This is a genomic window from Leifsonia sp. HAY1-4F, assembly GCF_056755275.1.
On record NZ_JBNDHX010000004.1, the window covers coordinates 1 to 57,671 of the forward strand.

The window sequence follows — 57,671 nt, forward strand, 5'->3', positions numbered from 1 at the left end:
GTCGGCGGCATCGACCTCGCACTGGACTACCTCAATGCGCACCTCCTGGAGAGCACGCGCACGGCGCAGTCCTGATCAGCTCGCTTCTTTGCCGGCGGCGGTGTCGTCGAGCAGGTGGGCGTCGAGCAGGTGGGCGTCGAGGTAGTCCATCGCCACGTCGATCCCTCCGTCGACCTCGCCGGCGCCGTCCTGGTGATCACGCCGATCGTCATCCTCTTCCTCGCCCTCCCGCGCTACTTCACGCAGAGCATCGCCACCGCCGGCGTCAAATAGGATCGAGTCCGGGGTTAACTCACGACGTGAGTTGAGAGGCCGGCGGATTCCATAGCCGCGCAGCCCGGGCGGACGGCGCCTGTGGCGCCCGAACCACCGATCACGGTCGCGTTGCCCAGGCCGGGACCGGGCGATGCCGCCGCCGGAGCACCGACACGGACGAGCCCTCAGAGGTCGTCGCCGCCAGGTGCGCGGTGAAGGCCGCAACCCACCGCTCCACGTCGTCCTCCGTCGGACGGCGACGCACACTGGCCATCGTCGACGCAACCACCAATGCCTCACGATGCGCCCGACGTCGCGCCGCAAGATAGTCCACCGAAGTCATCACGTCTAAGAGATGGCCTCCGGGCGGAATTATGACGCAAAATGCCGACAATTTCTTGTCGGCCGGCTCCCGGGGGTCAGTCCCGTTCCACGCGAAGGCTGAAGCGCCCGAGTTCGATGGTCGCGCTCGCCTCGATGCGATGGCGATCGCCGGCGGCGAGCGTCGTCACCCTGTCGTCATCGGTCACGACCACCACGCCGTTCGTGGAATGCAGGTCGACGACGACGAGGTCGGCGCCGTCGACGAAGAGCACGGCGTGCGTCTTCGACACGGACCGCTCGGGGTCGTCGAGGGGCAGTTCGGTGGCAGCCTGCCACTCACCGGTCGCCTGCGGTTTGCGGCCGAGAACGATGCTCGACGGCACCGTCAGCCGCGAACCGTCCGCGAGGATCAGCCGCCACCTTCCCACCTCAGGGGACGCGCCGCTGTCGGCGGGCACGTCGACGACAGGAGTCTCGGCCGTCGCCGGGGCCGCCGGAGTCTCGGCCGTCGCCGGGGCCGGTGCGGCCGTCGCCGGGGGCGGCGATGCCGGGGGCGGCGATGCCGGAGCCGGTGCCGCCTGCCCTGGAGCCGTCGGCACGAACACGGGAAGGCTCGGCCGCGGTGGGGCTGTCCGACGGGTGTCCGGCACGGTCTCGGGCGCCGCCGGGATCAGCCCGGGCGGCGGGACGATGAAACCTGGCTTGTCCACGGCTCAACTATAGGTTGGCGCCCGAAACCACGGGAACGGGATTTGGTGCGGACCGTTTCCCGGCCACTCGCCGCGACGGCTCCCGCGTGCCCCGGTGGAACCGGAACGCGGCGAGCCGGCGTCGCAGCCGGCCCGCACGCGACGCGACCTCGCCGACAATCGAATCGGAGTGCTCCCATGCTTCGGCGACCTGCTCGTCGGCGACGCTGGACCCGGAGAACACGGCCGCGTCGACCAGGCGTGCGACCGCGTCGACCTGGCCCGGCGGACAGTCGAGGCCCTGCGCTCGAATCTGCCGTTCGACCTCCGTCGCCGCCTGCCGTCGCGTCGACCGGGCCGGTGTGTGGAACCCGAGCTCTGCGAGGCGATCGATGAGCTCGCTCCACGCACCCGCTGCCCGGCGGTCCGGAGGCCCGGCGGTCTTCCGCCGTCGCCGGCGGCGGCGTTTGAGCCAGGCCACCGCAGCGAGCGGGATGACATACAGCAGAACGGGCACGCCGATCACCCAGCCGAGGAGGTACACCCATCCCGGCAACGAGAACTGCTTCTTGTCGGTGGGGTCGTCGTTCTTGGTCTTCACCGGCGTGAGCAGCGCATCCGACTGCGAATTCGAGTTCGGCGGCTGCCGCACCTGCGGCTGCGGCTCCAGTTTCGGCTTCGTCGTCTGGTCCTGGGGAGCGTCGGTCTTGGTGGGCGTGGGGAAGAACGGCACCCAGCCGACCCCGTCGAACGCCACCTCCGCCCACGCGGTGACGTCGCCACCGACGACCGTGGTCTGGCCGCCGGTCACCTTGGGCTTGAATCCCATCACCACGCGGCTCGGGTACCCGAGATGCCGCGCCATCAGGGCGAACGCCGACGCGTACTGCTCCTCGTCGCCCACCATCGGCCGTCGGGAGAAGAGTTCGGCCATCCGGTCGGCGCCCTCGCCGGCACGGGAGGGCACCGGATCGGAGGCGCGGCCGTGGCTGAGGTAGCCGAGTGTCTTGAGCGAACGTTCGATGTTGCGCAGCTTCTGGATCGCCGTGGTGGCGGAGCCCGCATACTCTTGCGCCTTCGCGGCCAGCACATCCGGGATGTTCGTCACCGGCGGCATCTGGATGCGCGCGGGCGGGACCTTCTGCAGGGCCTTCTCGCTGGGGATCCTCTGCGACGTCACGTCGAGCGTGTAACCGAGGCCTCGCCGGACGCCGGTGGTCACGGCGGAGGTGCCCGTCATGGCGTTCACGCGCACCATCGTGGTCGGGTCGGCACCGTTGTGGGCAGTGAAGGCGAGCCGGTCGACGTACCCGGGCGCAGGCAGCCAGACGTCGTCATAGCCGTCGATGCTCACCCGCACGGTCGAATGGGCGCCCGGCGTGAAGATGTACGGTGCGGGGATGCGCTGCCCCAGCAGCTCGAAGCTCCCCGATCCCGCAGTCTGGTCGCGTGGTCCGGTGACATTCCAGACGACGCCGTCGTAGCTGTCCATGGTCGCGAGCCGGATGAGCTGCCCATCCTGCAGCCCGGTCACCGAGAACAGGTCCGTCTTCTCGAGCTTCTTCGTGTAGGTACGGAATCCAGCCAGTGGGCTGGGGTATTCGAGCGGATCGAACGGTGGCGTGACCTCCTGCCGCAGAACGTAGCGCGAGGCGGCGGCCGGCGTCATGATGCCACCCAGCACAGCACCCACGACCACGGCACTGAGGACGATCGCGGCCGTGCCGACGATCTTGCGTCGTACGGCGCTCGGGTCCACCGCCGCCACTCCCGCGCCGGTGCGGCCGCGCCGCCGCCACCCCAGCCAGAGCAGCGCGATCGCGGCGAAGGCCACGCCGCGGATTCCTGCGAAGAACGCGTCCTCGGTCCCGATCAGGATCGCGGCGAGGAACAGCACGAGCGGCCCAGCGAGAAGCACGCCGGCCCGCGGCGCTGTGCGGGGGCGCCGAGGAAGCCAGCGCAGGGCCAGAGTGATCGTGACAAGCGCGACGACCCACGACGCGACGTAGGGGTCCACCGCGACGTACGGAGGCTGCTGGACGGGCGCGCGCAGGGTGATCGCGTCCGACCACCCGAAGACCGCACCCACGACCAGGGAGGTGAGGCTGTCGACCGACGGCAGGACCACACCGATGCCTTGCGCGGGAACGGCCAACGGCGTTCCGAGCAGGAAGTACGCGGCGATGGCGACAGCCACGGTCTGCAGTACGCTCCACCGGCGAACGGCGCCGACGACGGCGACACCGCCTCCGATCAGCAGCCCGCCGACGGCGGACACGAGAAACCAGTACTGCCCGAACGCCGGCTCGAATCCGGAGACGGCTAGGAGACAGAGCACCGCGATGACGACGAGATCGCTCCAGGACGACGCCGACAGGACGACGGGAGTCTGCGGGATCTTCCGCGCCTCCGCGCTCATCGGCCCACCCGATCGAGGAGTCCAGCGATGTCGCCCAGACGGCCGACGGTCATGACCATGACGTCGCCCACCTTCGCCAGGCGGGGATCGGCGCCGTCCTCCACCCGCACGGCGAGCGTCGTCGTATCCGGCCCGTACAGCGTGGAGACGGACCGGATCGCACCGAGCTCGGCCAGCGACCCGACGACCAGGATCACCAGGCTCGGCGTCCCGATCCGGCGGCCGGCACTGCGTGCGAACTCCCGGAGCGTGGGATGGATGCTCTTGCTGGGCTCGATCCGGCAGCAGTCGTCGAGCAGGGCCGTGGGGGTGCGGGTGCGGGGGGTGCCTCCGTCCCAGGCCACGTCGATATCGGTCTGCTCGCGGATGACCTGCACACCGATCGACGCCATGACGGAGACGCCCAGTTCGAACTCGTCCTCGCCGGCATAGTGGGCGGACTCCGTGCTCTGCAGCAGCAGCAGCTGCGAGCGCCGGGTCTCCTGGAACTGCCGCACCATCAGCTGGCCGGTTCGCGCCGACGTGCGCCAATGGACGTTGCGGATGTCGTCGCCGGACTCGTAGGGCCGCAGCGCGTGGAACGCGAGATCGCTGTCGGTGATCGTCGCGGTGGTCTGGCCTTCCAGATCGCGGACGAGACCGCGGGCGGTCGCGGCGAGCCGAGCGGTCTTCGGATGCACGAACAGGTCGACGCGATCGGTCCAGGCCACGCTCCGCCGCAGCAGCCCGAGCTGGTCGCCGCGTACGGAGATGGCCGGCCCAGCGACGATCAGCGCTCGCCGGTTCGTCGGAATGGCGAAGAGCTCTTCGTGCTCGGCCGATGGCGTCAGCCGCGGGATCAGGAACTCGGCGGTCCCCGAGCCGACCGGGAGCTCCATCCGGGTCGGCCAGAGAGGCCGCGCTCCCGAGTTGGTCACGGCCAGCCTGCCCATCGCCCGCGCGCCGGCGACGACCCGGCGCGGCTCCAGCTCCACCGTGACCGCGTAGGTGGCGCGGCCGACGACGAAGCCGGCGGCGATCGCCAACGCCGCGAGCAAGGTCGCTCCGACGAAGCCGAACTCGGCCCATCCCAACAGAGACCACAGCGCGAACGAGACCAGAGCCGAACCGGCGACCAGCCACCCCAGCGCGGTGATCGGCCGGACCACCGGTGCGATGAACCGTCCGGTCCCCGATCCCGCTCTCCGCGCGGCGGCCCAGAGCCTGCCTGCCAGGGCCGCCCCCGAGCGGCGCGACTCGGCGAGCACGAACCGCAGCGGGGAGCTCTTCACAGACGAGGCGGCCGGCATCGTCACGCGGCCCGGTACGCGGGCGGATCCACCTCGGCGATCGACCGCACGACGATGTCCTCCGCCGTCACCCCGGCGAACTCCGACTCCGGGTCGACGATGACGCGGTGGGCGAGCACGGGTACGGCGAGCTCCCGGATATCGTCGGGCGTCACATAGGTGCGGCCTGCGGCGAGCGCCCACGTCTTCGCGGCGCGCGCCAGAGCGAGGGCGCCGCGGATGCTGACGCCGAGCGCGGAGTCCTTGTCGGCGCGGGTCGCCGTCACGATCTCGCTCAGGTACCCCATGACAGCCGGGTCGACGTACACCTCGGACGCCAGCTGCGACATGGTGACGATCGACTCCGAGGCGATGATGGGCTGGATGGACGAGGCACGGGCGCGATTCGAGGAGTCGAGCAGCAGGCTGACCGTCGTCGCATGGTCGGGATACCCGAGCGCCGTCTTGATCAGGAAGCGGTCGAGCTGCGCCTCCGGCAATGCGAACGTGCCCGCCTGTTCGATCGGGTTCTGGGTCGCGATGACCAGGAAGGGCGCACCGACGGGATGGCCGACGCCGTCGATCGTGACCACTCCCTCCTCCATCACCTCGAGCAGCGCGCTCTGGGTCTTGGGGCTGGCCCGGTTGATCTCGTCCGCGAGCACCACCGAAGCGAAGATCGGTCCGCGGTGGAACTCGAAGCGTCCGTTGCTCTGGTCGTAGATCGAGACGCCGGTGACATCGGAGGGCAGCAGGTCGGGCGTGAACTGGATGCGCGACTGGGTGCCGTCGACCGTGTTGGCGAGGGCTTTGGCGAGCACCGTCTTGCCGGTGCCCGGCACATCCTCCAGGAGCACGTGCCCGTTCGAGAGCATGGCGGCGACGACGAGACGGATCGCCTCCTCCTTGCCGAGGATCGCCCTGTCGATGTTGGCGACGAGCTGCCGGAACGCGTCGGCGAACCAGTCGGCCTGCTCTTGTGTCACTGCCATGTTGTCTCTCCCGATGCTGACGTACGTGGGCTAGTAGTGGTTGCTGGTGACCGGCAACGCATCCCAGTTGTTCGTGGTGCCGGTGAAGGTCTTGGGGCCGCTGAAGCGCATCTGGATGGTGTCTCCGTTGCGCTTTCCGAGCCAGGCGTCCAGGCAGACCGTTCCCGAGTTGCTGATCGACACCGTCCGGCTGGTGCCGTTCGCCCACGTGGAGGACCCGTTGAGGAGTCCCGTGACGGTGTACGTTCCGGCGGGGGCGTTGGCGTAGCTCCCGCACAGGTAGTGCATCCCCTGGACCGGCGCACCCTTGACCACCGCCGCGGACGGCGCCGGCGGAGGCGGATCAGTGATGGTGCGACTGGCGGAGTTCGCTTGCGGCCCCGTTTGGCCGCTGCCGCGGTTGACCGCGCGAACCGAGAAACTGTAGGTTCCCGCTGCGCGCTTGCCGGTCGTCACGGTGGTTCTGCCGCCGACGTTCGTCCAGGGTGAGCCGTCGAACGTGTACTCGTAGTCCACCGCTCCACCACCGGTCGCCTGTCCCGTCAGCGCGTCCCAGCTCAGGGTGAACGTGGACGGGGCGTAAGTGCTGTCGTTTGCGATCGTGAGGCCTGTGGGCCGGGCCGGGGTCCCGTACGGGGTGACGGTGTTGCTGACCGGGGACTCCGCGCTCCAGCCGTCGGCGTTCTCGGCCTGCACGACGAACGAATAGCCGGTGCCATTGGTCAGCCCCGAGAGCTGGTGCTTTCCCGCACTCGTGAAGGTCCACGGGCCGCCACCGCCGCTCTTGGCCGTGACCTTGTACTGAGTGATCACCTTCCCGTTGTTCGTCGGCGGCGAGAACGACACCTTGACCGACGAGTCGGACGTGTCCGATTGGAGCGCCCCCGGCGCCGCCATCGTGGCCGGCACATCGTGGATCGTCACCTGGTACTGGCCGATCGTGCTCGCCGTGCGGTTCGGATCCTTCGTGGCGTCCTGCAGGTCATACACGACGTTGACCGACCCGATCGATGCGCCGGAGGTGGCCGTCACCGTGATCGAGTTCGCCGTGTGTCCGACGGTGACGCCGGCCGGCGCGCTCGATGCCTTCGCATCGGTGATGACGAGGGGCGTTCCCGGGAACGGGTTGACCCAGTACTGGTCTCCCGAGGCGCCGGCGAGCGTGTAGCTGGTGCCACGTTTGAGGTCGGACGTCTGCGGGGGGTTCTTCTGGGTCGCCAGCGGTCGTGTCGAACTGACGACCTTCACGTTGACGGAGCCCGGGATCGAGAGTGCGCCCGAGTTGACGGTGAAGCGGATGACGGCTGTGGTGCCGGGCTGCGCGCCGAGCGGCGCCGCGACCGACAGCGTCGATCCACTCGGTGCGGCGGTGATGGCCGAGGTCGAGCCGCTGAAGCCGGAGTAGGTGAGCCTGCTCAGAACGGCCGGGTTGGGGTGGTAGCTGGATGCCCGGAGGTCGACCGCGACCGGCGCCTCTCCCGGTTGCACCGTCACGTTCGGCGGGGTGAACGTGGGGGGCACGTCCGTCTGGTCGGGATCGCCGACGGTGATCGGCAGTACGAGCGCCGTCACCCTGTCCTTGCTCTGTCCGGGATCGCGGCCGTCGTTCACCTCGAACGTGACCGACGCCGGTCCGCGGTAACCCGCTTTCGGGGTGAACTGGATGGTGTGGCTGTCGACGTACCCGGGGACGGAGGCGTTCGTCGCGGTGACTCCGGCGGCTCCGGTGATCTTGATCGGCCGCCCCGACGGCACGTCCACGATGTCGGAGAGATTCCAGGACTTGGTCGCGCCCGTCGCGACGATCTGCTCCGGCAGGCCGTTCTTGAGGTGCGGAGGCGCCGAGGCGTCCCCCTTCGGCGGGACCACGATGAACGCCTCGCCCGCCAAGCCCGTCGAAGGGTCGGTGAGCGTGTAGGAGATCGCCATCCGCGCGCTTGTCGGCCGCACGGTGACCGTACCGTCGGATCCGACCGTCGCCGCATCGGCGTGCGGGCCGGCGAGCCCGATCTTCAGGTCCGTCGCCACGCCCGACGGATTCACCGCGCCATCGAGTACCGCGACCTTCACGTCCGACTTTCCCGCGACGGCGAACGGCTCAACGACCTGGTCGACCGCGGTGGGATAGACCGGCTTGGCGTCGGGGGTCACGATGACCTGGATGTACGCGGTCGCGACACCGCCCTGGCCGTTGCCGATCTGGTAGCGCACGAGGTACGCGCCCTGCCGGCTGGGAGCGTCCACGAGCACCAGCTGCCCGGCGACCCGCGCCTTCAGCGGCGCCTCGACGCTCACGAGCTTCTTCGCCAGCGCGATGGTGTAGCCGTTCGGATCGGAGTCGTTCGCGAGCACCGGGACGGAGGCGACCTTTCCGGGCTTCACCTCGACGGTGTCGTTCACCGCGATCGGCGGCTGGACCGCATCCGGCCGCTTGACGACGCCGATGCGGACGGTGCCGGTCGCCGTCTTGCCATAGGTGTCGACGACTTTGTAGGTGAACGAATCGGTTCCGGCCGAACCCGGATAGGCGTCGTAGGTGAAGGAGGTGCTGCTCGTCGCCGAGATGCGCCCGAGCGTCGGCTGCGAGGCGATGCCGACCAGGCTCACCGAATCGCCGTCGGGGTCGATTCCGTCCAGCGGGACGTCGATGGTCACGAAGGATCCGGCGAACGCACGCCCGGTGAGCGCTTGCGGCTCCGGAGGCCGGTCGTTCGCGCCGCCCCTCGCGAGCACGACGAACGTGACCGTCGCGGTCGAGGTCTGTTTGAACTTGTCGGTGATGCCGTAGGTGACCGAGTACTGGCCGGGCTGGTCGGGCGCCTGGTAGCGCACGTTCTTGCCGCTGACGAATGCCGCGGCTCCGTTGCCCATGTCGGCCGACTTCACCAGCGCCGGATCGAGCGTGAACGGCTCCTTGTCGGGCGAGTAGTCGTTCGCGAGCACGGGCACCGTCGCGATGTCGCCGGCGCGGACGGTCGCCACGTCGTCGACCGCGATCGGCGGCTGGTGGACCACGAGCGGCGGGATGGGCACGACCGTGATCCCCGCCGAGGCCGTGTGGTAGCCGTCGGAGACGGTGTAGCTGAGTTGCGCCTGGGCCGGGAGAACGGTGGGCGACGTGATCCGCACGATCGAGTTCGCCAGGACTTCGATGTTGAGACCGCTGGCCGGGTCGGCCGGCTTCACCGACTGCAGCACCAGGACGCGGCCGACCGGCGACACGTCGTTGTCGAGCACGGGAACGTCCACCGGTTCGCCGGGCCGGAGATAGGCCACATCCTTGACCGCGATCGGCGGCGCGTCGCCCGCGGCGCCGGACGAGACGTCGACCCGGATGAGTCCCTTGGTGGACTTCGCACCGGCGCCGAGCGTGTAGGTGGCGTAGTACGTCCCCTCCGTGGCGGCGACGAGACCGACGGTCTGCCGTGTGGCATCGGCCGTGGCGGTGAGTCCGGATCCCGCGTCCGTGGCGATGCCGACCAGCGTGAGCGGATCACCCGAGGGCGACACGTCGTTGGCCAGGGGTTTGATCGTGACCGGCTGGCCGACGAAGGTCGTCGCCGAGTCCGGCACGGCGATCGGATCGAGGCTGCCGGACGGTTTGACGGTCACCAGGAGGCTTCCCGTCGCGCTCGCCCGGCCGTCCGAGACGGTGAAGGTGACCTCTTTCGAGCCCGTCTGGCCCGTGGTGCTCAGGAACGTGATCGTCCCGTCCGGGCTGAACTGCACGCTGTCCCCGGAGGTCGAAGCGGCCCCCACCAGGTAGATATCGTCGCCGTCGGGGTCGATCCAGTCGTTCAGGACGTTGTACGAGATCGACTGCCCGAGCTCGACCTGCGTGTTGCTGGTGCGGGTCGAGACGGGCGCCACATTCAGGTCGATCGGGCGGATCGTGGCGTCCACCTGCGCGGAGGCGGTTCCCCCGCGGCCGTCGCTGATCGAGTACCGGAAGGAGATCGTTCCGTTGCTGCCGTCGGCCGGAGTGAACTGGATGGAGCGGTCGCCCTCGACGAGGTCGAGCCGGCCTTGGGCAGGAGGCAGCGTCGGGATATCGGTGATCGTCAGGATGTCGCCATCCGGATCGGAGTCGTTGGCGAGCACGGGAAGCAGCGTGGTGCGCCCCGGCCGCACGCCGAATTGGTCGTTGACCGCGACCGGCGGCCGGTTGTTCGCGGACCGCTGCGCGAGGGTGTCGGCGTAGGACTGCTGCACCGGCTTCTCCTGGCCGACCGTTCCCTGCACCGTCGTGTCATTGGGTTTCACCTGGGCCCAGTTCTGCACCAGGCGCATGTCGGAGGACACGACCCACGCGTTGCCGTTACGCAGGTTGTTGAGGGCGATGACTCCGTGGTTCACGCGGAATTCGAGCGCGTCGCCTGTCACCGACTGGTCGATCTGCACCGAGACCGGCTTCCGCCCGTCGCAGGCATACAAGTACCGGCCGGTCGAGGACCACGCCCCGTACGAACAGGTTCCCAGCCGGACCGGCGCCGACACCGCTGTCGACGCCGACGAAGACGCCGACCCGGACGCATCCTGTGCGCCCTTCGCCCCGCTCGCCTGCTCCGTGACGTCGCCGCCGGCCAGCGGCACCGTCATCAGACCGGCCGCACCGGCGACCACCACCGACGAGCCCCCGTCGCTCGGCTGCTGGAGGCGCACCCCCTTGGCCGGAAGCGCAACGGTCGAGCCGTCCGCCTTCACGACGTCGTTCGCCTTGGTGTCCAGCACGACCGGCTGATCTCCGACCGCGGTGAGCTGAAACGCCTCCGGGGCAGGGAACGACGACTTCGCCGGGGCCGCGCCCGGGTGGTCGACCGTGTAGAGAGCCTTCTTCTCCGGCGAGACGGCGAACGTCTTGCCGGATTTGCTCACCGCGATCCGCGCGCCCCTGCCGAGCGCCGCTGTCGGCTTAGTCTTCGTCTTGTCGAAGTCGAGGCGGCCGCCCGCATCCAGAACCCAGAGTCTTCCATCGGGCGAGAGGACGCTGAGGGTGTTCGCACCGTAACCGAACTGCGAGTTCTCCGGCACTTGGATCTTGTCGACCAGCGACACGAAGGCCGGGTCGATCCGATTCACCGTGCCCTGGGCCGGGTCGGTCAGAAAATAGGCCCCGCCGTCCTGCAGAACGTCGAGCTTCGGCGACGAGCCTGCCACGGCCGCGTCCAGTTCGTCGATCTGATGGTTGAGGCGACCTCCGAGCAGCTTCTCGCCGTTGGTCACCCACACGTCACGTGTGTCGAGGTTGACGGCGCTGACCGGGAACCCCTTGTGCAGCACAGCGATCGTCAGGGGGATTCCGGCGATCAACGCGATGGCAGCGATGGAGGCGACGGTCTTGCGGCCCTGCACCCAGGACGAAACCCCACCCACGTCTCAGAACCCCCGCTGAACCTGAACAGGCGAATACCGCCACGAACTCCCCCACGCTAACATGCGAGTTCTTTGGGGTCACGCTTCCGTGGATGCCGCGGGCGCCGTATCCAGCAGCGGAAGGTCCTCCGCAGAGACCAGATGGGTGGCCACCGCATACTCCACCAGCCGGCCGCGTCGATTGGTCGCGAGCTTCCCGCGACCACCGCGCAGCCCGGCCACCCCGATCTTGTCCAGCTTGTCGCAGACGTTGTCGAGCTTGCGATTGAACGTCGTCATGCTCCAGCCCAGTCGCGCCGCGGCCTCGGCCGATGTCGGAATGGTTCCGCGCCCGGGCACCGACTGCGTGAGCACGTGCTCGGCGAGAGCGACGATGAGCTGACGCTGACTGGTCGTGAGACTCACGGGGAGGATCGTGGTCGACCCGGCCGACGCGTTCAGCGGAAGCGAGGTGTTGAAGAAGTCCTCCTCGCTCCGGATCGTGAAGTCGTACGTCGTGGAGCCCGCGCTGAAGATCACGTACATGGTCTGGAAGACGATCGGGAGCTTCGCTCCGGGGGCGAGCCACGCCTGCACCGTCCCGGTCGCGTCGGTCACCGTCGCGGTCAGCAGCGTGCCGACGTTCGCCAGCCACCACATCCCGAAGTCGCTGTAGATGCTGAGGAATCTGCGGTGCAGGTAGGGGTTGTCGTCGATCGTCAGATCGGATTCGCGTCCGATGCCGAACTCGCGCTCCCCGTCGACGGTGTGGAGCTCGCCGCAGAAGTCGATGGTCAGGGGCCTCACGGGGAACACGCCCTCAGCGGGTTCGCGGACGTGCGCCCGTCGCGGATCACGGTCACGTCGATGCAGACCCGGGCTCCGGGCGAGAGACCGGTGACCGTCGCCTGCGGGCGGGCGGTGACGGCCGGTGGGTCGGTGGTGCCCTCTTGCACCCACTTGTACTGATCACCGGGCTTGGGTTTCGGGTTCTTCCATACGAAGGCCACACTCGTTCCGTCGGGCGATGCCTTCGCGGACACCAGCTCGGCGTCGGGCACGACCGACACGTCGATGCTCCCGCCACCGGAGCCGGGACCACCCGTGGATGCGGTCGGGGCCACCGCCGGCGTCGGCAGCACCGTGGAGATGAGCGCGCCGGCACCCACGACGACGGCGAGGACGACGACGCCTGCGACGCCGAGAAGTACCGGCCGACGCGAACGCCCCGCCGCGGAAGCCGGAGCCGCAGCCGGAGCGGGCTCACCGGGCGCTTGCACCGCGGCGACGGCCTCCGGCCGTGCGATCGTCCGTTCCTCGTGCGGGGTGGCGTGAAAGACCACCGGCGCCGGAGTCCGCCGCTGGGTGACGTCGAGGTCTTTCGGGGGCAGCGGGGGGACCTCGATGCGATCCGGCTGCGGCTTCTGCGCCTCCACCGTGACGACCGAGCGCGCACGGGTCTCATCCTCCGGCTCGTCGTCGGTGCGAGGCTGCGCCGCGACCGCGAGATGGGGCACATCGATGGCCGTCGGCGCATAGCCCAGTTCCAGTTCGACGCGCTGCAGCGCCCGAGCGAAGTCGACGGCCGAACCGAACCTGCTCCCGGGATCCGTCGCCATCCCCTTCTGCAACACCGCGACGAGAGTCGGGGGCACGTCCGCCCGATCCAGCCGCGTGATCGCGCCGCGCTCGATGCGTCCGATGAGGTCGAGGCTTCCGTTCGACCGCCCCGGGATCTCGAACGGTGTGCGCCCCGCGAGGAGGGTGTAGATCGTCGCCGCGAGGGAGAACACATCGGAACGGACATCGGGCCGCGGCTCGTCCTCGAACATCTCCGGCGGCGACCACGGAACGCTCAGGCCGACCGCCCGGCTGCCGCTGCTCTCCACCTCGCGCGCCTCGCGCTGGAGCTCCCGGAGCGAGGTCGTATGCACCGGCAACTCGTCCTCGAGCGCCGAGGAGATCCCGAAATCGGTGAGGGCGGGCCAGCCGTAGTCGTTGGTCAGCACGTTGGCCGGCTTGATGTCGCGGTGCAGGATGCCCACGCTGTGGGCGGTGGCGATGGCACTCGACAGGCGCACGCCGGTGCGCAGAGCATCCTCCACGCTGAAGACTTCCCGCTTGTAGCGGTCCGCCAGGGAGGGGCCGGAGCAGTACTCCATCACGAAGTACGGTCGGTCGTCGGCCGCCACATCCGCGTGATGGATCGTCACGATGAAGGGGTGCGTCGACAGTTGCGCCATCACATTGGCCTCGGTCACGAACTGCGCGCGCGTCGACTCGTCGAGGTTCTCCGCCAGCAGCACCTTCACCGCGACCTTGCGCCGCGGAAGCTGCTGGTCGTAGAGGAACACGTCGGAGAAACCGCCCGAGCCGAGGAGCCGCACGAAGCGGTAGCCGGGCAGTTCAGGGGCGACCGACGGGGAGCGCTTCACGACTCACTGCCCACCGTCATGACGACGCCGTCTCCCAGGTCGATCGCCGAACCGACGATCAGCGCGGTCGGTTCGCCCCGTCGCAGCTTCTGCGGCTGCGCGCCGGGGTTGACGACGACCGTGCCGTTCCGCGAGTGCAGGTCGGTGACGACGACGGTGTCTCCCTCGACCGCGACCAGCACGTGGCTGCGCGAGATGTCCTGCTCGGCGCTCGGGACGACGACCAGGCGAGGATGCGCTGCCCGGGAGGCCGAATCGGCGCTCGGCGCCCGGCCCACCACGATGGGGACGGCGAGGTCCTCGCGCCGCCCGTCGGCCAGCTCCACGAAGTAGCGGGGCGAGGCCTTCATCGGCGGCCGAAGGTCGGCGGCCGGCGGCGCGACGCTGCGACGTCCGCTGAGCTCGCTCGACATGATGGTGAGCCCATCGTGGTCACCCGGTTCTGCCGGCTCGACCGACTCGGCCGGTTCGGACGGTTCGGCGTCGTCGTGGCTCTCCGCGCCGCGCAACAACGTCACGTCGGGGGCGTCGAGGACAGCGGGGTCGGCGATCGTCGCTTCGGCGAGCTGCGCGGGGGCCTCTGCTACGACGGCCGGGGCCGCAGGGACGACCGGGACGGCTGGAGTCTGCGAGCGCACTCGCGGCGCCACCACCACCGTCGCATCCTCGATCGAGGCATCCACCGTGCCGGCTTCGACCGCCCAGGCCGCTCCCTCGACGAGCGGGAGGGCGCCGACGCCATCCGCGACGGCACCGATGACCGAGACGCGGAAGGAGGTCACTCCGGCGATCGTCGTCTCGAGCCAGGTCGAGACGTGCTCGGCACGCAGCTCGCGCAACCCCTCAGCGGTCGTCACCCGCAAGAGGACCGGCCCGCGGAGCACACACCGCACGGTCGACCCGGCATCCCGATCGACCAACCCGAAGGCCGGTGTCCCCGCCAGCCCCTGAGCGGTCAGCCTCTCGATCGTGCGCTCGAAGGCGTCGGCGCCGCGCAGCGTGTCCAGCAGGCCGGCCACCGTCTCGGTGGTCGCGGACTCGCCCACTTCAGCGAGCAGGACCCGGTCCTGAACCGCCACGACCACCCATCCCCCGGCGGTCGACTGTCTCACTTCGACCACAACGCTCTTTTCCTATCTCCGTGGTCTGGTGTCCTCAAGGAAAGCGTCCTCCCCCGGACGATCGGCTGTCTCGAGCGATGCTTGCTCCGCATCGCCCGACACCGATTCAACCACGATCGCCGTCACGTTGTCCCGGGCGCCCGCCAGAACCGCAGCCTCGACGAGCACGTCGGCGAGCGCACCGACCGGCGAATCGGCGAGGATCCGGGCGATCTTCTCATCCGGAAGCTCTTTCGTCACGCCGTCCGAGCAGATGAGGAAGGACTGACGGCCGATGACCGGCACCAGCAGCGTATCGACCTCGACCGAGTCGGCTGCGCCCAGCGCTCGCGTGATCACATTGCGCTCGGGATGGTGTGCCGCTTCGGCGGGCGAGATCATTCCCGAGTCCACGAGGTCCTGCACCGCCGAGTGGTCGTGACTGAGCTGACGCAACGCGCGTCCGTCCCAGGAATACACCCGCGAGTCGCCCACGTTGACGACAAGCCAGCCCGATTCACCGGTGCTGGGGATCCGCACGGCCACGACACCGCTCAAGGTGGTTCCGGCGACCGCTTCTCCGGAGGCGCCCACCTGCGAGAGGGCGCGAACCTCGCGGTTGGCGCTCCTGATCGCATCGAGGACGTCATCGGGAGTGGGCGTCGAGGACGCCGGGAGCAGCCGCGCGATCGTGGCCGCCGCCGTCTGGCTCGCTGCATCGCCGCGCGCGTGTCCACCCATGCCGTCCGCGACCAGGTAGAGCGGGTGGCGCGCCACCAGACTGTCTTCGTTGACCCGGCGCACCGCTCCCACATCGGTGCGGGCGCTGACATCGATCACCGCATTCATCCGTCCGCTCCCGGCCTGCTACCGCTGCGCGCTCGTGCTCGCCCGGACGCGACGCGATGCGTAACGACTGTTCAGCACTACGAGAACGACGATCGCCACCAGGCAGATCACGACCATCGCGGACGCCGGCAGGTCGCCCCGGAGCGTCACCAGGGCGCCGAGCTGCTCCAGCATCCGCAACCGGGTGCCGAACGCGCCGCCCGTGACCTCGGGCGCCACCGCGTACATCGAGACGCCGAAGCCGGCGACCGCGAACAGCAGCAGCCCGCCGGTCACCAGTTCGCCACGCGAGATGGCCGCAGCGGGCCTCCCCGGCGCGGGCGCGCGCTCGGGCAGCGCTCCGGCGATGATCCACATCACCGGAAGCACGACCAGGCCGAACACCGCGAACCCTCCCAGGAGGCAGGCCGCCAGACTCAAGCCCGACAGCAAGAAGATCACCTGATAGATCGACATCGACGGGTCGAACGCCGCCGCCGGGGTGGACGGCGGCGTGACGATCAGCAGACCGATGGCGAACAGGATCGGCACACCCCAGAACACGACACCCGACCCCGAGCCCGATTGCGAGAACGATTGGAGCGACGCGCGCTCCCGGAACGTTCCCGATGCACGCACGAACGTGAACATCGCCGCCTGCAACAGCGAGCCGACGATGCTCGCGCCGAAGAAGATCCAGGCGAAGGCGGTGAAGTCCTGCGGCTGCGCCACCACGTAGGTCAGCCAGCTCCACAGGCCGACGGCCACCGTCAGAGCGAGGATGAGCAGCTCGGCCGGCCCCGTCCTGTCCACGAACCGGAGAAAGCGGGAGCGCGTCGGCGCCGGTGGGTGTTTCTTCGTCCGATTCGGTGAACTCACGGGGCACAGCCTAACCAGCACCGCTCGCAATGCACGAAGTGGGCGAACCGACCATCCGGTTCACCCACTCCGCTCGCGCGATGCGCGAAGCGATCAGCTGTGCGCGTTCTGCGCATCCCAGTCCTCGGCGGACTGCGCCATGTTGCGCAGAGCACCCGTCATCTGGGTGATGCCGTCAACGGCCTGGCCCATGCTGGAGTTGAGCTTGCTGTAGCCCTCTCCGAAGGCGGGCGACGCCTTCTGCGTGACGAAGTTGCTGCCGAGCAGGCTGTTGACCTCTCCCTGGAGACGAGCCAGGAGAGCCTTGATCTCCCCCTGGCCGCCATCGAGCTTGCTTGCCGTGCCACGCATGGACTCCGGTGTCAGGCTGATGTCGTTCATCGTGATGCGACCTTTCTTCTTGCTTCGAGGCTTCCCCAGTGCGGGTCTGCATGTCCAACTGTGACCAAGCTATCGAAGGCCCAGGCACGGGTCGATGGGGAGGACTCCCCACCCGCCCGGCCGCAGCTCAGGCGCTCAGGTCGGGCGCGTCCCCGAACCGGAACGTCTCCAGCAGCGCCGTGAAGTCGTCGGCGGCGGCCGTCCCGTGCCCGAGGTCGTTCGTGTACGCGTCGATGCGCACGAGGACGTCTTCGTATCGCCCGGCAGCGCTCAGGTGCATCAGCAGCCGGTCGCGCTGCTCGTCCTTGGTGAAGCTCAGGACCCGCGCCACCGAGCCGAAGACGCCCGACTCGAGCGTGTCCACGATCGGCGGCCGCGCCGGTTCGGCTTCGTACGCGCCCGCGAGTTCGGTCAGCGCGATGCCTTCGAGCCCGGTGCCCGGCGCGACGTAGACGTTGACGAGCAGCGGCATCGTGCCGATGGCCGGGCGGTACCAGAGCAGCTCGAAGAGGCCGAGCCGTGGAGCGACCGGAAGCGCGCTCGCGATGGCGAACAGACCGGCCTTGACCTCGTCCGGGTCGTCCCGTCCGTCGGAATACGCCTCCGCGAGCCCGAGTGCCCAATCGGCCTGGGTCGCGTACGGCCCCACCGGGTACTCCAGGGGCACCTCGGCCCACACCTCGGGGTCCTGGTCGATCGTGATCGTCTTCACGCTACCTCCAGATCAGCGACTGCATCATCGCGTCGAAGATGAGAATCAGGATCTCGCGATACTCATCGGGAACGTCGTCCGAGCGCAGGATGCTGAAGGTGAACATCAGCCCGGTCGGCTTCTTCGCCCCCGGCACGGCGAACAGGTAGTGCACGTTGCTCGTCTCGACACCCGCCAGGTCGCCCGTGCCGCTGGTGGGCGTCTCCCAGCGATACGCCGTCCCCACCGGCACCTCGACGGCGTCGGGCTCCTTCCCCCGCGTGATCCTGTGCAGGGCGGTCTCGAGCCCGCGATCGCCCAGGCTCACCACGTTCGACGTGAGAGAAGCGGGGACGAGGGTGCCGTCCGGGCGGCGCTCCGGCAGGAAGATGTCGACGCCGCCGCGCTCCTGCAGGTCGCGCATGCTCTTGTGGATCGCTCCGCGCAGCTGAGCCATCAGCTCGCGGTTGCCGGTGGGCTCCAGAACCTGGCGCACGTGTGCGTAGAGCTCCTCGGCGATTCCGCGTCGAACGGGATGCTGCTTCCACCCCGGCGGCAGCACGATCTCGTACGACTCGGCTGCTCCCTCAGCGACCTGGTCCACGCGTCAATCCTAGGTGCGGGCCTGCGGGCCTTGTCGGAGCGCTCATTTGTACGGATCGGCGATCGGTGCTGCCGGAACCGCCAGCGGCGGCGTCAGGATGCGCGATTTCAGGTCGGAAGCCGACGGATCGTGGCTGAAGAGGTTGACGACCTGATTGACGGTCCAGTCGCCTCCCGTCGCCACACCGTGTCCCTGCCAGCCGGCGCCGGCCGCAAGCAGAACGGAGGCGTTCGTCCCTGTCGCGAGGCTCGGCTTGCCGCCGATCGACTCGAGCGCTGTCTCGATGGCCTCGCGCGCAGGGCCGTTGCGACCCGGGAGGTTCTCGAGCACGTCCGCCATCTGGGCGAAGTGAGCCGATCCGCCCGCCTGCATGGACTTCCAGGCGTTGTACCAGGGCGCGTTCTCACTCGACGCATCCACGATCCTGCTGGCGTTGTCGGCCCAGCTCTGCCAGAGCCGGCCGCTCCGGCTCAGTGCGTTCCTGGAGACGGCGGCGTCCAGGAGGGCCGGGAGGCGGGAGACATCGCGGAACTTCTGCACGACGTTCGCGTTCTCGAGGATGCCCTTGCCGACGTTGCCGAACCGATCGGCGATCGACAGTCCGCGGCCGAAGAACTTGCCGAACGGGATCAGGCCGATCGCGTCGAACGCCACGTCGGCCCAGGTCCCCTTGCCGGTGGCGGCGAGCGCGGTGTGAGCGATCAGGTTGACGAGAGTGATCGCGGTCGCGATCGCCAGGAACGCGAGGGCGAGCGGTCCGGTGAGGAAGATCGCGACGATGGTGAGCACCAGCGCCACCCAGCCCAGGATGCTCGTGAGGGCCGAGAGGAAGCTCGCGAAGTCGTCCCACCAGCTGTCCTTCGCCGGGTTCTTGTCGATGGCCGAGCGGATGCGCCCCCGGGCCGTCTCGGCGGCCGTGTCGAGGTCGTCTTTGGCGGTGTCCCACTGCTTCGCGTAGCCGAGCAGGGTCGCCTGCTTGCCGGCGAGGTCGTTGGTCGCCGTCGTCAGCTCGTTCGCCGCATTCTGCACCTTCGTGGTGTGCGCGGCGGTCTGCTCCGGGGTCATCGGCGTCGTGTCCGTCGAAGCGGTGGCGGACACCTGCGCGTTCGCCGTGACGGCCGCACTGTGGGCGTGCTCGGCCGCGTTCACGTGCGGGAGGATGGCGACCGCGTTGTCGTACGCGGTCTTGGCGTTCGTGACGCTCGTCGCCAGTTGCTTGCGGTAGTCGTCGAGCGCCCAGCCGGTGTTGTTGTAGATCTCCTTCGCTTTGGCCAGAGCGTCCTTGGCCTGACCCGCGGCATCCCGGATCTGGTCGACCTTCTGGCTCTGCGAGGTCTTGCTCGAGTGCACGCGGTCGAGCATCCCGGTCAGCTTCTCGATGGTGGATGCGACGTTCTTCATGCGGGTCACTTCACCCGCAAGCGTGTCGGGGTCGCCACTGAGGGGATGCATCTCGCGTCCCTTGGGCGTCTGCAAGCTGGCCATCAGTTGGCTCCTCCGGACGTGCTCGAAGCCGGCGCGCCCTGGCTCGAGAGCTTGTTGGCTGTGTCCGTGTCCCATTGGGTCCAGTCGTCGATGACCTTCTGGGTGCCGTCGGCCATCTTCTTGGCCGCGTCGAGGATGTCTTTGCGGTTGTCGTCCCAGGAACTCTGAAAACTGTTCACGGCGCCTTTGAGGTCGGGCTCCGGGTCTCCGATGAGGCCTTCGATGTTCTTGGCGATGTCGGTGATGTTCGACATCTCCTCGTAGACGAAGTCGAGACCGGACTTGATGTCCTTGAGCTCTTCGAGGTCGATGATGATCGTGCGGTAACCCATGAGCGGAATCCACCCCTTTCCTGACGAGTTGTAACCTACCGGCGCTGGGTGCCGGGGCCATATGGGGAGGACTCCCCACCGTGCGACGCTGGCGCGGCTGAGGCGGTCATTCCGCCAGCGGCACCTGCACCTTCTGAACCTGGGCGCCGTTCACGTAGAACCCACGGCCGACAGGCGACTCGTTGCGCGCGATCCTCGGGAACGGCACCTTGAAGACGGCATCGCCGTCGAAGGTGTCCGGCATGAGGACGATGCCGCGGCGAGCGGCCTTCACCTCGCCGATCAGCCCCCAGCCCGCGGAGAGGGTCGAGACGTCTCCGTCGGTGAGCAGCAGATGGTCGCTGCGGTTGACGAGCTTCACCAGCTCGGTCATGGGCGCGTCCGCGACGCCGCCCTGGAAGTCGGCGACATTGTCGATCACGATCACCAGGTGGTTGGTGACCTCGTCATCCACGACGAGCTTCGCGAGCTCGCCGGCCAGTTCCGCCGCGGAATCCGGGTTCGTCGCGCTCTCCAGCCACGGAAGGGCGTCCTTGATCGGCGACCGTTTCGTGCCCATGAAGAAGAGCCGGGCGTCCGGCCGCCACCGCTGAGTCGACTGCGCCAGGGCGACGAGCGTGTTCGACTTGCCGCTCGACGGCGGACCCGCGACGAGGAACGAGCCGTACGGCTCGAAACCGGTGGGCTGGAGAGTCGCATCCTGAACACCCAGCACCGGCCGGTCGGCGACCGCGGCCGGCAGCTCGGCGAACCGGAGCTCGCGCGGGAGCTGGCCGACCTTCGGCGCCGGCGCGCGTCCGAAGGCCGCGAGCTGCGCGGCGACGCGCTCGACCGCCTTGGACTGCTCCGCCACGTTCGGGGAGCCCCCGGCGACCGCGATCTGCGCTTCGTAGCCGTCGACGATCGCCCGTCCGGGAGGGGAGCCCGCATCCAGGACGTCCTTGGGGACATCGAACATGAAGTACGAGTTCTCGTCCGCCAAGCGCAGGACGACGCGGCGCTGGATGTTCGAGGACACAGCGGTCGGCACCGCGGTGGCGCGATCGGCGGTGAAGACGACGTGCATGCCGAGGGGCCGGCCCTCGGTCAGCAGCTGGAGGAACATGTTGTAGTAGGCCGACCGCCCGAGACCCGTGTCGTATTCGTCCTTGAAGGCCGGGAACCCGTCGAGGAGCAGCAGCACCCGGGGTTCGTCCGGCCGCCCCGCCAGGCGGCGGTACTCGACGATGTCGCCGGCGTTCACCTCGCTGTAGCGGCGGGACCGCGCGTCGAGCATGTCCTTCACGGTGCGCAGCAGCCGGGTCACCCGCTCGTGGTCGTCTCCGCTGACCACCGAGCCGACGTGCGGGAGCGCTTCGAGCATCCGGAGCGTACCCGTGCCGAAGTCCAGCCCGTAGACGTGGACCGGGCCGCCGGCGGGGGTGAGGCCTGCGGCGACGCCGAGCGTGCGAAGCACGACGCTCTTGCCCGCGCCGGAGGTGCCGAACACCGCCATGTGGCCGTCGCGATCGGGGAAGAAGGACGCCGGGGTCTGCAACTGCTGCTCCGGCCGGTCGATCATGGCCATCATCAGTTCGGTGTCCGTCGACTGCGGAAGAGCGAGCAGATCGACGATCGCCGGCAGCTCGTCGAGCCACGGCCGTCGAGGCGCGGGGACCTCGGCCGTCCCGGCGGCGGCGATCAGGTTCTCGACCAGGCGGACCTGATCGTTGGGTCCCAGGTCCGTCACCTGCAGGTTCGGGTCGGCGATCTGCTCCGGTTCCCACTGCACCTCGGCGCCGAACCGCAACTCGGAGATCTTCACGACCGTCGGGTCCGGCTCGCCGCTCGTCCAGCCGCCGGCGTAGCCCGACTGGAACGGGATGAGCCTCCCGGGCCCCGTCTTCGCGATGCCGCGACCCGGGATGGAGGGATCGAACGACGCGGCCACCCTGTCGCCGACCACATCCACACTGTCGTTCTCGTCGGCCACCCGCAGTGCAACGCGCAGGTTCGTGTTCGCACGCAGATTGTCCTTGATCACACCGGCCGGCCGCTGGGTCGCCATGATCAGGTGGATGCCGAGGGAGCGACCGCGCTGAGCGATGTCGACCACCCCGTCCACGAACTCCGGCACCTCTCCGACGAGCGCGGCGAACTCGTCGATCACCAGGATGAGCGCAGGAGGGCATTCCGGGTCGCCCCGCTTCTCCAGCTCGATCAGGTCTTTCGCCTTCTTGCGGTTGAGCAGGTGCTCGCGATGGCGCAGCTCCGCCCGGAGGCTCGTCAGCGCACGCCGCACCAGGTGCGGGCTGAGGTCGGTGACCAGTCCGACGCAGTGCGGGAGGCGCACGCACTCGGCGAAGGCCGAGCCGCCCTTGTAGTCCACGAACAGGAAGGTGACCCGGTCCGGGCTGTATTCGGCCGCCATCCCGAGCACCCACGCCTGCAGGAACTCCGACTTGCCCGAGCCGGTCGTGCCACCGACCAGCGCGTGCGGACCCTGCGTCCGGAGGTCGAGATGCATGGCGTCCGGCGACCCCTGCCCGACGATCGCGCGCAGCGTTCCTGCGCGTTTCCGCGCGACCGGCGGCGCGCCGCTGCGGTCGTGGATGGAGTTGTTCTGGGTCCAGCGTTCGACCGCGGCATGAGGATCCGCGGCGAGGTCCGCGTCGACGAGGGTGAGCATCGACACACTCCTCGGCAGATCGCTCGAGTCGGCGACCACCGCGCTCGCGTCGACCACGGGAGCCAGCCGGCGAGCCAGGATGCGCGCGTATTCGGCCGACACGCCCTCGACGCGGACGTCGGCGACGGTCATCCCGAGCCGGACGAACCCGACCGAGGCTGCGTCCAGGCCGGCGGAGACGTCGACGAAGGTCCGGCACGCCGCGGGCAGCGCCTCGACGGTGTGCGCCATCCAGATCGGGTAGACGTTCGCATCCGCCGCGTACTCGAGAACCTGGGCGAGCCGTGCCCGGTCGACAGGCGCCTCGTTGTCGATCACGACGACGAGGGACGCGACGAGCGGATTGATCGAACCGGTGGTGTTCCCCGATCCGACAGCGGCGCCGCGGTGCACCGCGGCCGCCCCTTCGTCGTGGGCGCCGCGCGCGCTGTCCGCTCTGCGTTTGACGTCGATCCGGGTCTCGATGAGCTCCTCGAGGGCGTTCAGGATCGAGGTGGCGGTGGAGGTGCTGTCCGCGAGGTGCACGCCGGCGAGCGAGCTCTGCGGCGACGAGGTGTGCGGCAGCCACTTGAGCCACTCGAACTCGGCGGTCGAGCGCGCACCGAGGATCGCGGCGATCGTCAGTTCTGCGGGTGAGTGCAGGCCGGCGTACTGCACGATCAGGGCGCGCACGGTATCCGCCACGCTGGTGCCCGGTCCGCACACACCGAGTGCCCCCGCGAGTTGCAGGTTCTCGACCAGCGGCACGTCCGACACGAGCTCGGCGCGCGCCTTCAGCTCTTCGACGGCGCGCGTGTACGCCGGCAGCCCCTTGCCGAAGTCGTCCGACGTGACGGTGTTGCGGCTCGGCATCGTGCCGAGGCCCAGTCGCACGTCGAGGAAGTTCCAGTGCTCCGGCCGCCGCGTCCAGAGCATCGGACCGAGCTGCAGGGCGTCGGCATAGATCTCGGCCACCGAGGGGCTCTCGCGCCGGCGGGCCTCCTGCTCGCGCGGAACCTCCGCCAGGACACGGGCTTCGAGGTCCTCCAGCTGCAGTTCGAACTTCTCGGTGGAGATCTTGAGCTTGCGTTTGACACCGCTCGACTGGGCGACGTAGCTGCCGAGCATCATCATCGGTGCAAGCGCGATGAACGCGAGGGAGAGGGGGTTGCGCGTGACGGCGAACATCACCGCACCCATCACCGCAGGCGCGACCATCATCACCCAGGGGAAGACCTGAGGCTCCGACTCCCCGGGAATCTCGGGCGAGGGGTACTTCTGACCCGGGTAACGGCCCTCCACCCTCGGTGATCGGTTGAATCGCAGAACCCCGCCGCGCTCGAGCACCTGCTGGGTCGTCTCGGCTGCGGCCGGCGCTTCTGCGGTGAACCGGATCTCCGAGTCGCCCAGGATCACGCTCTGCCCGCTGCTCAGGCGAACCCGCGAGACGAGCCCTCCGTCGACGAGGATGCCGTTCGCCGAGTTCAGATCGATCACTTCCACGCCGCCGGGGCCGACCTCCACCCGGGCATGGCGCTTGGAGACGAGTGGATCCTCGAGCACCACGTCGTTTCCGGCCACGCGGCCGATCGTGCTGTTCCCGGCCGGGAGCAGGAACTCCGCCCCGCGCGCCGGGCCCGTCATCACGCGCACCGTGGCCGCAGCGGCGCCGCGCTGCGGCGAACCCGCTGGGGACGCCTCCGTGCCGCACCGGACGACGACCGCGTTGAAGCCGGATCCGATCGCCGCCTCGCCGATCGGCGTCTCGGGCACGAGTTCGACGAAGGCGTCGGACTCGGGCGGGGAGACCATCAGCGTGAGCCGATCGGCCGGATCCGGCGAGGCCCGGAGGGCGGGATCGGAGTCGACGATCGCCCACGCGACGTCTCCCACCGTCGCGGTCGCATCGGCGGTGACCACGATGTCGACGGCGTCCGCGTTGCCGCGACGGAGACCGAGCTTGACCCTCATTCGTCTGCTTCCTGGTCGATCCCGAGCACGACGAACGAGCGCTCGCCGAGCATCACCGTCTGCCCCTCGCCGACCCGCGTCGGCGAGTGCGTGGGGACGCGCACGAACTCCTCGCCGACGCGCAGCGACGTCCCGTTGCGGGAGGCGCGGTCGACGATCCAGAATCCCCGGTCGTCGAACCCGAAGGCGGCGTGGGTCTTGGAGACCGACCAGCTTTCGTCGGCGATGGGAACCAGCATCCCGACCGCCTCCTGCGCGCGCGGTTCCGGATTGCGGCCGATCAGCCCGCTCCCGGACACACGGATGCGGGTGCCGTCGTCGAAGAGCAGGAGGGCCTCGGTCAGGGGGCGACGCGCAGCCGGTGCCGAGTGCGCTCCGGGGAGGGGCTGCACGGTCGGGAGGGGCTCTACCCGAGGGAGCGGTTGCGCCTGCGCCTGCGGCGCGGGTTGCTCCGGCGACGCCGGGAGCGGTTGCTGCACCACCCCGACGATGGCGGACTCGAGCCGCGTCGCCGGAACGAACGGAATCGGCTCGATCGCGGAACCGGTGAACACGGTCGCCAGCGAAGGGAGGCCCGTCGGCGCCGGTTCGGCCGCCGGCTCCAGCGCCCGTTTCGCCAACCGGAGAGCCTTGGCATCGTACGGATCGAGGCCCTGCGCGATGTCGATCAGCCAGTTGCCGCCCGCACGATCGAGCCAGCCGCGTCCTCGCCTCCCGGGATCCCACAGCGGCGAGAGGAGCAGGACGACGGCGAGTGGCGAGACCCACAGGCTCACCTGAAGGATCAGCGCACGCCCGAGCATGCGCCAGAATCCCGGCTTTCCGAGGGTCGCGGCCCGCACCGACCGGATGCCGAAGATCGCCTTCCCCACGGTGACGCCCTTCAGCCCGTGGAGAACGACCTGCGTCAGAACGAAGGCATAGCCGACGAAGAGGCTCGACAGCAGCAGGATCACCGAGACGAGCGAACCGGCCGTCCCGCTCGCAGCAGCCGCCACCAGCTGACTCATGCCGATGACCCCCGGCACGGCCACGACCGCGACGATCGCCACCTCGACCCCGAACGCGAGAGCGCGCCTGCCGATCGGGGCGGGCCGCAGGCCGAGCGCGAGCGCGTACTCGAAGTCCGGATGCGCGCCGAGGTCGCTGCCCGGCTCCGTCAGCCCCGTCGCAGCGGGCCCACTGCTCACTCGGTCTCCCCTTCGATCTCGTCCTCGATCGCGTGCCGAGGCTCCCCCAAGACAACCGGCCCGAGCATCCCCTGTCGATGGGGAGGCCTCACCATGCCCGTCGAGAAGCCACCCTACCGATTGCCGGCGACCTGCGTCCCGGCTGCTGCCGCGCCGCCGGTACTCCTGAGCCACTCATCGACGCCGCCGACGAGCACTCGGGTGTTCCCGAAGCCGGCGCCGCGGACGATCTCAGCGGCGAGCTCGGCCCGTGGTCCGGCCTTGCAGAGAAGCACGATGTCCGTCTCACGGCGCAGCCCGGCCGGCACACCGCGGGTGCGGAGGATGCTGAGCGGCCACGACCGGGATCCCGGCAGGTGCACGGCGGCGTACTCCTCCGGCTCGCGGACGTCGATGAGTTCGGGACGCCGCGATGACTCGGGTCGTGCCGACGCGAGAATCGCGCGGAGTTCCTCGACGGTGACCGTCCTCCGGGCCTCGACGCCGACGCCGACCTCTGCGCCGACCATCGCGGGCGCACAGCTCTCCGCGGACTGCGCGATGTTCCGCACCGGTCGCCGGCGGACGGCGGGGGCAGGGATCGTCAGCTCGCGCCAGGTGGCCTCGCCGATGTCGAAGAGCGCCAGCCGGCCGAGCAGCGACCTGCCCGTACCGGTGATGAGCTTGACCGCCTCGGCGGCCATGACCGATCCGGCCGCGCCGCAGAGCATCCCGAGCACGCCGGCCTCGCCGCACGACGGCGCCGACTCGGGCGGCGGAGAGTCCGGGTAGAGGTCGCGGTAGGTCGGGCCGTGCCCGGTCCAGAAAACGCTGACCTGCGCGCCGAACTGCAGGATCGAACCCCAGACGCAGGGCTTCCCGGCGAACTCGGCCGCGTCGGAGACGAGGTAGCGGGTGGCGAAGTTGTCGGCGCCGTCCACCACGAGGTCATAGCGCTCGATCAGCCCGACCGCGTTCTCGGCCATCAAACGGTAGGGATGCGTCTCCACGCGCACGAGCGGATTGACCGACTCGAGTGTGTCCCGTGCCGAGTCGACCTTGAGCCGGCCCACGTCACCGGTGCCGTGGATGACCTGCCGCTGGAGGTTGCTCGTCTCCACGCGGTCGTCGTCGACGATGCCGAGGGTTCCGACACCGGCGGCGGCGAGATAGAGGAGTACCGGAGATCCGAGGCCGCCGGCGCCGACCACGAGCACCCGGGCGTTCTTCAGCCGCCGTTGTGCGTCACCCCCGAACCCGGGGAGCAGCAGGTGACGCGAGTAGCGGTCCGCCTCCGCGGGACCGAGCGAGCCGGCCGCGTCGACCAGCGGGCCTGCGGCGGAGCGCGCCTCCCTTGCGCTCACAGGTCGGGCCGCCCGTCCATCGGCGACGACGCGAGCGAGACGGTCCGCCGGGGGATGCGGCCCGAGCGCGCGGCGAGGCGCCCCGCTATCACGGCGTGCCGGAAGGCCGCGGCCATGCCCACGGGATCCTGGGCGCGGGTGACGGCGGTGGCGAGCAGGACGGCGTCGCAGCCCAGCTCCATGGCGAGCGCCGCGTCGGAGGCCGTGCCGATCCCGGCGTCCAGGACGACCGGAACGCTCGCCCGCTCAGCGATCAGCGCGATGTTGTGCGGGTTGAGGATGCCGAGTCCCGTGCCGATCGGCGCGCCGAGCGGCATGACGGCCGCCGCGCCGAGGTCCTCGAGCCGGCGGGCGAGCGCCGGATCGTCGTTGGTGTAGGCGAAGACGACGAATCCGCGCGACACGAGCTGCTCGGTTGCGACCGCGAGCTCGGCACCGTCCGGGAGGAGGGTGTCCTCGTCGGCGATCACCTCCAGCTTGATCCAGTTCGTTCCGAGCGCCTCGCGCGCCAGCTCGGCGGTGAGCACGGCCTCCCGGGCGGTCAGGCATCCGGCCGTGTTGGGCAGCAGGCGGATGCCCGCGTCGGCGATCAGCCGGAACAGCGATCCCTCCGACGACGGATCGTGGCGGCGCATGGCGACGGTCGTGAGCTCCGTCCCGGAGGCGGCCAGGGCGGCGCCGAGCCCGGCCAGGCTCGGGGCGCCTCCCGTCCCCATGATCAGGCGGGACCCGAGCTCGACGCCGTCGATGGTCAGCGGGTCCGCGGCGGTCGTCCCGGCGGGCGCGTCCAGCGCGTCCATCGCAATCGGTGCGTCGGTGCGCATGGTCAACCTCCCTGGGTGGCGCTGACGATCTCGACCACGTCGCCGTCCGCGAGTTCCTCCGCAGTCCAGCCGGCGCGGGGCACGACGACGGAGTTCACGGCGACGGCCGTACCGAGGGCTCCTCCGTCCGGGATGGCGCCGGCCGCGTCGACCCGGATCCCGGTGAGGTCGGCGACGAGGTCGGCGACCGAGAACGCGGCCTCCGCGCTCCGGCTCTGTCCATTGACGGTGATCGTGATCATCGGATGGTGTTCCTCTCCGCCGCGGCGAGCGCGGCGTCCTGTGGTGCGAACCGGTGGGGGCGGAACCGGTTCCAGCGCTCGTCGTCCGGCAGCCCCTCCATGAGTCCGAGGCAGACCTCCGCGGCGATGGGGGCGAGCAGCACGCCGTGCCGGAAGAAGCCGGTCGCCACGATCAGGCCCGGCACGTCGCCGTCGCCGCTTCGCACGCGGCCGAGAAGGGGAGCGTTGTCGGGCGTCGCCGGGCGTGCGCGTGCCGTCGCCTCCAGAAGCTCCAGCTCGGCGACGGCCGGGAGGACGTCCTGCGCGTCCCGCAGCAGCCGATGGACGCCGGCCGCGGACACGCCGGCGAGCCCGTCCTCGCGCTGGGTCGCGCCGATGACGAGGGTGCCGTCCGCCCGCGGGACGAGGTAGACGCTCTCGCCGCGGACGAAGGCGCGGACCGTCGCGGTGAGCAGCGGCCGGAGCCGGTCGGGCACGCGCAGCCGCAGGATGTCGCCGAACACCGGGCGCAGCGGCAGCACCAGCCCGTCGGGCAGGTCGCCGATACTGCTCGCACCGAGACCGTTCGCGAGGACGACCTCTGTCGCTGTCACGGTCGTCCCGCGCTCCCCGCGGACGCCGGTCACCCGCGAGCCGGCGTCCGCCGGATCGCTGTGCAGCAGCGTCACGACCCGCTCGGGGACGATGCCGGCGACCGGTGCGCTCTCCAGTTCCGCCAGTAACCGCTTCGCCAGCAGGCGGGGATCGACCTGATGGTCGCCGTGGACACGGTACCCGGACGTCACCCGGGGGCCGAGGCAGGGCTCGAGCGTCCGGAGGTCGGCGAGGGAGATCGGGTCGGCCACGAGCCTCCGGGCGCGATGCGCCGCGTGGAGGTCCGCCAGGGCCCGCCGGTCCCCCTGGTCGACTCCGACCAGGAGGGTCTCGGTCGGCAGGTACCCGGTGGCGGTGCCGTCCGCCGCGAGCGCCTCGACGAAGTCGGGGTACCGTTCCGCCGACGCGACCATGAGCTCCAGGAGGGCGTCCTCCTGGTAGTGGTACTCGCTCACCGGCGCGAGCATCCCAGCGGCGGCGAAGGTGGCGCCACGGGCCGGAGCCGGATCGAACACCCGGACCGACCGGCCGGTCCGGGCGACCGTCCAGGCGATGGCCAGACCGATGATCCCGCCACCGACGACCACGACGTCCACGGCCTCGACGGCCTCGGACCCGGACACTCCCCCGGCCGCGGCTACCCTGGCCTCATGTCCCTCGCCGCCGCGCAACTCTATCTCTGCACCGATGCCCGAACCCGTCAGGGCGACTTCGCCGACTTCGCCGACGCGGCCTTCTCCGGTGGAGTCGACATCATCCAGCTGCGCGACAAGACCCTCGAAGGCGGCGAAGAGCTCGACGTCCTCGCGGTCCTTGCCGACGTCGCCGCCCGGCACGGCAAGCTCTGGGCGGTCAATGACCGCGCCGACATCGCCCGCGTCTCCGGGGCCCCTGTGCTGCACCTCGGGCAGAAGGATCTGCCGGCGCCGGTCGCCCGGACGGTCGTCGGGGCGGGCACGGCGATCGGGCTCTCCACTCACAGCGCCGAGCAGATCGACGCCGCGATCTCCGCCGACGGGCTGGACTACTTCTGCGTCGGCCCGGTCTGGCCGACGCCCACGAAGCCCGGCCGCGCCGGTGTGGGCCTCGGGCTCGTCGGCTACGCGGCCGCCCGCGCCGCGACGCGGCCGTGGTTCGCGATCGGCGGCATCGACGAGACCACCATCGGAGAGGTCGTGGCGGCGGGCGCCGAGCGCGTGGTCGTCGTGCGGGCGATCACCGAGTCGGATGACCCCGCCGGAAGCGCCGGGCGGTTGCGCGCGGCGCTCCCGGTCCTCGCGCACCACGGCTAGGGGCGGCCGGTGGTGGGCGCGGGAAGGTAGACCTTCCCGCCGGACTCGGCGAACTCGGCCGATTTGGCCGCCATCCCGGCGACCCGCTGCTGCTCGGTGACACCGCCGAACTGGTCGCGGATGTCCTGCGAGATGCGCATCGAGCAGAACTTCGGCCCGCACATCGAGCAGAAGTGCGCCGTCTTCGCCGGTTCGGCCGGCAGGGTCTCGTCGTGGAACTCCTGCGCGGTGACCGGGTCCAGCGACAGGGCGAACTGGTCGCGCCAGCGGAACTCGAACCGGGCCTTCGAGAGCGCGTCGTCCCGTGCCTGCGCGCCCGGGTGGCCCTTGGCGACGTCGGCCGCGTGGGCGGCGATCTTGTATGTGATGACCCCGGTCTTCACATCGTCCCGGTCCGGCAGGCCCAGGTGCTCCTTCGGCGTCACGTAGCAGAGCATCGCCGTGCCGTAGCGGGCGATCTCGGTCGCCCCGATCGCCGAGGTGATGTGGTCGTAGCCCGGAGCGATGTCGGTCACCAGCGGGCCGAGCGTGTAAAAGGGGGCGCCGTCGCAGAGCTCCTGCTGTCGCTCGACGTTCTCCCGGACCAGGTGGAACGGGACGTGTCCGGGGCCCTCGACCATGACCTGCACGTCGTACGTCCAGGCACGCTTGGTCAGCTCGGCGAGGGTGTCCAGCTCGGCGAACTGGGCGGCGTCGTTCGCGTCGGCGATGGACCCCGGCCGCAGCCCGTCGCCGAGGGAGAACGCGACGTCGTACTGCGCGAAGATCTCGCAGAGTTCGTCGAAGTGCGTGTAGAGGAAGTTCTCCTGGTGGTGCGCCAGGCACCAGCCGGCCATGATCGAGCCGCCACGCGAGACGATCCCGGTCACCCGCTCCGCCGTCAACGGCACGTACCGCAGCAGTACGCCCGCGTGGACGGTCATGTAGTCCACGCCCTGCTCGCACTGCTCGATGACTGTGTCCCGGTACACCTCCCAGGTGAGCGCGGACGCATCCCCGTTCACCTTCTCCAGCGCCTGGTAGATCGGGACGGTTCCGATCGGCACCGGCGAGTTGCGGATGATCCACTCACGGGTCGTGTGGATGTCGTCGCCGGTGGAGAGGTCCATCACCGTGTCCGCGCCCCAGGTCGTCGCCCACTGCAGCTTGGATACCTCCTCGGCGATCGAGCTGGTCACCGCGGAGTTGCCGATGTTGGCGTTGATCTTCACCAGGAACGCCTTGCCGATGATCATCGGCTCCGACTCCGGGTGGTTGACGTTGTTCGGGATGATCGCCCGGCCGGCCGCCAGCTCCGAACGCACCAGCTCGACGTCGCAGCCCTCCCGCAGCGCCACGAACCGCATCTCGGGAGTGATCACTCCTTCGCGGGCGTAGCGCATCTGCGTGATCGTGCGTCCGGGGAGCGCCCGGCGCACCGGCGGCTTGGCGCCGCGCCACTCCGCCGACGCCTCGCCACGGCGGATCGCCGAACGGCCGTCATCCTGCAGGTTGCGCTCCCGGCCCGGGTACACCTCCGTGTCGGCGCGGCCGGCGATCCACTTCTCGCGGAGCGGCGGCAGACCGACGACCGGGTCACTGCCCGGTCCCTCGGTCCGGTACACCGTCACCGGCGGGTTGGCCGTGCCGTCCGGCGAGGGGTCCAGACCGATCCGATCGACCGGCACGTGGAGGTCGTGCTCCGTGTCGTGCAGAAAGGCCAGAGCGCGTGCAGTTACGACAGAATCCATCGAGGAGACTCCTACTTCCTTCGCCGGAATTACCCGGACAGGTTCGAACGGTCGCAGGCCGCGTCAGCCCGATCTCAGCCCTTGCGAGGGCTCCCGTGTGGATGCACCGACCATAGCGCACGATCCGGAGGGGCGTCGAACCGACCTGCTAGGGTCGCGCCATGAGCCCCCGCGAGCACAGCATCCCGCGCGTGCTCAGCATCGCCGGCACGGACCCCACCGGCGGTGCGGGCATCCACGCCGACCTCAAGAGCATCGCCGCCAACGGCGGGTACGGCATGGCCGTCGTCACCGCCCTCGTCGCGCAGAACACCACCGAGGTCCGCACCATCCACACCCCTCCGCCCTCCTTCCTCGCCGAACAGCTCGCCGCCGTCAGCGACGACGTCACGATCGATGCCGTGAAGATCGGGATGCTCGCCACCGCCGACAACGCCGCGGTCCTCGGCGCATGGCTCGCCGAGACCACCCCGCCGATCGTGGTGCTCGATCCTGTGCTGAAAGCCAGCACCGGCGACGCGCTGGGACGCGACGACCTGCTGCAGGCGCTCCGCGGCCTCCTGCCGCTGTGCAGCGTGGTCACACCCAACCTGGACGAGCTCGCAGCGCTAGCCGACGAACCGCCTGCGTCGTCCTGGGACGCGGCGATCGCGCAGGCCCAGCGGCTCTCCGAGGCCTACGAGGTCGCTGTGCTCGTCACGGGTGGGCACCTCGGCGGTGCGACCTCCCCCGACGCCGTGATCGATCCACGGGACACGCTCGGCACCGGCCGGGCCGTCTCTTCGCTGATGGCGCCACGAGTGGCGACGGCGAACACCCATGGCACGGGCTGTTCACTGTCGGCCGGGCTGGCCACGAATCGCGCACGGTCGGGAGACTGGCTGGACGCTCTCCGGGTGACGAAGACGTGGCTGACCGGCGCACTCGCATCAGCCGATCGCCTCGACGTCGGCCGTGGTCCGGGCCCGCTCGACCATTTCCACCACCTGTGGCCGGAGGGGGACGGGTCGGCGGTCGCCGAGCAGGATCCGGTGGCGTGAGGTCAGGCGACCTCCTCGGCGAAGGGGCGGAGCCGGAGCCATTCCTCGCGGTCGAGGCGGAGGATCGTGCCGTGCTTGGTCCCCGGCGCGATCCGCACGCGGTCGGCGGGGACCGGACTCCAGTCGCCGCTGACGGGATCGGTGCTTTCCAGGGCGAAGTAGCCCTGCGGGCTCGTGCTGTACTGATCGAGGAAGAGATACCACCGGGACTCGTGGGGGTCCTTCAGGACGATCGGCGCTTCGACGCCGGCGAACAGGTCCGCTCCGATCAGCGTGCCGACCGTGACGAAGTCGTCGGCGAAGAGTCCGGAGCCGACCTCCTGGTGGATTCCGGACCTGCCCGGCCCATGGCTCTCGTCCTTGCTGAACCGGTGGACGCGGCCGTTCTCCTGCAGGAGTGCCGTGTCGATGATGTCGAGGCCGCTGTCGATGAGCGTCTCCGCAGGGGTGAACCGCACGAAGTCGCGCGTCCGGGAGTACAGGATGCGGCTGTAGGTCTCGCCCGTGTGGTCGCCATCGGACTCGTCGAAGAGGCACGACGACCAGAAGACGAGGTGCTCGCCGGTGTCCGGGTCGACCGTCGTCTCCGGGGCCCACGCCATCCCGGCGGTCGCCGGAGCGACCTCCACTGCGCGCGGGCCCGTCCACTCGACCAGGTCGTCGGAGTCCCAGACGATGAGCGAGCGGCTGCCACGCCGTCGCCAGGCGTCCCAGCCGGCGTCGTCTCCGCCCCAGACCCGGAGGTCCGTGCACAGCACGTGGAACCGTCCCGCCGCATCCTTCACGATCGCGGGGTCGCGGACGCCCGTCGTGCCGAGAGTGGAGGTCAGCCGCGGCTCACCGTTCCAGAGCGGAAGCCACCGCAACGGGGAGTCGCCCTCGCTCAGCGAGAAGTGGATGCGCTCCGCATAGCCGTCCGGTTCCTCCCGGAAGTGGGCGAACAGGTAGCCGTACTCGCTGCCCATCAGCAGGTGCCGAGATCCGTCCACGGGCCGTTGGCGTCCCCGGGAGTCTGATTCCTGGTCGACCACTTCGCCTGCCAGCGGTGACCGGCCTGCACCGCGATGTCGCCCTCGTTGTACTGCCAGCTCGCCGTCCAGGTGCGGCTCCAGCCGGCCTGGCACTGCGTCCGCTGACCGACCTGCGCCCAGGCACTCCACGGGGAGGCCCCGGGCACCTGGCCCTGCGTCCACCATTGGGCGATGAAGTTGTTGCCGTCGTACGTGACCTGGTCGCCCTTCGTGTAGACCTGGGCCGCGCTCCAGGCGGTTCCCAACGGCTGGAGTCCGGCGATCGCATCCGCGATCCCCTGCGCCGCGGCGTCGACCTCGGCCTGGGTGGGCGAGTCGCCCGCGAGCGTCGCCTTCCCCGACGCGACCGCCTGGTTCAGGGAGTCGATGGAGGCAGCGGTCCAGATCTCCGGGTCCGCCGCCGTTTCGCCGGCGGAGATCCGTGCCGTGAGCAGCGTCGTGTCGACGACGCGCTCCTTGAACTGCAGTTCGGCGACGTTCGCGTATCCCGTGGATGTGAAGTACCGCAGGTAGCGGTAGGCGATCCCCGAGGTCACGGGCAGGTCGTACCACTGCACGGCGGACACGCCGCTCACGGTGGCGAGGGTGTCCCACGTCGCTGCGTCGTTCGAGCCCTGGAAGACACCGCCGTTCATCCGGGCGAAGTTCCCGACGCGCGGCAGGAACCGGACGCTGCCGACGGTGCGGGCGTTGCCCGCGCCGAGGTCGACCTGCACCCAGCCCGCCGCGGTCTTGGTGTCGGTGGCCGTCGCCGGATCGCCGTCGAACGCACGCCAGCCATTGTCGGCGGCGTTCGCCGTGCCGTCCCAGGAGGCGGAGGAGGCGACCACCTGCGAACGCGCGACGGAGATCGTCGGGAACAGCGACGATTCGGGGACCAGGATCGACTTCGCGGCGGCGAGCCGCTTCAGCACGCTGGTGCGGTCCGCCCCTGGCGCGTTCCACTGGGTGCGCAGGGCGGCCACCTTCTGGGCGTACGCATCGGCGCTCGCACGGGTCGACGTGGAGGTGTCGGCCACCTGGGTGTCGAAGTAGCCGTCGGCGTAGGTCAGGCTGCCGTAGAGCTGGACCTCTGCGAGGTCGCCGCTCCACGCCGTCTGGTTGATCAGGCGGAGGTAGCGGTAGGACTGGCCTCCCGCGGCGACCGCTCCGGCGTCCGACCACGTGCCTTCCGCGGCGCCGGAGAGCGCTGTGGTCAGATCCTTCCAGGTCGTCCCGTCGTCGGAGGCCTGGACCACAGTGCCGTTCGCCCTGGTCGCCTTGGTCGCCCTCGGCAGGAGGAAGACCTGGTCGAGCGCGATCTTCGCGTCGGCGCCGAAGTCGATCACGTAGTACGAACCGGTGGCCGTGTTGAGATCGCCTGCGGTGTCCGCCCTGCCGTCGAAGAGCAGGTATCCCACCTGGTCCGCGCTCAGTCCGTTGCCGGGCCACTGCTTGTCCGAGGCGGTCACCTTCGCGTCGTTCGCGACGTCGACCAGCTTGCTCCCGTCGCCGCCGACGAACAAGGCGGACCCGTCCGTGGTGCCGTAGAGCGTCGGCCCAGCCGTGCCGCGGGCATCCGTTTCGTCGATGGCCAGCGTCACCGGACCGGACGCCGTCGCGGCGACCGGCGCTGTCACGGTCCAATGGACGCCGTCGGAGGAGGCGGCGGCGACCTTCGTCCCTTGGATCGTCGCCGACACGGAGCCCACGGCGGTCTTCGTGACCACCGAGACCGTCACCGGGTCGCCGGAGGAGATCTTGCCCGCGATGGCCTTCGGCGAGCTGATCGTGGCCTGAGCGACCTCGTTTCCGATCTCGTGGCGGTCACCGAAGACGTGGAACTCCGTCAGCTCCATCAGGTTCACGATGGTGTTGTGGAGCACGTCCGGCTGGGGATCCAGCATCTTGATCCGGAAGTAGCGGAACTGCTGGCCGGCCAGGTCGGGCGACACTGCGAGTGTCTGGAAGTCCTGCGTCATCGTGGTCAGACCGGGCGTCAATCGCGTCCAGTTGGTGGCGTCGTTCGAGCCGAACACCGCCGAGCCCGCGATCCGGTCGGCGAAGATGTTCGACTCCAGGCCGAACGATGACGCCGACACGCGGAAGTCCGGCCCGAAGTCGAACGTGTGGGTGAGGTTCACCGCCTGCGGATAGCTCGATCCCGTCAGGTTGCTCGAGTCGTCGAGCTTGCCGACGTCGGCGCCCATCGTCGAACTGGTCAGCAGGGCCGGGTAGTTCAGACTTCCGTCCGCGATCCGCGGCGACACCAGCCGGAGACCGGCGGTCGCCGCGACGACCTTCTGCACGGCGGCGAGGTAGTCGGCGTCCGAACCGTGGTGGGAGAGCGTGGTCGCGTCGGCGACCGCAGCGGTGTAGGCGGCCGAGGTCGCGCTTTCGTAGATCGCGTTCGAGTCGAAGCCCTGTTTCGCAAGCGTCAGGGCGCCGTCGCGCGATGTCGCGGAGTCCAGTTCGATATGGCGTGCGGCCACAGTCGTCCCGTCATCCACCGAGACCACGACGTCCGCGGAGCCCGCTGCAGCAGGAGCCCAGGTGAGCGCGCCGGACCCGGAGTCCAGCGATGCCCCGGAGGGGAGGCCGGCAGCCGTGTACGTGAGGGTCTCCCCCGTACCCGGATCCGTCGCCGCGAACGCCGTGACGGAGGACGCGCCGGCGTAGCCCACGAGGCGGCTGGGAACCGTGGTCGGGAGAACAGGAGGAGTCGAATGGGAGGCGATCGCGGTGTCGATGCTGTCGATATCGACGTGGCCGCCGGTGCCGTTCGCCTGGAGGTAGATCAGATCGCCGATCGACTCTCCGGTGGCGAGCTTCACCAGGACGTTCCGCCACTGCGACCCGGTGTCCGGGATGGTCACCGTCTCGTCGAGCCCCGAGGTGAGCCGTAGGTCGACTGGTGCGTCGGTGCGAACGCGCAGTCCGATGGTCTTCGCGGCCGTCGAACCCTCCAGGAACGCGATCTTCGATCCGGCCGTCGTCGCGCCGAGCCGGACATAGCCGGTGGTGCCGTCCGTGCCGGACTCGACCTGCCCGGAGATGTCGGTGTAGCGGTCCTCGACCTCCAGCGTCGTGCCGCTCGTCTCCTTCTTCGGGACCGAGCTGCCAGCGGCCGCGGCCGGCATGTAGAGCCAGAAGTCGCCGCCGCCGTCGACGCCGTCCCAGGCGTTCTGCGCAGACCCGCCGTAGTAGTACGTCAGCGGCAGCCGCTTGGTGAACGCTTCGTAGAAGTGCGGCGCGACGGTCTTCAGATCGAGGCCCCGGTCATACGTGTAGTAGTAGTACAGGTCCCAGAAGCTGGCCGTGTTGAATCGGCCGCGGTAGCCCGAGGAGATGTGGTTGTACGTGTCGCGGATCGTCCCGTCCGGAGAGATCGCGTACGCCACAGGGGTCCACGCAGTGTCGTAGCCGAGCATGTACTGCCAGAAGTAGTCCGCGGCCGAGAGGATGCGGTCGCCGAGGAACTCGTAGGGACCGACGGCGTTCGCTGCTGTGGAGATCGTGCCGGCGGTCGGGTCGACCTTCGTCCCCTGAGCCAGCATCATCCGCGCCAGGTAGTACGCGTTGGTGATGTCGCCGCCGCCGTGCGCCTGGTCGCGCCCCATCTCGACGTGCTGGACGTGCGGGTCGGCGATCGCCTGGCCGGTCGAGTCGTCCTTCGTGACCATCCGGAACAGTCGCGAGATGGAGCCGTTGAAGCCCTGGTCCGTGGCCGTGGCGTTGACGGTGAACCACTCGACCGCTTCGGCGTAACGGGGAGCGTTGTCGGTGAAGATGTATCCGGCCATCGCACCCATCAGCGGGTACGTGTGCTGGTTCATGAAGTAGTTGTTGTCGTGCTGGAAGGTCTCGATGACCGGCGTGATCAGGTTCTTCGTGAAGGCGGCCGTGTCGGCGTCGGTCCACGGCGTCTCCTCGTTCGCGCAGGAGCTGTAGCGGAGGATCTCGGCGGCGGTCACCATGCGGTTCATCGGGATGCCGGTGTGGATGTGCGCGTCGGTGTAGTAGGCGTACTGGCTGGGGTCCATCTGCTCCCAGATCCGGATGATGTTCATCGCGTTCTTGCGGTAGACCTCCGATCCGGTGAACACGTACATCAGGGTCTGCGTGTACGCCTTGAGGCCGTCCGCGATGAACCTGCCTTCCACCCCCTGGCTGTTGAAGGCCACCGTGCCGGGCTTGGTCGGGTCGGCGCTGCTCGCGTTCGACGACGAGGCCGTGGTGCTGGCGGCGGAGGATTGCGTCATCGACGCGTAGTAGCTCGACCACGGCTCGGCGCCTGTCGCGATCTGGGTCCTGGCGTTCTCGAGCACGGGAGCGGTCAGTCCGACTCCAGGATGGACGAAGCCCTGGCTGCTGACCGTCGGATGGAACTCGACGGTGCAGGTGGTGGCCGTCACGGCCGATGCGACCGGCACGGCCGCGGCCACCGGCGCGGCGGTCGCCGGGCTTGCGGCGAGCTGCAGAGTGGCTGCCGCGAGCACGACCGCGATCAGTCCGCTGAGGAATGCGAGTCGGCCCCGCGGGCGGGGTGAGGGAACACTGCGCTGTTGCACGATCGGTACCTTCTTCGTTGACGGTTGGAGCTGATCGGAATGAGAGTGGATAGCGTTTTCCATGATGTGACGCGCGGTCAGGCCATGCGAGCGAGCTCGGCGAACTCGACCGCATGGCGCAAGGGCTGGCCGCGCGCGTGCCTGCGGACCTCCGCGACGGCGGACTCCCCGATCCTGCGCAGCTCGTTCCCGGCCGCGCCGGCCAGGTGCGGCGTCAGATGGACGTTGGGGAGGCTGTAGAGGATGTGCCCCTTCGGCAGGACTTCGGGGTCGGTCACATCGAGGACAGCGCGCAGCCGCCCCGACCGGAGTTCTGCGATGAGCGCATCCTGGTCGACGATGTCGGCCCGAGCCGTGTTGACGATGGTCGCGCCGTCCGGCAGAGCCGCCAGCACCTCCCGTGAGATCATCCCCCACGTCTCCGGGCGGCTGGGCGCGTGAATGGAGAGGACGCTGCTGCGCCGCGCGAGCTCGGAGAGGTCGGAGACCAGTTCGGCGCCGAGGAGACGCGCCTGCTCCTGCGTGCAGAACGGGTCGAAGACGAGCACCCGCAGGTCGTAGGCCTGCAGCAGGCGGATCACCCGCGACCCGATGCGTGAGGCGCCCACGATCCCGACGGTGCGGCCGAAGTTGCCGATGGCAGGCAGCTCCGCCTCCCGGTGGATCTCGCGCTGCTCGGCGGCGTACGTCCGAGCGACCCAGAAGGCGTCCTTCCCGGCGAGCACGATCATCGCGACGGTGAACTCCGCGACGGGGACGGCGTTGGCCCACGCGCCGGACGACACGACGATGCCGCGGTGCCAGGCGTCGGGATCCACGAACCGGACGGTGCCGGCGGCATGGACGATCGCGCGCAGGCCGGGCAGCTGATCGAGCTCGTCCCGCGTGAGCTCCGGGCCACCCCACCCGGTGATCAGGGTGTCGATCGCCGGGCGTTCGGCCGGATCGAGGTCCGCGACCGAAGCGATGGCGCGAGCCGGGTCGATCTCGACGTACTCCTGCAGCTCGGCGATGTCGTCGGGCGAGAAGAGGAACGGGATCAGGTGCTGCCCCATCCCGAAGACGGCTTTCATCATGATCTCCGTGTGCTCGTGGTGAGGGTGAAGCGGCTGAAGGTCGCGGTGAACGCCTCATCGACGAGGTCGAAGGCGTTGACCGCGGCGAATGTGCCGGTGAAGCGCAGAAGCGGCCCGAAGTCGTCCGACAGGAAGGATGCGTCGACCTCCGGCCCGAACGGTTCGAGGGCGCTTCCGTCGTCGCGGCCGGCGGCGAAGCGCGCGGTGCCGTGATCGAGCTCGGCGCGCAGCCGCCAGGGTCCGGCATCGGCCGCGCTCCGCGCGAGCTCCACGGATCCGTCGACGCTCCGGGCGGTGAGCACGAGGACGATCCCGCCCCCGCCCTCCTCGAATTGCTGGCCGCGCTGTGGCTCGCCCTCGGGCTCGGCCCAGGTGAGCTGCAGCGAGATGTACGCGGAGGAGTTGTACCAGAGCACCAGACCGGCGGAGTGCGCGAACGTGGCCGGGTGCGCCTCCATGGTCACCTCGGCGACGGCGTGGTGCTCGGTGAGGCGCTGGCCGACGAGGCTGTTCGCGCGCCAGGACTCGATTCCCTGGCGTCCGCGCAGCCGGAACGAATGCTCGTCGACGACGTCCACCCACTCGCTCGTGGCGGGAGCGCGAAGAGTGCTCCACGGCCAGTCGAGCACTGCGCTCCCCCGGGCCGGCCCGGTCGCCGCCCGCTCCGGGGCGGGAACCGCCGGGACGGCGACCTCGACAGCAGGATGCCAGCCTCCCTGCGCAAGGCGGGGCCAGCCGTCGTCGTCCCAGACGATGGCCTGCACGGCGGTCTCCCGGCCGAGCGGGCTCTGCACTCCACTCGGGGTCCGGATGGGCCGGGAGACGAGGTGCACGAGGTACCAGGAACCATCGGGCGCCTGCACGAACTCACCGTGCCCGGCCTTCTGCAGGGGCCACTCCGGGTCGTCGCGCGTGGTCAGCAGCGGCTGCCGGTCGATCTCGTACGGCCCGGTGACGTCGCGGCTTCGCGCGACGAGCACGCCGTGCTCGACACCGGTGCCTCCCTCGGCCAGCGAGAGGTAGAACCAGCCGTCCTTGAACAGCAGCTTCGGACCCTCGATGAGCGTGTCGCGCTGCAGGAGCAGCTGCGTCCCGCCGACCGTGCGGAATGTCCCGTCCGTGCGCTCCAGCTCGGTGAGGACGATGCCGGAGAACCGGTCGCCGTCCGGACGATGGTCGTTCTGCAGGTTGGCGAGCCAGGTCCGCCCGTCGTGGTGGAACAGGGACGGATCGAAGCCGTGCGAGGGCACCCGCACCGGGACGTCCCAGTCCGAGAGCGCGCCCTCCGCGACGGCGGCGGTCGTGATGTACGTGGACAGGTTGAAGTACGGCTTCTGGAGGGATTCCACGATCGAGTAGGTCACCCAGAGCCTGCCCGCGGCGACACTCAGCGCCGGCGCCCAGATGCCGGCCGAGTCCGCATACCCGGCGAGCGATCCCTCCGGGACGGCGCTCGCGACGTGACCCGCGTACTCCCAGTCGATCAGATCGCGCGACCGGTGGATCGGGATGGTCGGGAACCACTCGAACGAGCTCACGGCGACGAAGTACCACTCGCCGAGCCGGACGATGGACGGATCCGGGGCGAAGCCGCGGATGACCGGGTTCGTCAACAGCCCCTGTTGCGTCGTCGTACCCGTCACCGGACCGGCCTCCCGGTCGATGCGCGGACGATGAGCTCCGGCAGGAGGTCGGCGTGCCTCGGCGCTCCGGCCGCCTGCGCCTGCGCGAACACGTCGATCGCGGCGACGCCGACGCGCCGGTAGTCCTGGCGGATCGTCGTCAGGGCCGGCGTGAAGAACGCCGCCCCCGGCTCGTCGTCGTACCCGACCACGCTGATGCCGTCCGGGGCGGGACGCCCGGCACGGGCATAGGCGTGCATGACCCCCAGCGCCACCTGATCGCTCGCGCAGAAGACGGCCGACGCCGTGGATGCGAGCAACCGTTCACCCGCGGCGAAGCCGGATGCCGCCGACCAGTCGCCCGGGACCACATCCACGGGCTCGAGCCCTGCCTCCTCGAGCGTGTCGAGGAAGCCCTGCGTTCTGGCCTGTGCGTGCACCAGGTTCGCGGGGCCGGCGACGTGCGCCAGCTCGGCGTGCCCGAGCGCGAGGAGGTGCCGGGTCGCCTGCACCGCACCGTTGTACGAGTCGATCGTGACCGACGAGGCGGTCTCGTGCTCCGCCAGGGCGACGACGACCGGCAGACGCCGGGCGAGGACGGCCGCCACCTTAGAGAAGATGTCCGCGGTCGCGACGAGGATCGCACCCGAGGCGCCCTCCTCGATCTTGCGGCCGACGACCTCCAGCAATGAGCTCTCCAGGTGATCCGCGGGTGCGATAACGTCCGCCTGGGTGACGAGGAGACCGCGTCGGCGGCCCTCGGACGTGACACCGTCGAGGACGCCGTGCAGGATCGTCGGGTTGATCCCGTGCATGGCGATCAGTGCGATCTGCGTCGTCCCCGCAGGGGCGCCGTGCGCCGGGACGATGTACCCGAGCTCGCGCATCGCCCGCTCCACCCGGTCCTGGGTGGACGCGCTGACGACCGCCGAGCCCTGGATGACCCGGGTCACGGTACGTGAGCTCACGCCGGCCGTCTGGGCGACGTCGAGGATGGTCGGCCGGTACTCCAGAGTCATGCGCGCGGGACCTCGAGCCTCCACTCGTCGGCCCAGCTGATCCGCGCACGGCCGCCGGAGATCTCCATCGGGAGCCACACCGCCGGGGAGTTCGCCAGATCGTCGCTGAGCCACCGGTCGCCGACGTAGACGAAGGCCGGCCGCGCGCCGTCGCCGACAGGGACGACCGCGCTCACCTGCGAGTCGAAGGTCGCGGATCCCGGGGGCGCGATGTCCTCCCAGGTGGACCAGGGCCCGCTCAGGTCGGCCGCCGTCGCCACTTTGTTGTCGTTGGTCGACCACCCGGTGAGATCGGACCCGAACAGGTAGTAGAGGCCGTCGTGACGGACCAGCGCGGGCGACTCGTACCCGCCCGACTGATCGTCCTTGCGCGTCGTCGCCACGATCGCCTCCACCGACAGGTGATCGGGAGCCAGCCGGTAGATGTGCAGGCCGTTGTCGCGGTCCTCGGAGAGCAGGTACCCGACTCCGTCCTCCTGGTAGACGCCGATATCGCGGCTGACGTTGCCCAGTGGGCGCTCGCTCCCCACATACCGGAACGGCCCCACCGGGTTGTCGCCGATCGCGTAGCCGACGCGGGCGAAGCGGTAGTCGGCGGTGTCGACGTGCAGGAACATCACGTACGCGCCGTCCGGACGGCGGAGCACCTTCGGACGCTCGATGATCCGGTCGGGACCGAGGTCTCCCTCGCCCGCGACCAGCGAGTTCCCCTCGAAGCGCCACTCGGCGAGATCCAGGGACGAGTAGCAGGCGACCGCCGTGAACACCGATCCGGCGCGCTTGTCCTCGCCCCAGGCGTAGAAGCGGTCGCCGAAGCGCTGGATCCCGACGCCGTGCAGCTGGGCGATCTCGCCGGTGTCGTCGATGAATGCGGTGCCGGGGCGGATGTCGGCGGGACGGGTGGATTCGAAGGTCATTTGATGCTCCCCATGGTCACGCCGGATTTCCAGTACCGCTGCATCGCGATCATCAGAAGGACCATCGGGATCGTCGCGACGAGCGAGCCGGTGATCACCAGGCTCGTCAGATCGACCGTGGAGTCGACCCCGCGTTGCAGCCACGAGTACAGCCCGAGCATCACGGGCCACTTGTCGGAGTCGCGCAGGAACACCAGCGGCCCGAAGAAGCCGTTCCAGGATCCGACGAAGTGGAGCAGGAAGATGGTCGCTCCCGCCGTGGTCAGCAGTCGCAGCCCGATCCGGAAGAAGATCCGGTACTCCCCCGCACCGTCGATGCGTGCGGCCTCCATCAGCTCGGCCGGCATCGCCCCCTCGGTGTAGACCTTCGCCAAGTACACCGCGAACGGGCTGAAGAACGCCGGGACGATCATCGCCCAGATCGTGTTGTAGATGCCGAGCTGCACGTACAGCAGATACGAGGGGATGGTGAGCAGCGTGCTCGGGATGAGGAAGGAGGCGATGATGAAGGCCACGGTCGCGCCGCGTCCCTTGAACCGGTACATCGCCAGTCCGTAGCCCGCGGCGAGCGCCACAAAGGTCTGCCCGAGCGAGCCCAGCACCGCGTACACCGTCGAGTTCCACAGCCACAGCGAGAAGATGCCGTCCTGGTAGGAGAACAGCGAGGCGAGGTTCTCGAAGAGGTTGAAGTGGGAGAACCAGAGACCGCTCGTCGTGAAGAGGTCCTGCTTCGACTTGGTGGCGGAGACGATCAGCCACCAGGCGGGCCCGATCGAGTAGAGCGCGAACGCGACCAGCCCGATGATGACCACCCACTTGGCGCCGCCGCGCCGGCCGGCCATCTCGCCCGCGTCATGCTCCACGGCCCGGCGCCGCCGTCCGGATCCACGCGGGGAGGCGCTGCCGGCGTCCAGCAGGTCCGGGCCGGCGATCTGTGTGTCGATGAGGCTCATTTGTCCACCCTGTTCGCGAGACGGTAGATCACTGCCGAGGCGATCCCCACGACCAGGGCGAGGATGATGGAGAGGGCAGCGGCGTAGTTGAGGTTCCCGACCTGGAAGGCCTGGTTGTAGATGACCATCGTCGGAGTGAAGTCCTTGGTGATGGTCTCCGGGGAGACCGTCCGGAAGAGCGTCGGCTCGGCGAAGATCTGCAGCGTGCCGATGATGGAGAGCAGACCCGTGAGCACCAGGGTGCCGCGCACGTAGGGCACCTTGATGGAGAAGGCGATGCGCACTTCGGAGGCGCCGTCGACCCGCGCGGCTTCGAAGACATCCCGTGGGACGGCCTGCAGCGATCCGTACAGGATCAGCATGTTGAACCCGATGGTGCCCCAGACGACCAGGTTGCCGATCCCGACCCAGACCATGTTGCCCGCGAAGAAGTTCACGTCGAGCCCGACGAGCGCCAGGACCGGGCGGATCGGGCCGACGTTCGGGCTGTACAGGTAGAGCCAGATCATGGTCGCCACGATCCCCGGGATCATGTACGGGATGAGCAGCAGGAGCCGGAACCGGTTGGCCACGCGCCGGCGGACGGCATCGAGGAGGAGGGCCATCGTCAGGCTCACCATCATCGTGACGGGCACCATGACGGCGGCGTAGATGGCCACCCGGATCATCGACGCCCAGAACGTCTCATCGCCCAGTGCGCGCACGAAGTTGTCGAATCCCGTGAACGACGTCTGCGCTGCGCTGAACCCGAGCCCGGAGCTCTTCACCGTGAAGAAGCTCTGCCCGAGCCCGAGGAGGACGGGCAGCACGGTGAAGACGGCGAAGCCGGCGACGAAGGGCCAGGTGAAGGATGCTCCCTTCAGCGACTGCACGTGCCGCCACGACATCCGTCGTCTCGGCCGCCGACCGGCGCTCGGGAGCGGAGTGCTCCGGGTGGCGCTGCGCGCGGGCCCGGCTTCGCTCGTCTTTGTGGCCGAAGACATCGCCGTCTCCTTTCCGGGAGGGGTGCGCCGCTCGGGCGCACCCCTCACCTGTGTTACTTCGCGACCGTGTAGTTGATGCCCTTGGTCTTCAGGTCCTGGACCACGAACGCCTGAACGTTCTCCAGTGCCTGCTTGACCGTGATCTGCTTGGCCATCGCCTTGCCCCACTGGTCCTGGAGCTCAGGGAACCAGGCGTCGTAGTCCGGGCCTTCATTGAAGGAGCCGATGGCGGCGGACTGCGCCTTGGAGATCACAGCGCCCACCTGATCCTTGCTCTGCGCCGGGTCGATGAGCTTGTCGGGCACGATAGCCGCGGTGTACTTCGACACGTCCTTCAGAGACGTCGGCAGGCTGATGGCGTCGGTCTTCGTACTCTTCGACGCCGCGATTCCCGCGGCGGAGGTCGCCACCCAGGTCTGGTACTCGACCGCGGCGGCCGGGTCCTTGCAGCCGACCGGCACGATGCCGGGGTTGGCGATGCCGGGCGTCTTGAAGGGTCCCGAGTCGCTCAGCTGCGGGAAGTCCACAGCCTTCCAGGTCCCGAGGGAGGCCTTGAGGTTGGTCTGGTAGCCGAACAGCGACCACCACGCCAGAGGAACGGTCGCGAGCTTGCCGCTGTCGAAGTACGCGTAGAGCGAGGGCCGGTCCTGGTACGTCTGGTGCGACGCGAGGTCGTTGTCCACGATCTGCTGGATCACGTCGGCGCCCTTCAGCGAGTTCGCGTCGGTGAAGTTCACCTTCCAGCGGTCGCCGTCGATCGTGAACCACTTGGCGCCGGCGAGCTGCTCGATCTGGATGAGCGTCGAGGGGTCCTCACCCGCGAGGTTGATGACCGTGATGCCCTTCGGCTTGAGCTGCTTGCCCGCGGCGATCAGGTCGTCCCACGTCTTCGGCACGGCGATGCCGTTGTCGCTGTAGACCTTCTCGTTGACCAGCGCGAACGTCGCATCCGGGCCGCTGGGGAACCCGTAGTACTTGCCGTCCAGCTTGGCGCCGGCGAGCGCTCCCGCGGAGAACTTGCTCTCGATCGGCTTGATGTACTTCGTGATGTCCTGCGCCCAGCCGTTGACGACCGCTGTCGTCACCGGGCCGGTGGCGGGCACCCAGCAGGGGATGCCCTTCTTGGACTTCATGACGTTGCGGAAGTTGGTCACCGTCGCCGGGTTGCTCGCCTGCAGGACGTAGTTGACCTGGACATCCGTGTGGCTGGCGTTGAACGCCTTGACGATGTTCGGGGTCATCTCGGCGTCCCAACCCCACACGTCGATGACGGCGGGCTTCTTCGAGGTCGCGGACGCCGATGGGCTGGAGGGCGCGCTGCACCCGGCCAGGAGGCCCAGGGCTGCGACCCCGGCTACCAGGGCGAGCGCACGGGTGTGTGCTTTTCGCATTCGTTCACTCCTTCGTGACGTGAGTGGAGGACTCACGGATCTGCTTGGTGCTGTCTCGCGTGGAAAACGCTATCCGTAAGCTACGGTGCGTCAGTGGGGGTTGTCAACACCTCGTGGATGTCCACCGGCTGACAGGCATACGGAAACGAACAGGGCGCGAACAGGCGCGGACCGGACGCTGCGTCCTACGCCTTCGCCGGGGTGCTGGCCCGGACGACGACCTCGCCCGTGAGCTCGAGTGTCCGCGGTCCGCGCGTCCCGGTCTCGCCCAGCACCTGGTCGACCGCGAGGGCCGCCATCTCCTCCAGAGGGATCCGGACCGTCGTCAGGGGCGGGGTCAGATCCCGGACCAGGGGGACGTCGTCGAATCCCGCGACTGCGACCCGGCCGGGCACGGCGACCCCGTTCTCGCGGAGCCTCGCGATCACTCCGAGAGCCATCGCGTCGCTCACGGCGAAGATCACCTCGATATCGTCGAGGCGGTCGATCAGCGCCCCGGCGGCCGCATACCCGCCGTCGCGATCGAAATCTGCTGAGACGACGAGGGCAGGGTCGATGGAGAGCCCTTCGCTCGCCGCCTCCTCCATGAATCCGCGCAGCCGCTCCTGCGACGTGATCTGATCCGCCGACGCCGCGACGATGGCGAATCGCCGGTAGCCCCGGGCGATGAGGGCGCGGGCGAGTGCGGCGGAGGAGTCGGCGTTCCGCAGCAGCACCTCGTCGAACCCGAACGAGTTGGCGCCGATCACCGACACGCGTCCACCCGCATCGGCGAACGCGGTGAGCTCCTCCCGGAACGCCTCCTCGCGAACGGCGTCGGTCGTGCGGCTCACAGCGATGACCACAGCCTTCGGCCGCTGGCCGCGCAGGGCGCGGAGCGCATCCAGCTCATCCGTCCCGGTCAGCCCCGACAGACCCACGATCAGCGCGTTGCCCGTCTCCCGGACGCGCTTCAGAGCACCGGACACCAGGGCGGACGAGCCGGGATCGTCGATCTCGGAGACCAGGATCGCGACGGTGGACGATGCGCCCGCCGACATCGCCTGCGCCTGGGTGTTCGCGGTGTAATCCAGAGATCTGGCCGCCGCGAAGACGGCCTCCCGCACCTCGGGGTCGAAGTTGGCCGTCGAGCGGACACCGCCGTTGAGAACCCGGGAAACCGTGGCGCGCGAGACACCGGCCAAAGCGGCGACGTCGTCGAGGGTCGGCTTGGAGGAGCGACGCGTGGCCATGGGTCGACAGTAATGGACGCGTCGGGCGGCGGCAGCGGCCGTCACCTCGCGCGCGCGTGTGAGAATGTCCCCATGACGTCGGGGAACGACGGTGGCGTCTTCTGCGCATGCCGATCATCGCGGGGAGGGCCCGGATATGGCGACTAAGCGCTCCCCGTCGCGGGCGACCCTGCACGACGTCGCGCGCGAGGCGGGCGTCTCCATCGCCACGGCGTCCCGGGCGCTCAACGGCAGCGACCGCGTCGTGCGCCCCGACATCTCGGCTCGAGTGCACGAAGCCGCCCGTCGCCTCCGGTACGTGGCGAACGTCTCGGCTCAGTCGGTCAAGCGTGGGGCGACGTCGACCATCGGGCTCGTCGTCAACGACATCGCCGATCCGTACTTCGCGGCGATCGCCAGCGGGCTGATCACCGCCGCGAAGGCGGCCAAGCTGACCGTCACCGTGACCGCGAGCGAGGGAAGCCCGGAGCTGGAACTGCGGAGCGTCCGCGATCTGCGCGCTCAGGGACATCGCGCGATCGTCATCGCCGGCAGCCGCCACTCAGGAGCGTCGTACGACGAGCTGTCCGGCGCGCTGACGGCATTCGAGCGGTCCGGTGGATCGGTCGTCCTGGTCTCGCAACCCCTCCTGCCGTTCCGCACCGTCGCGGTCGACAACGCCGGAGGCGCCCGGGGTCTCGCCCTGCAGCTCGCCGGGCGCGGGTACCGGCGGTTCGCCGTGCTGAGCGGGAACCCGGAGCTCGTCACGGTGGCGGACCGGCGCGCGGGGTTCGCCGAAGGACTGGCCCAGGTCGGGCTGTCCATCCAGGAGGACGACACCTTCGTCGACGCCTTCACCCGGGACGGCGGCTACCGGGCCGCGGAGAAGCTCATCGCCCGCGGGCTGGATGACATCGACCTCGTCTTCGCGGTCAACGACGTCATGGCGGTCGGAGCCGCCGCGGCGTTCCGGGACCACGGCATCCGGGTCGGCCGCGATATCGGAGTGGCCGGGTTCGACGATGTCCGGATGGCCCGCGATGTGACGCCGAGCCTCACCACGGTCGCCGTGCCCCTGATCGACATGGGCAGGCTCGCCTTCGCCCTGGCACTCGCCGAGCCGGAAGACGATCCGGTTCGGATGCTGCCGGCCACGGGTGTGATCCGGGACAGTACGCCGAGGCGCGAGAGGCGGACCGGGCTTCCCGGCGCCGGCGTGCGCTGATCGTCCGGAGTCGGGACGCATCGGTTGACTTCCGAGTTGCTTTAGCCCTACGCTTCACGATTATCGAACCGGTTCGATAGATCGGGTTGCGTTCCGCTCGCGCGCGGCGGCGTCTCGCACTTTCTGCGGCGATCATGCCCGCCGGCAGTATGCCAGGCCTGAAAGCGGGCAAATTGTCGAACCGGTTCGATTACTAAGGGCTGTACACGACAAGGGAGTTGTAATGACGAAGATAGATCGCTCTGTTCTCCGGGCGGGGGTGTTTCTGGCCGCAGCGGGACTCGTCGCGGCAGGTGCGACCGCAGCTTCGGGCGCCTCTGCCAGCTCGCCCGCTGTGGAGCCGGTGAGCGCGGCGACCGCGCCGGCGGACGTGTCTCAGAAGATCGACGACGCGGTGACCTCGGGCCAGGACAGCTTCACCTACGATTCCACGTGGGGAACCGCCTCCGGCGTCTCCGACCTCTATGACGGCACCGTCCACTGGAACAATGCGACCAACGGCGTCGGCAAGTTCACGTTCTCGGGCACGAGCGTGGCCCTCCTCGGCGTCCGCGATGTCGACCAGGGAATCGTGACCTTCTCACTCGACGGCGGAGCAGCGACCACCGTCGATGACTACCAGGCGACGCGGTCGACCCAGTCGACTCTGTTCAGCAGCGACGGCCTGACCGAAGGCACCCACACCGTGGTGATCACGGCCACGGGAACGAAGAATCCGGCGAGTACCAATCACACGGTCGCCATCGACGCGGCCGTCGTGGTCGGTCCGCCTCCGCCGCCGCCCACGCTCACCGCCGACCTCGGCGCACCCGGTGCCGCCTTCGCACCGACCGCATCCGGAACGCTGTACGGGATCTACCAGCCGGGAGTCCCGAGCGACAACCTGGTCGCCGGCATGGGACAGCTGACCATCTCGACGAAGGCACAGGACGGGCAGCAGCATCCCGGTGCCGACGCCCTCAGCGTCGAGCCGGCATTCGTGAAGGGAGGCGGCAAGGACGAGTACATCTACATGACCGACGTCTATCGCGCCTACCCGTACGACCGCACCAGCTACGCGCAGTACCAGGGCTTCATGACGACCGAGGTCAAGCAGGTTCTGGCAGCCGGCGCCAACAACCACATCGTCTTCATTCCCTACAACGAACCGGATGGCGAGTGGTTCAACGGGATCAACTCGAATTCGACGGTCCTTGCCGCCTTCGAGGCGGAGTGGCTCTCGACGTACAAGCTGATCAAGAGCCTCGATCCCACCGCGCGGATCGCCGGTCCGGGCGAGGGACACTTCGACGCGCGGACGACCTCCAACTTCCTCACCTACTGCAAGGCCAACGCGTGCGTGCCCGATGTGATGATCTGGCACGAGCTGTCCAGCCCGACGACCATTCGTTCGGACGTGGCAGCGTACCGGTCGATCGAGAAGACGGTCGGCGTCGGACCGCTTCCGATCAACATCTCCGAGTACGGGCTCGGCAGTGACGAGGACGACCCCGCCACGATGGTCCCGTGGATCTCGGCGCTGGACGACAGCGGCGTGTACGGCGACCTCGCCTACTGGGAGGTCGACGGCTCGCTCAACGATTCCGCGGCGCAGCAGAACACCCCGAACGCTCAGTGGTGGCTGTACAACTGGTACTCGCAGATGACCGGGCAGAAGGTCACGCTCACCCCGAGCACCAATAACGCCGGCGGCACGCCGCAGGGTGTCGCGACTCTGGACACCGCAGCGAAGACCGCGCGGGTCATCCTCTCGGGTGGCGGCCGCACCGGCGCCGTGAACACCGTCGTGAAGAACATCCCCTCGTCGGTGTTCGGTTCGTCCGTGCACGTGACCGTGCAGGAGGACGCCTGGTCCGGAGACACCGGAGCAGCGAACGCGCCGCTCCGGCTCTCCGATGCCGACGTCCCCGTGGTCGACGGGACGATCACGGTGCCGATCGACGCATCCGCCATGTCGGCCTACGAGATCACCGTCCAGCCGGGCGGCACGGGTTCGAAGTCCGCGGTGGACAGCGGCTTCCGCAAGTCCTACGAGGCCGAGGACGCCTCACTGAGCGGGACGGGCTTCAACATCAACACGGAGAAGACCGGAATCGTCGGGAACGCGACGTCGGGTGGAAAGGATGTCGGCGGCCTCCGGACCGGATCGACGACCGTCATCACCTTCCACGTGAGCGTCCCGGCGACCGCCGACTACGACATCCGCACCTTCGCCGGAAGCAACGCGTCCGCGAGCGGCGTCCAGGGCCCGACCAACGTCTACCTGCGGGCCGACGGCGGTGCCTCAACCGAGGTCTGGCTGCCGGCGAGCTACCACTGGACGACGTGGAACAACGTCGACACCACGGTGCATCTGACAGCGGGCGACCACGACATCTCGCTCGCCACGACCGGCGACAACGGCGGTGCGACGGCAGGCGACGCGATCATCGACAAGATCGACGTCTCGCAGATCACGTCTCCGACGACCGTCTACGAGGCGGAGCAGGCGCACCTGGCCGGCGCGAGGACCTCGTTCGCATCGCGCGGTCAGAGCGGAGCGGGCACCGCGGCGCTGAGCACGGGCGACACGGCAACGTTCTGGGTCGATTCCGCGACCGATGGATATTCGAAGTTCGCGCTGCGCTACCTCGGAAACGGGGCGGCGAAGACGAGCGTCAACGGCCAGTCCGCTGAGGCACTGGGGCTCTCGGGCACCGACGACACCACGTGGAAGTCGACCTCCGGCGCGGTGTACCTGGAACAGGGCATCAACCGGATCGTCGTGACCGGCACCTCCGGAACGATCCAGCTCGACGACCTCTCGGTGACGCCGTATGCGACAGGCGACACGGTCGTCACGTCCAACACCCAAACGGTCCAGGCCGAGTCCGGCACGCTCACGGGGATCACGGCGATCGACAAGTCCGCCTCGCAGGCGAACGGGAGCGCCGTCACCGACATCGGTCCCGGCCAGGCGAACTCGCTGACCATCGCGACGACCGCGCCCTCGGCTGGCCAGTACGAGATGACCCTGCGATTCGCCAACAACCAGTCGCTGCCGTCCAACCACTACAACCCCGATTTCATGGATAGGACGGCACAGTTCTCCGTCAACGGAGGATCGTCCGTGCAGTCCGTCGCCTTCGGGCCGACGTACAGCTGGAACCAGTTCTTCACGGTCACCGTCCCGGTCACCCTGAAGCCCGGCAAGAACACCATCAAGCTCTGGTCGGACCAGCAGTACAACTTCGACGGTTTCACCGTCGGGGCTGTCGGCCCCGTCGTCTCGGGCGGCGCCGGAGTCGGTGCTCAGATGAGGTCGAACCAGGCGGCGAACATCGATCAGATCACCTTCGCCCCGCTGATCGCCAAGAAGTAGACCGCCCCCGCGCCCGGTCCCATCCGCGGGCCTCCCGCCGCGCTCCTTCCGCCGAAGTGCTCGTTGTTGCACCCGACACGCCGTCAGTACCTGCAACAACGAGCACTTCGCGGGGACCGGGTGCGCCGCCCCTTGCTGGGGACCGGGGTGCGCTCCTTCCGCCGAAGTGCTCGTCGTTGCACCCGACACGCCGTCCGAGAGTGCAACAACGAGCACTTCGCGGGGACCGGGTGCGCCGCCCCTTGCTGGGGACCGGGGTGCGCTCCTTCCGCCGCGCTCCTTCCTCCGCGCGCCTCCCTCCGCGCTCTTTCCGCCGAGGTGCTCGTTGTTGCACCCGACACGCCGTCCGAGAGTGCAACAACGAGCACTTCGCGGACCGGGCGCGAGCGGGCCCGCTGGGCCCGCGGGGACCGGGCGCGCGGGGGTAGGCCGCGTATCAGTCGATGCGGCGCACCGTCCAGGCCTGCTCCGGGCCGCCGGTGGCGGTCCACGAGACGGTCGGGGCACCGTCCGCGGTGGATGCGCCCGCGGTCGCCGCGTAACGCCCGGTGCCGACGTTCTTGATCAGGTACGTCGACCCGCTCGGCACCAGAGTCCAGAGCTGCTTCGCCGCGCCGGTCGCGGGTTGCTGGTCCACGACCACGCTGCTGCCGCCCGTGTACTCGTCGGTCAGGGCGAGACCGGAGTTGGCGTTCACGATCTCATAGCCGCCCGCCACCGCAGTGAAAGTCCAGAGGTGCCAGTCCTGGTTGGTGTACCAGAACTGATCCGCCTGCGTCCCGGCGGCCGTCGACCCCGCCGGGATCTCCAGGTACTTGCCTAATCCGTTCTGCAGCGTGAACTTCCCCGTGGTGAGTGTCGGGAGCGCGGTCTGCGTCAACGTCCAGTGCTGGTTGGCCCCGCCGTTGTCCGTCCATTGGTCCATCGCCGTCCCGTTGGCGGTCGAGAAGGACGGGTCCTCGAGCGGAAGGTTGCTCTTGCGGTTGGTGATCGTGAACGTTCCGTCCGTCCCTTGCACGACGGCCCACTCCTGGGCTGCCGAGCCCGCGACCCGCGTCTGCTGCTGCATGAGGGCGCCGTTGCTCGTCGATGCCCCGGCGACCGCGAGCACCTTCCCGCTGTTGACGTTCGTCACGGTGAAGTACGAGTCCGCCTGGCGATCGAACCGCCAGTTCTGTTCCGCTCCCCCGGTGGCCGGCCATTGGATGGCCTGGGCGCCTTCCGCGGTCGACGCGCCACCGATGGCCAGGTCGAGGTGCGAGCTCGCGTTCGCCAGCGTGTAGGTCGCCCCGACCGACACCGCTGGCGCGATGTTGTCGAAGGCGTACTGGACCGAGTTGAGCGTGGTGCTGTCGTGAGATCCACCGCTCATCGTCATCACGGTCCCGCCGTCCGGTGTCAGCATCAGGGACCGGCTGTAGCCGTACGGAGCGTTCGACGCCTCGGACTGCCAGGAACCTGCGGCTCCGCCCGCCGTGTTGACCAGCAGCGGCGTCTGCCCGCCGGCGCTGACGACGATGGTGCCGTTCGTTCCGCCGCTCGACGTCCACGCGACGTACGGCTGGCAGCAGGGATGGGAGCCATCGACCGGGAGCAGCTGCTGTCCGGTGACGGAGTTGAAGGCGAGCGGGTCCGTGCCGATCTTGTAGTAGACCGGGCAGGAGCCGCCCGTGGTCTGGCACAGCTCGTACGTCATGATCCACTTGCCGTTGTTCATGGCCGCGACCGTCGTCATGCCGGGGCGGGCGGACTGGGACGGGTAGACCACGTCATCGACCGGCGCCGACCAGGTGATGCCGTCCGTCGACGTCTCGTGATCCAGCAGCTGGGAGTGCGTGGAGTTCTGCCGCTGGTCCGAGAAGTAGACCACGAGCTGGCCCTGGTAGTAGAGGATGAACGGTTCCCAGACGGGCGTGTTCGGATCGGCGGTGAGTCCGGCTCCGCCCTTGGCGACCGAGCTCAGGAACGACCAGGTCGCTCCGCGGTCCGTGCTGTCGAACAGGAGGATCTCCGTGGACGACTTGTCGGCGGGGACGGACAGCCCTGCTGCGAGGATCGTCCCTGCCGGCAGAGCGCCGACCGCTGCGGGGAGCTCGTAGAGGAACGGCTCCCACCGCATCCCGTAGCCGTTCACCGTATCGGTGACCCGCGACAGCGACGTCCACGAGGTGCCGCCGTTGGTGCTCTGGTAGACCGGGAAGTACGGGGTGGTCGTCGTGTAGTTCTCCCAGGTCGCCAGGATGGTCCCGTTGGCGTCACCGTTGTGGTGGAGGGTGATCTCGCGCGGGTACAGGGTGCCGGGCGCTTCGTAGCCCGAACCGCTCGGGGCGAACACCGTGGTGGGAGCGCTGGCCTGCGCGGACGCCGACGCGCCGATGCTTCCCAGTGCGATGACCGCCGCCGTCGTCGCGACGGCGATCACCGCCAGTGACTTACGCGTGATGAACATCGTTGTTCCCTTCTCGTGTTGTTGCGGTTGGAGCTAGGCGGGTACGGCTCGCCGGTCACCGTCCTCAGCGGTCTCGCGGGCGAATGGCGCCGTCGCCGTCCCCGTCGACGTCGTCGAGACGAGCGCGACGCCAGGGAACGGGAGGACGGATCCCCGCTCGTCCGCGGCGGAGCCGACGATCGTATGCGGCAGGCCGTACGCGCTGACGTCCAGCGGATGGGACGACCGGTTGATCAGGAACGCCGTCTCGGTGACGCCGTCCGTGCGCACCGCCAGTTCGACCTCCCCGCGGAGTTCGCGTGGCAGCTCGCTCTCGATCCCGGCGTCTGCGGTGAGGCGCTCGATCAGGCCGGCCCTGCTGCGGTCGTCCAGGTCTGCGGAGACGTAGGAGGCGGTGCCCGCCGAGGCGGCGCGCCGCGTGATGGCAGGGTGTCCTCGCAGCTCACCGTCGCTGTAGCGCGCAAGCACCTCCACCGTGGCGTCGGTGACATCGACCCGCTCGGTCCACATCGCCGCGTGGGCGCCGTTATCCAGGAGCGTGCGCTGACCGTCGAGCAGCGGGCGGATCTCCTGCACCCGGATCCCGAGCAGCTCGCGGAGCAGCCCGGGGTAGCCGCCGAGCCAGACGTGATCGTTCTCGTCGACGATTCCGGAGTTGAACGTGACCAGCAGGTGGCCGCCGTTCGTGGCGAACTCGATCAGCCGCTGCGCGAGGGCGGAGGGCAGCACGTGCAGCGCCGGGGTGATGACCACTCGGTAGTCGGCGAACGCACCTGCGGCGGGGAGCAGGTCGACGCGATGGCCGGCATCCAGCAAGGCGCGGTGCCAGGCGAGCACCTCGTCCCGGTACCGGAAGCGGTTCGTGTGGTGGGAGTCCTGCTCGCTCGCCCACCACGATTCCCAGTCGAAGAGGATGGCCACGGCCGCCGGCTTCCGGTGGGTTCCGGCGACGCTGTCGAGCGCGGCCAAGGTGTCGCCGAGCTGTGCGACGTCGCGGAAGATCTCGGTGTCCTCTCCCGCATGCGGAAGCATCGCGGAGTGGAACTTCTCGGCGCCCGCGCGGGACTGCCTCCATTGGAAGTAGCAGACCGCGTCGGCGCCGTGGGCGACGTGGGTGAGGGCGTCGGCGGCCAGAGCGCCGTGCGCCTTCGCGAGGTTGACCGGCTGCCAGTTCACGGCGCCGGTGGAGTGCTCCATCAGGAACCACGGGTTCCCGCCCGCCAGGCCGCTGGTCAGGTTGGCGGAGAAGGAGAGCTCGTCGCGCGCGGTGGGCTTCGCCGTCACGTAGTGGTCGTTCGAGACGAAGTCGACGTCGGCCGCCCAGTCGGCGTAGTTCATGGCCGTGATGTCCTCCATGACCATGAAGTTCGTGGTCACGGGGGTGTCCGGACTCCACTGGCGCAAGACAGCTCGCTCGGCCCGGAGGTGCGCCCGCAAGGCATCCGACGAGAACCGCTTGAAGTCGAGTTGCTGGCTGGGATTCGGATGCGCCGCCGCCAGCCGCGGGGTGAGGATCTCGTCGAAGCTCGAATAGCGCTGCGACCAGAAGGCGGTCCCCCAGGCCCGATTGAGACTCTGGATGTCGCCGTAGCGCTCGGCCAGCCAGTTCCGGAACGCCGCGGTCGCGTCCGCCGAATGATCCCAGGCATTGTGGCAGCCGATCTCGTTGTTGACGTGCCAGGCGACGACTGCGGGATGGGAGGCGTACCGCTGGGCGAGCCGGGTCACCAGCGCGAGCGCGTACTCCCGGAAGACCGGGGAGGTCGGCCGCCAATGCTGTCGGCCTCCCGGCGCGAGCACCTCGCCCCGCTCGTTGACCGGAAGGATCTCCGGGTGGCGGGTGGTCAGCCACGGCGGCGGTGAGGCCGTCGCCGTCGCCAGGTCCACCGAGATGCCGTTCTCATGCAGAAGGTCGAGGACCTCGTCGAGCCACTCGAACGTCCACTCGTCGGCGGTGGGCTGGAGCTGGGACCACGAGAAGATCGCGACCGAGACGATGGTGACCTTCGCCTTGCGCATCAGCCGGACATCCTCGAGCCAGACGTCGCGTTCCCACTGGTCGGGGTTGTAGTCCGCACCGAAGAGAAGCCGGGGCCGGCCCGTCGGGGAGGTGATCCAGCGTGACGCGTGTCGGCTCTCGGCCATGGATGTTCCTTCTGTCGTTGAAGCGAAAAGGGAGGCGCGCCGCTGTGGGCGCCGGGTCCGGCCCGGCGCCCACAGGCGGGCTACTTGTTGACCTTGAACCCCTGGCTGTTGCCGTAGGAGCTGAGGTTGTCCTGCCAGGCCTTCAGCCCGGCGTTGAGGTCGCCCTTCGCCGCGTAGGACTTGCCGACCGTGTCCGCGAAGACGCTGTTGGCGTAGACCTGGAACGGCAGGTACTGCCATCCCTTCGCCACGTTCTTGGACGCGTCCACGAGAACCTTGTTGATCTGCTGTCCGCCGAAGTACGCGGGCGCCTCGTTGAGGAAGCTGTCCGCGTTCAGCTGCGCCGTGGTCGACGGGAAGCCGCCGCTCTTCAGGAACACGCCGATGCTGGAGTCCGAGCTGTTCAGCCAGCGGAGGAACGCCGCCGCGAGCGCGGGGTTCTTCGACTGCTTGGTGACGGACTGGGCGCTTCCGCCGTTCTCCGAGGTGATCGGCGAGCCGTCGTAGCTGGGCAGCGGGGCCACGCGCCACTTGCCGGCGCCGTCCTTGACGGAGCTCTCCATGATGCCGGGCATCCAGGCTCCGGTGACGATGGTTGCGAGCGTGCCGTTGTTGAGACCCTTGAACCAGTCATCGCTCCAGGTGGGGATCGGCGAGACGAGTCCCGGCTCGACCAGCTTGTTCCAGGTGTCCGCCCACTTCTTGGTGCCCGCATCCTGCAGGTTGATGGTGACGTCGGAACCGTTGGTCGTGTACGGGTGTCCGCCGGCCTGCCAGATCAGCGGCTGCGCGTAGCCGGGGTCGCCCGCGTCGTTCGTGATGAACTTCGAC

The 57,671-nt window shown here is 69.3% G+C and carries 40 protein-coding genes and 1 riboswitch (1 of these 41 running past the window's edge); of the genes, 5 read left to right on the forward strand and 35 right to left on the reverse strand.

The window, feature by feature from the left end; genetic code table 11:
• Positions 1-114: 114 nt before the first annotated feature.
• Entirely contained in the window at positions 115-273 is a 159-nt protein-coding gene (locus ACPYOG_RS01590) for a hypothetical protein (RefSeq protein WP_481292506.1), read from the forward strand.
• A gap of 401 nt (positions 274-674) precedes the next feature.
• Here ACPYOG_RS01590 and ACPYOG_RS01595 read toward each other — a convergent pair whose 3' ends face one another.
• The 21 genes from ACPYOG_RS01595 to thiO all read right to left on the reverse strand — a co-directional run bounded on the left by ACPYOG_RS01595 (position 675) and on the right by thiO (position 29,468).
• Entirely contained in the window at positions 675-1,289 is a 615-nt protein-coding gene (locus ACPYOG_RS01595) for an FHA domain-containing protein (protein WP_481292507.1), read from the reverse strand.
• A gap of 7 nt (positions 1,290-1,296) precedes the next feature.
• Complete coding sequence (locus ACPYOG_RS01600; RefSeq protein ID WP_481292508.1) at positions 1,297-3,687, reverse strand: transglutaminase TgpA family protein; 2,391 nt, start codon at positions 3,685-3,687, stop codon at positions 1,297-1,299.
• A complete protein-coding gene (locus tag ACPYOG_RS01605; RefSeq protein ID WP_481292509.1) occupies positions 3,684-4,958 on the reverse strand; it encodes a DUF58 domain-containing protein in 1,275 nt (424 codons plus the stop codon). The genes ACPYOG_RS01600 and ACPYOG_RS01605 overlap by 4 nt, the downstream gene beginning before the upstream one ends.
• Positions 4,959-4,978: 20 nt before the next feature.
• The gene (locus tag ACPYOG_RS01610) at positions 4,979-5,947 is read right to left on the reverse strand and encodes an AAA family ATPase (RefSeq protein ID WP_481292510.1); all 969 of its coding nucleotides are present in this window, start codon (positions 5,945-5,947) and stop codon (positions 4,979-4,981) included.
• A 30-nt stretch (positions 5,948-5,977) separates the two neighbouring features.
• Positions 5,978-11,320 (reverse strand): Ig-like domain-containing protein, encoded by a 5,343-nt coding sequence (locus ACPYOG_RS01615; RefSeq protein WP_481292511.1) that lies wholly within the window; start codon positions 11,318-11,320, stop codon positions 5,978-5,980.
• A gap of 78 nt (positions 11,321-11,398) precedes the next feature.
• Positions 11,399-12,106 (reverse strand): hypothetical protein, encoded by a 708-nt coding sequence (locus ACPYOG_RS01620; protein WP_481292512.1) that lies wholly within the window; start codon positions 12,104-12,106, stop codon positions 11,399-11,401.
• On the reverse strand, positions 12,103-13,734 hold the full coding sequence (locus ACPYOG_RS01625) for a serine/threonine-protein kinase (RefSeq protein ID WP_481292513.1): 1,632 nt from the start codon (positions 13,732-13,734) through the stop codon (positions 12,103-12,105). The genes ACPYOG_RS01620 and ACPYOG_RS01625 overlap by 4 nt, the downstream gene beginning before the upstream one ends.
• Positions 13,731-14,846, reverse strand: a complete 1,116-nt coding sequence (locus ACPYOG_RS01630) for an FHA domain-containing protein (protein ID WP_481292514.1) — start codon at positions 14,844-14,846, stop codon at positions 13,731-13,733. The genes ACPYOG_RS01625 and ACPYOG_RS01630 overlap by 4 nt, the downstream gene beginning before the upstream one ends.
• Positions 14,847-14,867: 21 nt before the next feature.
• Positions 14,868-15,683 carry a PP2C family protein-serine/threonine phosphatase gene (locus ACPYOG_RS01635; RefSeq protein ID WP_481292515.1) on the reverse strand — a complete coding sequence of 272 codons (816 nt, stop codon included), beginning with the start codon at positions 15,681-15,683 and terminating at the stop codon, positions 14,868-14,870.
• 18 nt (positions 15,684-15,701) lie between these two features.
• On the reverse strand, positions 15,702-16,541 hold the full coding sequence (locus ACPYOG_RS01640; protein WP_481292516.1) for a hypothetical protein: 840 nt from the start codon (positions 16,539-16,541) through the stop codon (positions 15,702-15,704).
• A gap of 93 nt (positions 16,542-16,634) precedes the next feature.
• The gene (locus tag ACPYOG_RS01645; RefSeq protein WP_090034819.1) at positions 16,635-16,922 is read right to left on the reverse strand and encodes a WXG100 family type VII secretion target; all 288 of its coding nucleotides are present in this window, start codon (positions 16,920-16,922) and stop codon (positions 16,635-16,637) included.
• 127 nt (positions 16,923-17,049) lie between these two features.
• Positions 17,050-17,634 (reverse strand): hypothetical protein, encoded by a 585-nt coding sequence (locus tag ACPYOG_RS01650; RefSeq protein WP_481292517.1) that lies wholly within the window; start codon positions 17,632-17,634, stop codon positions 17,050-17,052.
• 1 nt (position 17,635) lies between these two features.
• Positions 17,636-18,217 carry a hypothetical protein gene (locus ACPYOG_RS01655; protein ID WP_481292518.1) on the reverse strand — a complete coding sequence of 194 codons (582 nt, stop codon included), beginning with the start codon at positions 18,215-18,217 and terminating at the stop codon, positions 17,636-17,638.
• A gap of 42 nt (positions 18,218-18,259) precedes the next feature.
• Positions 18,260-19,702, reverse strand: a complete 1,443-nt coding sequence (locus tag ACPYOG_RS01660; RefSeq protein ID WP_481292519.1) for a hypothetical protein — start codon at positions 19,700-19,702, stop codon at positions 18,260-18,262.
• The gene (locus ACPYOG_RS01665) at positions 19,702-20,034 is read right to left on the reverse strand and encodes a hypothetical protein (protein WP_481292520.1); all 333 of its coding nucleotides are present in this window, start codon (positions 20,032-20,034) and stop codon (positions 19,702-19,704) included. The genes ACPYOG_RS01660 and ACPYOG_RS01665 overlap by 1 nt, the downstream gene beginning before the upstream one ends.
• A 106-nt stretch (positions 20,035-20,140) precedes the next feature.
• Positions 20,141-24,652 carry an FtsK/SpoIIIE domain-containing protein gene (locus tag ACPYOG_RS01670; RefSeq protein ID WP_481292521.1) on the reverse strand — a complete coding sequence of 1,504 codons (4,512 nt, stop codon included), beginning with the start codon at positions 24,650-24,652 and terminating at the stop codon, positions 20,141-20,143.
• A complete protein-coding gene (locus ACPYOG_RS01675) occupies positions 24,649-25,842 on the reverse strand; it encodes an RDD family protein (RefSeq protein WP_481292522.1) in 1,194 nt (397 codons plus the stop codon). The genes ACPYOG_RS01670 and ACPYOG_RS01675 overlap by 4 nt, the downstream gene beginning before the upstream one ends.
• 113 nt (positions 25,843-25,955) lie before the next feature.
• Complete coding sequence (locus tag ACPYOG_RS01680) at positions 25,956-27,185, reverse strand: ThiF family adenylyltransferase (protein WP_481292523.1); 1,230 nt, start codon at positions 27,183-27,185, stop codon at positions 25,956-25,958.
• On the reverse strand, positions 27,182-27,985 hold the full coding sequence (locus ACPYOG_RS01685; protein WP_481292568.1) for a thiazole synthase: 804 nt from the start codon (positions 27,983-27,985) through the stop codon (positions 27,182-27,184). The genes ACPYOG_RS01680 and ACPYOG_RS01685 overlap by 4 nt, the downstream gene beginning before the upstream one ends.
• Before the next feature lie 26 nt (positions 27,986-28,011).
• Complete coding sequence (thiS, locus tag ACPYOG_RS01690; RefSeq protein WP_481292524.1) at positions 28,012-28,251, reverse strand: sulfur carrier protein ThiS; 240 nt, start codon at positions 28,249-28,251, stop codon at positions 28,012-28,014.
• Positions 28,248-29,468 carry a glycine oxidase ThiO gene (gene thiO / locus ACPYOG_RS01695; protein WP_481292525.1) on the reverse strand — a complete coding sequence of 407 codons (1,221 nt, stop codon included), beginning with the start codon at positions 29,466-29,468 and terminating at the stop codon, positions 28,248-28,250. Before thiO ends, thiS begins: the two co-directional genes overlap by 4 nt.
• Before the next feature lie 27 nt (positions 29,469-29,495).
• On the opposite strand from thiO, the gene thiE reads away from it, so the two are divergent.
• A complete protein-coding gene (thiE, locus tag ACPYOG_RS01700) occupies positions 29,496-30,137 on the forward strand; it encodes a thiamine phosphate synthase (RefSeq protein WP_481292526.1) in 642 nt (213 codons plus the stop codon).
• Here the strand turns inward: thiE and thiC are convergent.
• Complete coding sequence (gene thiC / locus ACPYOG_RS01705; protein ID WP_481292527.1) at positions 30,134-31,867, reverse strand: phosphomethylpyrimidine synthase ThiC; 1,734 nt, start codon at positions 31,865-31,867, stop codon at positions 30,134-30,136. The genes thiE and thiC overlap by 4 nt on opposite strands.
• A riboswitch (TPP riboswitch) is annotated at positions 31,866-31,974 on the reverse strand. It overlaps the preceding gene by 2 nt.
• A gap of 54 nt (positions 31,975-32,028) precedes the next feature.
• Between thiC and thiD the strand changes: the two genes are divergently transcribed.
• On the forward strand, positions 32,029-32,907 hold the full coding sequence (gene thiD / locus ACPYOG_RS01710; RefSeq protein ID WP_481292528.1) for a bifunctional hydroxymethylpyrimidine kinase/phosphomethylpyrimidine kinase: 879 nt from the start codon (positions 32,029-32,031) through the stop codon (positions 32,905-32,907).
• 2 nt (positions 32,908-32,909) lie between these two features.
• Here thiD and ACPYOG_RS01715 read toward each other — a convergent pair whose 3' ends face one another.
• The 10 genes from ACPYOG_RS01715 to ACPYOG_RS01760 form a co-directional block, all read right to left on the reverse strand.
• Positions 32,910-33,896, reverse strand: coding sequence for a glycoside hydrolase family 43 protein (locus ACPYOG_RS01715; RefSeq protein ID WP_481292529.1), 987 nt, complete (start codon positions 33,894-33,896; stop codon positions 32,910-32,912).
• Positions 33,872-38,488, reverse strand: coding sequence for a galactose-binding domain-containing protein (locus ACPYOG_RS01720; protein ID WP_481292530.1), 4,617 nt, complete (start codon positions 38,486-38,488; stop codon positions 33,872-33,874). The genes ACPYOG_RS01715 and ACPYOG_RS01720 overlap by 25 nt, the downstream gene beginning before the upstream one ends.
• A 77-nt stretch (positions 38,489-38,565) precedes the next feature.
• Complete coding sequence (locus ACPYOG_RS01725; RefSeq protein WP_481292531.1) at positions 38,566-39,564, reverse strand: hydroxyacid dehydrogenase; 999 nt, start codon at positions 39,562-39,564, stop codon at positions 38,566-38,568.
• On the reverse strand, positions 39,561-41,207 hold the full coding sequence (locus tag ACPYOG_RS01730; protein WP_481292532.1) for a glycoside hydrolase family 43 protein: 1,647 nt from the start codon (positions 41,205-41,207) through the stop codon (positions 39,561-39,563). Before ACPYOG_RS01730 ends, ACPYOG_RS01725 begins: the two co-directional genes overlap by 4 nt.
• Entirely contained in the window at positions 41,204-42,205 is a 1,002-nt protein-coding gene (locus ACPYOG_RS01735; RefSeq protein WP_481292533.1) for a LacI family DNA-binding transcriptional regulator, read from the reverse strand. The genes ACPYOG_RS01730 and ACPYOG_RS01735 overlap by 4 nt, the downstream gene beginning before the upstream one ends.
• Entirely contained in the window at positions 42,202-43,122 is a 921-nt protein-coding gene (locus tag ACPYOG_RS01740) for a family 43 glycosylhydrolase (RefSeq protein ID WP_481292534.1), read from the reverse strand. The genes ACPYOG_RS01735 and ACPYOG_RS01740 overlap by 4 nt, the downstream gene beginning before the upstream one ends.
• Positions 43,119-44,075 carry a carbohydrate ABC transporter permease gene (locus ACPYOG_RS01745; protein WP_481292535.1) on the reverse strand — a complete coding sequence of 319 codons (957 nt, stop codon included), beginning with the start codon at positions 44,073-44,075 and terminating at the stop codon, positions 43,119-43,121. The genes ACPYOG_RS01740 and ACPYOG_RS01745 overlap by 4 nt, the downstream gene beginning before the upstream one ends.
• Positions 44,072-45,058, reverse strand: coding sequence for a carbohydrate ABC transporter permease (locus tag ACPYOG_RS01750; protein WP_481292536.1), 987 nt, complete (start codon positions 45,056-45,058; stop codon positions 44,072-44,074). Before ACPYOG_RS01750 ends, ACPYOG_RS01745 begins: the two co-directional genes overlap by 4 nt.
• Before the next feature lie 53 nt (positions 45,059-45,111).
• Positions 45,112-46,449 carry an ABC transporter substrate-binding protein gene (locus ACPYOG_RS01755; protein ID WP_481292537.1) on the reverse strand — a complete coding sequence of 446 codons (1,338 nt, stop codon included), beginning with the start codon at positions 46,447-46,449 and terminating at the stop codon, positions 45,112-45,114.
• Between the two features lie 185 nt (positions 46,450-46,634).
• A complete protein-coding gene (locus ACPYOG_RS01760) occupies positions 46,635-47,681 on the reverse strand; it encodes a LacI family DNA-binding transcriptional regulator (protein ID WP_481292538.1) in 1,047 nt (348 codons plus the stop codon).
• Between the two features lie 136 nt (positions 47,682-47,817).
• On the opposite strand from ACPYOG_RS01760, the gene ACPYOG_RS01765 reads away from it, so the two are divergent.
• Both ACPYOG_RS01765 and ACPYOG_RS01770 read left to right on the forward strand, forming a co-directional pair.
• Positions 47,818-48,885 carry a LacI family DNA-binding transcriptional regulator gene (locus ACPYOG_RS01765; protein ID WP_481292539.1) on the forward strand — a complete coding sequence of 356 codons (1,068 nt, stop codon included), beginning with the start codon at positions 47,818-47,820 and terminating at the stop codon, positions 48,883-48,885.
• Between the two features lie 223 nt (positions 48,886-49,108).
• Entirely contained in the window at positions 49,109-52,246 is a 3,138-nt protein-coding gene (locus tag ACPYOG_RS01770) for a carbohydrate-binding protein (protein ID WP_481292540.1), read from the forward strand.
• A 436-nt stretch (positions 52,247-52,682) separates the two neighbouring features.
• On the opposite strand, the gene ACPYOG_RS01775 is transcribed toward ACPYOG_RS01770, so the two are convergent.
• The 3 genes from ACPYOG_RS01775 to ACPYOG_RS01785 form a co-directional block, all read right to left on the reverse strand.
• The gene (locus ACPYOG_RS01775; RefSeq protein ID WP_481292541.1) at positions 52,683-54,695 is read right to left on the reverse strand and encodes an RICIN domain-containing protein; all 2,013 of its coding nucleotides are present in this window, start codon (positions 54,693-54,695) and stop codon (positions 52,683-52,685) included.
• 33 nt (positions 54,696-54,728) lie between these two features.
• Entirely contained in the window at positions 54,729-56,840 is a 2,112-nt protein-coding gene (locus tag ACPYOG_RS01780; protein WP_481292542.1) for a beta-galactosidase, read from the reverse strand.
• 80 nt (positions 56,841-56,920) lie between these two features.
• Positions 56,921-57,671: the 3' portion of an ABC transporter substrate-binding protein gene (locus ACPYOG_RS01785; protein ID WP_481292543.1), read on the reverse strand. 593 nt of this gene lie beyond the right edge of the window; only the last 751 of its 1,344 coding nucleotides appear in the window; its start codon lies off the right edge, out of view — the gene reads right to left on this strand; the stop codon is at positions 56,921-56,923.

What these genes read in the sequence shown, in the direction of transcription:
- ACPYOG_RS01600 (WP_481292508.1), bottom strand. Translation starts at nt 3,687, where the DNA reads ATGAGCGCGGAGGCGCGGAAGATCCCGCAGACTCCCGTCGTCCTGTCG.
- ACPYOG_RS01610 (WP_481292510.1), bottom strand. Translation starts at nt 5,947, where the DNA reads ATGGCAGTGACACAAGAGCAGGCCGACTGGTTCGCCGACGCGTTCCGG.
- ACPYOG_RS01635 (WP_481292515.1), bottom strand. Translation starts at nt 15,683, where the DNA reads ATGAATGCGGTGATCGATGTCAGCGCCCGCACCGATGTGGGAGCGGTG.
- ACPYOG_RS01645 (WP_090034819.1), bottom strand. Translation starts at nt 16,922, where the DNA reads ATGAACGACATCAGCCTGACACCGGAGTCCATGCGTGGCACGGCAAGC.
- ACPYOG_RS01660 (WP_481292519.1), bottom strand. Translation starts at nt 19,702, where the DNA reads ATGGCCAGCTTGCAGACGCCCAAGGGACGCGAGATGCATCCCCTCAGT.
- ACPYOG_RS01665 (WP_481292520.1), bottom strand. Translation starts at nt 20,034, where the DNA reads ATGGGTTACCGCACGATCATCATCGACCTCGAAGAGCTCAAGGACATC.
- ACPYOG_RS01670 (WP_481292521.1), bottom strand. Translation starts at nt 24,652, where the DNA reads ATGAGGGTCAAGCTCGGTCTCCGTCGCGGCAACGCGGACGCCGTCGAC.
- ACPYOG_RS01685 (WP_481292568.1), bottom strand. Translation starts at nt 27,985, where the DNA reads ATGGACGCGCTGGACGCGCCCGCCGGGACGACCGCCGCGGACCCGCTG.
- thiS (WP_481292524.1), bottom strand. Translation starts at nt 28,251, where the DNA reads ATGATCACGATCACCGTCAATGGACAGAGCCGGAGCGCGGAGGCCGCG.
- thiE (WP_481292526.1), top strand. Translation starts at nt 29,496, where the DNA reads ATGTCCCTCGCCGCCGCGCAACTCTATCTCTGCACCGATGCCCGAACC.
- thiC (WP_481292527.1), bottom strand. Translation starts at nt 31,867, where the DNA reads ATGGATTCTGTCGTAACTGCACGCGCTCTGGCCTTTCTGCACGACACG.
- thiD (WP_481292528.1), top strand. Translation starts at nt 32,029, where the DNA reads ATGAGCCCCCGCGAGCACAGCATCCCGCGCGTGCTCAGCATCGCCGGC.
- ACPYOG_RS01725 (WP_481292531.1), bottom strand. Translation starts at nt 39,564, where the DNA reads ATGATGAAAGCCGTCTTCGGGATGGGGCAGCACCTGATCCCGTTCCTC.
- ACPYOG_RS01735 (WP_481292533.1), bottom strand. Translation starts at nt 42,205, where the DNA reads ATGACTCTGGAGTACCGGCCGACCATCCTCGACGTCGCCCAGACGGCC.
- ACPYOG_RS01740 (WP_481292534.1), bottom strand. Translation starts at nt 43,122, where the DNA reads ATGACCTTCGAATCCACCCGTCCCGCCGACATCCGCCCCGGCACCGCA.
- ACPYOG_RS01745 (WP_481292535.1), bottom strand. Translation starts at nt 44,075, where the DNA reads ATGAGCCTCATCGACACACAGATCGCCGGCCCGGACCTGCTGGACGCC.
- ACPYOG_RS01750 (WP_481292536.1), bottom strand. Translation starts at nt 45,058, where the DNA reads ATGTCTTCGGCCACAAAGACGAGCGAAGCCGGGCCCGCGCGCAGCGCC.
- ACPYOG_RS01755 (WP_481292537.1), bottom strand. Translation starts at nt 46,449, where the DNA reads ATGCGAAAAGCACACACCCGTGCGCTCGCCCTGGTAGCCGGGGTCGCA.
- ACPYOG_RS01760 (WP_481292538.1), bottom strand. Translation starts at nt 47,681, where the DNA reads ATGGCCACGCGTCGCTCCTCCAAGCCGACCCTCGACGACGTCGCCGCT.
- ACPYOG_RS01765 (WP_481292539.1), top strand. Translation starts at nt 47,818, where the DNA reads ATGGCGACTAAGCGCTCCCCGTCGCGGGCGACCCTGCACGACGTCGCG.
- ACPYOG_RS01770 (WP_481292540.1), top strand. Translation starts at nt 49,109, where the DNA reads ATGACGAAGATAGATCGCTCTGTTCTCCGGGCGGGGGTGTTTCTGGCC.
- ACPYOG_RS01775 (WP_481292541.1), bottom strand. Translation starts at nt 54,695, where the DNA reads ATGTTCATCACGCGTAAGTCACTGGCGGTGATCGCCGTCGCGACGACG.
- ACPYOG_RS01780 (WP_481292542.1), bottom strand. Translation starts at nt 56,840, where the DNA reads ATGGCCGAGAGCCGACACGCGTCACGCTGGATCACCTCCCCGACGGGC.